The organism is Lederbergia citrisecunda, from assembly GCF_018343695.1.
In the GTDB taxonomy this organism is placed as follows: Bacteria; Bacillota; Bacilli; order Bacillales; family Bacillaceae_C; genus Lederbergia; species Lederbergia citrisecunda.
Map to the genome: position 1 here is coordinate 2742255 of NZ_JAGYPJ010000001.1, position 57671 is coordinate 2799925.

Below are 57671 nucleotides of genomic sequence, written 5' to 3' on the forward strand. Positions count from 1 at the left end.
ATTCCCTAGCTGAATTAGGAATATAATGTATTTTCCCAGGAGGGAGATGGGCTTTTTCGCTAATAAAATCAATAAATCCACTGCTATTGACTATGATATAATCGGCATTTTTATACATAACTTTCTCAACCCAGCCAAAAAACTTCAAAATCATTCTATTATTAAATACTCCTACTCCCCGTAAAGATTCAGGCCAAAGGTCTCGAATCTCTAAAATCAGTTTAGTATTCATTTTCTTTTTAGCTATTAATCCAACTATACCTATAAAGATAGGCGGGGATGTAACATATATAAAATCATATTTATGTTTGTCTTTTACAATCTTAAATATTAGTTTTATAGCAACCTCTATGAAGAAAAATAGTCGGTTAATAAGGCTTCTAGAATATTTTCGATTACTTACATGTATTCTCGTAATTTTAGGAGAATCATTCTCTATGGTTATATCATCCCAAAACATATTATCCTCATAAATCTTTTTGTTAGGGTAGGAAGGATCTGTAGTCATAACTGAGACATCGTATCCTTTATGTGTTAATAATTGATAAATGTTTTTTATTCTATTTCCAGCACTACCAATCTCAGGATAAAAATGTTGAGAAATAATCAAGATCCTCTTATTCACTTATTACGCTCCTAAATTCGAATTTGTCATGTGAATAAATACCTATATCCTTATTAGGATACTCATTTATCATTAATAAACAACTGATTTTTTCAACTATTTAGTAAATCTAAATAAACAACAACACTAATTATATGTCGATTTGTAAGGAAAAACCAGTATTTTTCTCAAACTTTTACACAATCTTAAAAAATATTAATTTTTAATTACAATAATAGTAAAATTAGTAATTCGCCAAAAAGGACTATTATCCTGGTTGTTTGTGTTGAAGTTAATAATAATTCGCACTCAAAATCCTCACCAAAATAATAGTATATGTATTATGCTCATTTTTCCTCGCTAGTCTTGATTATGGTCCTTGACAGAAATTCTAATAATATAAAAAACATCTGGTTTAGTAATATTGTCTAGAAAACACTACCAATAATGCAATGTCCCCTGTAGGATAGAGCATAATAGCCAAAACATTCAACTACCAAAAGAAATAATAACTGTTTTTAGTGAATTAGAGATTTTATAGCATCTATTCAAAGCTGGATTAAATACTTTTCACAAAAGCTTTTACAAAAAAAGTGACTAATATACTTTATGGCAACACCATTTTACTATTAAAAATTTAATATCAACTAATGGTAATGCAAAAACAAAAAAGGACGTAAAAATGAACTGCCCAATTGTTTGTTGTGCCTAACAATTAGGCAGTTCATTTTTACACCCTTCTAATTTAATGGTCGATAAAAAGACTCCATTGCCATTTCATTATAATATTTATAATTAAACCTTTCACTATTAAAAGTTTTTTCTTTATTTACTACTTGCAATAATCCTTTTTCTAACCCTTCAATACTATTTTCCACAAGAAATCCATATTTTCCATTTTCTAACACAGTTCGATTTGCGACAATATCTGTCGCGATTATTTTCATCCCGAGTGTCATTGCTTCAAGTAATACCATCGGTTGACCTTCGTAATGAGATGATAGTACAAAACAGTCGCATTTCTTCAAAAATGGAAATGGATCTTCTACTTGTCCCAAAAGATGTACTGATTCATTTAAATTTAAATCCCTGATTAATGAATTAAGCTGTCTTTTTAATGTGCCCTCGCCTAAAATAAAAAGCTTACTATTTGGGTGCTTTTTATGAAATTTTCCAAATGCCTTTATTAAGTTATCTTGCCCTTTTTCTGGTGATAGCCTTCCCATCGTAACAAAGTTAATATTTTTCTTTTCAGGCTCAGGGATATACATTCCATCTATTTCAATTCCATAAACTTTTTTTATTTTCAACGCCTTGTTATTTACCCAACCGATAGAAATATTATCTTTTAATAAATGTGAATAGCTTCCGTTCTGGGTAATTGCTTCTCGGTCGATTTGTACAGTACTACCTTCAAATTGACTTTCATCTTTTATTTTTACTGCCTTTTTTAAACCATAAGGTAACGTCCATATTGAATATTTTCCGTTTAATTGAAGCAGTGCTATTTTGGAAACCTCAACTTCTTTAATCAAGGTAGGTTCTGTGAGAATTTTAAATGCTGTTGAATCAAGCCACCCTATTTTTTGATTATCCTTATAAAATAAGTAAAACTTCCCCTTTATTGTTTTAATTACTGCTCTAATCGATACAGTTTCATTTTTAATCCAATATGCAGGACCAATTTCCTTTGCATTCCAATGTGAACAAGCATGAGTCCAAATAACATGATCACTTGGATTCATAATTTTTGCGTAAATTGGCTCAATTACTTTAACTTCATCCAGCGCTCTAAAGTGAATGTTTTTAAGCACATTCTTTTTCATAAGATAATTGTTTGTAATCAATACGGCTCTTTTCATATGAATATTAGATTTTTCAAGTTTATTATGGTTTTCATTTATTGTAAGGCTTTCATAAATAAAAAGTGCATTCTGATTAATCCAACCAAGCATTGTTCCTTTTAAAGAAATGCGATTATAAATACCATGGTGAGTTTGAACTTCTTTATCAATAATAAGCACTATGTCTTTATAATCCACACTGCCTGAAATCTTTCTGCACCCTTCTACCTTATATGGTTTTGCCCATATTTGCCTTCCCTTTGTATTAATAATCTTTCCGATTTTATCAATATCACATTCTTCAAAAACTTTATCAGGAAGAAAATCAATTGCTTCTCCACGAATCCAACCGATTACTTGATAATTTAGGCTAAATTTATAATACAAACTAATTCCGTCCGTTGCTTTTCGAAATATATATATTTCAGTATCCATTAATGACTTTTCTAACGATAATTGTTTTGCATCTTTTCGAAAAGGAAGTACACCCCATATTTCCTCGGTGTTTTTTAATAATGCTCTTGCTTTAAAATCTTGAATATTTACTTTAACAGTATCGTCTTTATAAGTGGTTTCATTTATTTGGAGAACTCGGCTCGGGTTTATTGAATTTAAAACATAATCAAATTTATCAGAAACAACGTATTTAGATAAGTTTGCTCGATTAATATTCATAGTACCTTCTGAAACACTAACCAACTTATCAAATCTATTGTATATTGAAAAAAGTCCTCTCAGATTAAGTAAATGAAGACGCCTTCCATCTTTTATTTTTTTATATTCCGATAGCATATCGCTATGCATGAAACATATTTTTCTTTTTGAATCTGCAGCGAGTAAATATTTTGCCCAATAAAGACTATACCCACTGAAATCAATACAATAATCGAATTGTGCTCTTCCAAAAAAACATTTATGCTCACGAATAAATGCTCTTTCTGGGTAAAATCTCTTTCCCAAGTAACCATTTTCTCCTCGAAAGTGAATATATTTATCCATATATTCCTCAATAAATTGATAAACAGGCAATCGAGTTTTATATAAAACCCTAACATTTTTGTTAATTTTATCAATGTTTGTTATCATCTCTTTATCTTGCTCATATGGAAGAAAACAAGTGACATCATATTTTCGATAGTCTATATTATTCATTAAATTGATAAAAGAATTTGTGATCCCGTTATTCTTCATTCCTCCAGGAAAAAATAATATTTTTTTCTTGGAGTTACCCATTCCTTGGGTAACATTCATCTGTTCTTCGGTATTATTAAAAATATAGCTTACTACCCTTTCCGTCACTTTCCCATCATCATGTTTGGAGAATTTTCCTTTCATATTTTTATATTTTTCCCGATATTGATTCTGCACATTTTCTATATCCATAATGGCATCGGAAAGTTCGTTTGTATTGACAAGAAGGGGACCGGGAAGCTCATCTTTTTCCAAGTATAATCCTCTATCCTCACTATATTCATCCATATCCCATGTATAAAAAAGAATGGGCTTATTCGTTATAAGAAAATCAAAGAAAATGCTGGAATAATCCGTAATAAGCAAATCTATAGTAGCTAACAGCTCATTTGTATCGACAAAATCCGGTATAAGTCGATCATTTAGTTCAGGATGATGAACTGCATTATTATAAAGAAATGGATGAACTTTAATGAAAATGTTATATTTATTTCCTATTTTTTCTTCTAATTCATTGATATCTGCAATGATTTGAAGTAAATTATTATCTATTTTTGTAGTACTTGCTCCTTTCCATGTCGGTGCATACAATATATTTTTCTTTCCAGCTTCGACTTTCACCCCAAAACTTTTTAGATTATCGATAAAGGTTTCACGATTTGTATTTAAGGTTAAATCATTTCGGGGATATCCTTCTTCAAGAATAGTTCCCTGGTAAATTCCCTCTAATTTATAACTTTTTGCAAAGATGTTTGTCGTATGTGAATTAGGACTTAAAATAATATCCGAGCTGAGGAAATTCCTTACTACATTGTGTGTTTGGATAGGATTTCCTGGAATATCATAGCCCATTTTCTTTAAAGGAGTCCCGTGCCAAGTGTTGATATATATTTGTTCTTTTTTGGGAATAAAATAAAACGGGAAGGTAGAATTATTAATGAGATAATGACTAGTTGCCAAAAATTTTGTATATGCTTTAGAATTACGCAGAACAAATTTTACATTTGGGTAGTCTTTGTATTTCGAGATGACATTCTTAAGTGATTCAAAGTCTTTAACGGACCAAATGTGTCTGTAATTTTTAAACTTTGGATTATCAAGCATATATTTAAACATTGCAAATGGATTGTCAGTTATGCTGTTGCCTTCCCTACTTTCATAAAGGATTGTATTTTTCTTTACGGATACGGTTTCATAATACCTTGCATATTGATAGATTCTTCTATGTTGTTCTTTAAATAAATAGTTAATTACAGGATTCAATATTATTCCCATTCTCTTTAATAGTACTTCCGTTTTCATATTATGTTGCCCCTTTAATTCCATCATTTTCAAGAGTCAGTATTCCCCAAAAAACTGAAATTATTAGGAACCTATTATGATGTACATTCAAAAGAAAAAGCCCCTTATTAGGGCTATATCTAAGTATATGATCAATAATACTTTTCACCGCTTTTATGCCATCTACATATACAAGGGTAGATGGATTAGCAGCACTAAATCATATTGTGTTTAATTCTATTATTTTTATGTGATTCTTTACAAACCGATTACTGCCTAGATTTCTCCCTCAATGCATCTAATTGGAATTGAAACAATAATTAATTTATTATTTCCAGGATTTTTGCAAACTCTATTGAATAAGAGATCAATAATCTCTACTAATTCCTTTAATCGAATTAACATTATCTAATACCGGAATAGATATTTCTCTTCCCAACAAGATTAAATCGACTACACGTTGACTCGCTTTACCATCTAAGTCATCAAAGAAATAATCTCTAAACGGCTTTATTTTTTCTTCGGCGAAGTCTTTATTTACTATTTTCTCTACCAATTCATTTGTAGTCTTAACAAGATTTCCAGGTATAAATGATTGATACTCATAATAAAAACCTCTTTTACTAATATATTCTTCAACATCATAGGCAAAGAATAGCATCGGTTTATCCAATAAAGAGAATTCAAAACAAATTGATGAATAATCTGTTATCAGTATATCCGCAATTAATAATAAATCATTAACTTCTCTATAATCCGTGAAATCATAAAAGAAATCGGAATACTGATAAGGGATGGTTACCTTATTTAAAATGATGAAATGTAATTTAAATAAAAATACATATTCATCTTTTAAATTGTTATACAGTTTCTCAAAATCTAGGTATTCGATTGGATAATGTGCTTCTTTTCTCCCTCTTCCTCTAAAAGTAGGTGCAAATAAAATCACTTTTCTATCTTTTAAAAATGGATATTTCTCATATAATTCTTGTCTTTTTTGTTCTTTATACTCTTCATCAAAGAAGATATCTGTTCGCGGAATCCCTAATGGATAAATTCGATCCTTTTCAATATCAAAACTCTCAGCATAGTGTGTGGCAACATTTTTTGTACTAACAACTGCTTTTGTGTAATTTCGATGGTCTTTAGAATTTACTTTTGGCCCCCCAGGTTGTCCCAAACGAGAATAACCAAACTTTTTAAATGCACCAGCCCCGTGCCAAAGTTGAATTAAATCAGCCTTTTTCCTAATTTTTAACGGGGAAATCATAGGATAGTTCTCTTCTATTAGAATACTTTTTGACGTTGCACAATAATATGCTAATTTTACTATCTCAATTACAGTTTTTTTGACAAAGCTATTTTCTTTAAACATAAATTTATAGTCATAATCAATCTTCCTATTAACCATTTCTTCATACACAAATTTTAGATTTCCTCCGATTTCTACACGACTGTCGGAAGCAAATAAAATCCTCCTAGGATTGACGGGAAATACGTGGAATAAGTAATATAAAAGTTGAAATACAATCGATCTAAAGATTCGGTATATTAATCCAGGTTTTCTCGTTTTGTTTTTTATATCGCCATAAATTAGACTGGGATTAATATCCCTAATTTTAATTGATTCCAGCAACATACTTTTGGATTTAACATCGTAAGTTACCATTAAATTGTCAACAATTTGGTTTTTTGCAGAGAAAAACTCCATTTGAGCACTATGGAAATTATTTTTTAAAAATTTGCGAATATCTCCTAGTGGAGTTCTTCTAGTGATTAACGTCTGGCTATTTTTTAGGTATTCTATTTCAATATAAGTTTGATATCTACCAGGTAGCAGGGGCTTATTTCCCTGCGATTTTGAAAAATTAATCACCCCAGTAAAACCTGCCCATTGATACATTGGATCTATTTTTTTATTTTTTTCTATTTCAGATACTTGAATATCTTCAAGTACAAACTTTATATTTTCTCCATCTTCATTAACTAATAGGAAGTTTTTTCTTATATTTGAGTAATTGTTTAAAGAAATTCCCTTTATATAACAGTATCCATTAATGTTTAGTATTGACCCGTTCCAACCTAATGAAGTTATTTTATAATCAATGTCTTCAAAATACTTTTTCTGCTCGTCCTTAGGTAATTGATTAAATGATGGAAAATAATTTAATTTATTATCATGGGAATGATTTTGTTCCTTTGTTTCTTCCATTTTATTGCTCCCCTTCAATAGAATCTACCTCTTCTATTACATGTATAAGAATTGGTTTCCTGCAAGCAATATAAACGCTCAGAAAATTGCAATAATATTATTCACGTAGCCCTCGAAACCAATTCTAGAGACGAGTTCCCCCCTCTCATTTTCCGAAGATTGAGATATTGAATAAAATTATTATATCACCTAGAAAAGTGCGAAAATTGACAAACGTTCGACAGAAAAATCAAAGCACTCGAAATTTGTCTAATTTAAAGGAATAAAATTGTACTGCAAGCTTTTTTAGTTATTTGTAAAATAAGTATAATACGGAACTATATTACTATAATTTTATTTAATATATGAAATTCTGGAAAAACGAAAAGGTATAATACCCTAAATATGGTATTATACCTTTTTACTTAAAAAACTTATTCCAATGTATGCTACTGCCATTTCTGCATCCAACTTGAGGACTGCCTTTACTTCTGAAGCACTTTCAGGGTTAAATCCTTTAACATTTGCATAACTCGGACCCTTTGAGAGATTATGGATTGTTTCCATCCAGCTTTATATTGACGGTTTAGGTCCACTCCTTTAGCATTTGCTTTCCAACGCTTAAAATTTGTGCTTCCATTATTTATTTTAATAATAGAAGCATGTATACTTTTCGGAAAAGCTTTAAGTCCCTACTGTTGGAGCGTAACGCCATCTGGATTCACCATAACGAACCAGATAGTAGTAGAATTTAATTAATATACTTCTAGCATCGTAGCCTTTTATTTAACTATTTTTTTATACGCTTTTGCATACTCCTCAATCATATACATATTTAAATTAGTCGTTATCCATTCCCTAGCATGATGAGCCCATTAATAAAGCCAGTAGCTGGACCTCTTCCAAGCGAAACAGCATAATTATCTCTTCCATACTCAGATTTTCCAATAACCTTATATGTAATCAAATCAGGAAATATCCTCCTTAATTTTTTTATATCTGTTACCAGCTGGTCATAAGAATATACTTTGTTTGGATTCACAATGTTAGCTGCTGCTTCAGGTTTTCCATTTAAAGAAAAAATAGATAGTATTGAACACAAATACAATGATGACTGTTCTAAACTTACGCATGTTTTACTTCTATTTTTCAATGAAATTAATGTCTATCACATTCATATATCGGCTATTATCTTTCTTTTGTGAAATAAACAAAATCAAATTCACAGAACTTTTGATTCATTTTTTATAAATACATTTTAGGGGAGAAACTGAATAGAAATTTTACGAAATATTAACGTGTTATTAACGTATTCCGAATATTGAAATGGTATGGTAAATATACAATAATTGAAATGAGGTGCTTCAAATGTTTGAAAAGATCTTTAGTCTATTTAAAGATACAAATTCAAATTCAGAAGAGACTCAGAAAATCAAAAAGAAAAAAGTAAAACGCAAGGAAGAAATAGAATATCCATATAAATATGAGCCAGAAGATAGACACTACTTTTATTAAAGACTGTGGAATAAATTATGCAAAGCATCTAATTATGTAGATGCTTTTTTCATATTATCTGCTGCTTCTACAGATGGAGTTACGGAAAAATTTCTATTTCTAAGACATAAAATTAATATAAGCGACAACAAAATTACCTTATTTAATAGTTTAATCAATTATTTCTTCCACGCCTTCTTGTTTTTCTTATATTAGATAATTTTAGAATAATTCAAAATGAAAAATGTCAAATTTTGTAAAGTAAATAAGATTTTTCAAGAATTAGAGGGGTTTTTGCGCTTATTTGACAAAAAAAAAAAGAAGAGGATAAATCCTCCCCAAACCAGTTTATTTAATTAGATTTCCAAAATTGCCTGCTGTCGTTCATATGCCTCTTGTTTGTAAGCTTCCCTTTCCACTTTTGTCATTTTTTTGTATTTTTTTAAAAACATCTCATATTTAGGTAAAATTTCTTCTACAGATCCATACTCTCTGACCATACCGTACTCTAGCCATAAGATTTTTTCACAGAAGTTTTTCATTTGGTTAATTGAATGGCTTACAAAAATCATGGTCTTTCCGTTTTTCTTAAATTCATTCATTTTTTCAAAGCTTTTTTCCGCGAATGCTTTATCACCAACTGATAGTGCCTCATCTATTATTATTACATCTGGGTTAACATTAACAGATATAGCAAAGCCCAATCTTGACTTCATACCACTCGAGTAAGATTTTACAGGTTGATCAATAAATTTTCCTAGTTCCGAGAATTCAATAATTTGGGGTTCTAATTCTTTTATTTCATTTTTACTGAAACCAAGCATCAAGCACTTCATTTCTATATTATCCCTCCCGGTTAATTCCTCTTTCAGACCGGAAGCTATTGCTATTAGTGCCGTTTGCCCCATCACTTTTACCGAACCTGAAGTTTCGGGTACTATTCCAGCTATTATATTTGATAAAGTTGATTTTCCAGACCCATTAATTCCTACAAATCCTACCACATCACCTTTATTTGCTTCAAAACTAACATTTGATAATGCATAAAAATCTTCGCCATAGCTTTTGGGTGTTATTAGATCCAGCAATCTCTCTTTTGTATTATTATATAATTTATATTTTTTCGTAACATTGTTTATAAGGATAGCTTTATCCATTCTTATCACAACCGTTTATAAATAGTCTATAAAATGTTTTCTAAATTTCATATGGAGCATTGAGCCAAATATAAATAAAACAATAACTAATCCCCAAAAATATAAAGTATATTCCCAATGTTCAATAAAATACCAATCTAATCCAAAAAATGCTGAGCGGTAACCTTCAATTAAGTAATACAAAGGATTTATTTTTAGTAACGTTGGTAAGGGTTCCTCTAAAATTGTTACTTGCCAAAGTATCGGTGACAAATATAAGAGCATTCTTAACACAGCATTCAATAGCATATGAAAATCCCTAATAATCGTAGAAATTGTGGAAGTTATTAGTGATATAGAAAAAATCAAGCAAAATGCAGCAAAAATAAAATAAAACAACTGGAAAAAATTAAAAGTCAAATAGTATCCGGCAAACTGGAAAATAATGACTATAAGAACAATCATCACCAAATGGATATAAAATTGTGAAAAAATCACAATATTAGGAATGATGCTCATTGGAAAATTCATTTTTGAAAGGATTTTTAGCCTGGTATAGATAGACTTTGAACTCAGAATCGTCGACTGATAAAAAAATGTCCATAACATAAAAGCAGATAACATCCAATAAATAAATGGTACACTAAAACCACTTACCACCTCAATGTTAGCCCTTTGTCTTATACTTCCAAACACGAACCAGTATATAAGAATTTGTATTATTGGGTTTAATATTTCCCATGCCATACCTAAGTAATTGTTTTTGTTCTCACTTTTTAATTCAAAGAAGGAAAGTCGTCTTATTAAGTAAAAGTTTTTTATTTGTTCTTTAATAATATTTATAGCGAAATTCATAATTGATCCTTTCACTTACCAAAAAAGTTTTTAAATTAGCTTATGTATCATTAAATTATACAAGCATAATTTATAAAAAACAAATTGAATCCAATATTCACCTACTCAGAACATTAATTTATTTTTTACTTTACAGAAAAAAACACATTTATTGCCTCTTATTACCTTTTGAGTGAAGAGGACTGATAAATGTGTAATTTCCGATTAAATATATCGAAGACATTACTTAGAACTAATTAAATTAGCAGTTTTCAAGGCTAACCGTACAGATTTTCTATTTAATGTACCTTTAAGATGTTTTATTTTTTTATCTTGTGCATTCAATTTCTTTTTCTGCTCATTAATTGTCTTATTTTTATCCGCTAATTTCTTTTCTTCGTAAGGATAATATTTTTCCCATCTTTCTACCATTTCCTCCATTGTACAGCCGCTTATTGGAGTAATAGGAGGCAGGAGCTGAACTTTTCCTAACTGCTCTTCTAAAGGTACTCTAGTAGGTGTAAGACTATCTTTGTAAATATGGTCTATCTTATTATTATTTAAGAAGCTGATAAATTTATCAAAATTTTCACCTTGTTTCTTGGCAGGTGATTGAAAATCAACTTTTTCTATCAAGTCTGACAAATTGGTTTTATCCGTAATTTCATGAGCCATTACATGTGTCAAGTTATGATATTCTGCTAGTTCTCTCATCCTAGCATCTTTAGGAATTAAGATACTAGGTGTTCCAGCAATAGTCGCTGTAATATTACCATGGAGTCTAGCTCCGAAGCTCAAATCTGCTTGTCTTAAGAAATCTAGCCATGTTGGTACATTTAAAAAGTATCGTACTCTATTATTCATATAAACAGGATCTGACATTTTAATTGGGTAATTTTCACTCGATTCAGCTATAGAAGGAAACCCCGAATAGACTAGCTTCATTTCTTTCATCCATTGTGGAATAAAGTAATGATTTGGGTATTCTTTCATACTCCTATCAATAAAATCCAACACATTTTTAGGCGAAAGCATTGATGAATTTACACTAACTATTGATTCCTTTGTTATATTGGTTTTTCGGATATGCAATTCACTACCAAATGCGTACATCGAGGGACAACCTATTACGGTGTGATCGATTCCTTCACGGAATCCAAGTTTAGAAAGATATTTAGAGGTAATTTCTCCGCGGAGACCTATTATTTCTGATTTTTCTAATACTGCTTTAACAAATGCTTTTACATCTTCGTCAAAAGGAAATCCCTCATTTAACTTTGGTTCAAATGGTGCTCGTAAACCTACACCAATGACATAGACTGGAATTTTCAGCTTTTTTATCAATTGTGTATATTTACGTAGTGATGGAACAAATTGTTCACGAAAAGCATCCGCCAAAGGAATTACATAGCAATCATATTTTTCATTTATTTCATCGGCTCTTTTTGGGTCGTCATCATAATAGTCAGGAGTAATAACCGTGTCTTCAGTTGTTAGGGTGCGAAAAATGCTATATTGATAAACTAAATTACCAACATTACCACCAATAGAGTTATCTATAATCATTTTTGATGCATCAAACGTATCAAGTGGTGAAATACCAGCTCTTATTAGAATGTTTCTCATAAAAAAACTTTTCCCTTCCAAATTTCTTTGTATTTAGAGTACGGTTCATTTTGTTGCAATCATTATGTTAAGATAAAGTTTCGTCAAAGTCAATTTCAGTTATGTTACGATTATTCAAGGTAGAACAATCCCTGAAATTTGTAAAAAACTCACATTTTTATAGAGTAAGTACCCATAGGAAGTTAAAGTCCAATAAGAATCTTCATTAAATATTAAAAGAGGCTGACTTGTTACACCGAGTCAGCCTCTTGACTAAGTTTTATATTTTGCTCTTGGAATAAATAGTTAACCAAGTTTTTACTGGAGTTTCCATTCGAATATTTGTTCCATTTAGTGGAGTATTCCCCTAAAAGTTCTAAATCAAATTTATTTTCTTTTAATGTATGAATCAATTCCTCAGTAGTTCTTACTATGGGACCAGGAATAGATTCTTCAAAGTCTTCTATCAACCCTCTATTATTCTTATACTCTTCAAGATCATATGTATAAAAAATCATTGGTTTATTTAAGATTGAAAATTCATACGGTATTGAAGAATAATCTGTAACTAGATAATCAGAAATGAGTAATAATTCGTTAATATCATACTTAGGGGATGAGTAATCAAATACAAATCCAGGGAATTTTTCCTGATAATTATCTGTTATATTAATTGCTGGATGTAATCTTAAAATAAGGATATATCCCTCTCCTAGTTGTTTTTGCACTTCTTCCATGTCAATATTTAGATGGTTTAGTTCTAACTGATTATCACGATATGTTGGAGCATACAATATGATTTTTTTATTATGTAACTCCGGGTTACTTTTTAATATTCGATCAACAATTATTTGTTGAGTATTTCTCTGGTAAAAAAAATCTGTTCTTGGTATTCCGGTTCTTAATATTTGCTTAGGAGAAATGTTAAATGAACGGATAAAAATATTAGCCATTATATCAGAACCAACAATCACCTTATGAAAATTTTTATAAACCTTCCTAAATCTAAGATTTGCTCTCTTACTTCGATTCTTAATTGAAATATCCTCTAGTCCAAACTTTTTAAGAGCACCTGAAGCGTGCCATAACTGTATAACCTCAGCCTCTTTTTTAAATTTAGTAGCTGCTAGGAATCCAAAGTAGTTGTCTATAAGAATATGCCTTGAAGTAGCTAAATGATATATTGTTCTTAAAAAGGTAAAAATGTTATACGTATCAAAAGGGATCTTTTTTAAATGTGGATACGATTGGAAATGTAAATAGCTCTTTCCCTTAAATAAAATAATAGTTTTGATTGCAATTTCTTGCTTCTGTATTTCCTCTAGAATATATTGACTGTTATCACCAAATGAAACAACAAATGTAATTTTATTTTTTAGCGGAAATAATTTAAAAAAATTAAAAATCACCTTAAAAACAAATAAATATATTGTTATACAAACTTCTTTGATCATTTTTCATCAATATCCGTTTTTATTTTTGTTGTCGAAACACCTTTAGTTCTTGGTAGGTAAATAACTTCACAATATTCCTTTAAAAAATCAAAATGCCCTTTCCAATCATCCCCCATAACGAAAAGATCAATCTTAAGTTTTTGAACATCTTCGACTTTTTGCTCCCAAGTATTTTCAGGTATTACTTTGTCAACAAACTTAATTGATTCCAAGATTACTTTCCTGTTTTCAAAGCTATGATATGACTCTTTTTTCTTTATTTCGTTAAACGAATCTGTCGATAAACCAACAATTAAATAATCACCTAGCTCCTTTGCTCTTCTCAGTAAATTAATGTGGCCTATATGAAGTAAATCAAACGTTCCATACGTCAATACCCTTTTCAAATCTAACCATCTCCTTACAGAGCATTAATCTGGGAATTAAGAAGGTAAACCTTGTATTATCATTCCTCATTATATATTCATAAGTTTGTGTTTTCAAACACATCTCGGATAAAAAGAAAACCTTAAAAGAAAACAAAAATCCCTTTAAGGCCCCTTTATCTATTACTTATTTTCTTCTTTACTCTGTCTTAAAATTAATTGGTCGACTACTCGTTCACTTGATTTTCCATCATGATGATCAAAGAAATACTCAATAAATGGCTTGATTTTTTCCATTTTAAAGTCCTCATTTTTTATCGTTTTAATCATATCATCTGTAGATTTTACTAACGGTCCAGGAATAAAAGAACTATATTCATAATAAAAATCCCTTTTCTGAACGTATTCTTCAACATCATATGCAAAGAAAAGCATCGGTTTATTAAGAAGTCCGTATTCAAAGCAAACGGATGAATAATCTGTGATAAGTAAGTCCGTTACAAACAATAAATCATTAATTTCTCGGTATGATGAAAAATCATAGAAGAAATCTTTATATTGGTACGGAATATTAAAATCATTTTTTACAAAAGGATGTATTTTGAACAAGAAAACATATTCGTCTTTTAGTTCGTAATAGAGTTTATCCAAATTTAAAACTTCTATTGGATAATATGCAGATTGCTGGCCATTTCCTCGGAAAGTTGGAGCAAATGTGATGACCTTTTTCCCTTGTAAAAATGGAAATTCGGTATATAATTTCTTTTTGATATTTTCCTTATAAGTCTCATCAAAAAATATATCAGTACGAGGGATTCCTGTGGCTACTACTTTTTCCACATCAATTCCAAAACCTTCAGCATAATATTTTGCCACATGTTCCGAACTTACAATTGCTTTGGTGTAATTTCGATGGTTTAACGATTTAGGTGAAGGTCCTCCCGGTCTCCCAATTCTACTAAAGCCAAAGGTTTTAAATGCACCTACAGCATGCCAAAGCTGAATTAATTCTGCATCTTTTCGAATTTTTAAAGGATATACCATTGGATAGAAATCGTCTAAAAGAATAAATTCGGAAGTAGCTAAATGATACGCTAGATTTTTAATTTCTTTTAAACTTTTATTTTCTCCAGTTTCATTTTTTAACATAAAATAATAATCCAAATCTAAATTCCTTTTTTTCATTTCTTCGTATACAAATAAGAAGTTTCCTTCTAATTCTGTTCTACTGTCGGAAGCAAATATAACCTTATTTTTTTTTATAGGTCTTAGACAATATATTTTGTAAAAAAATCTAAAGCCATATGATTGGTGGAAACGGCTTGCAAAACTTTTTTTATACTTATGCGATTCCAATCCCATTTCTTTCGGATTGAAATCCTTTAGTTTTGTTGAATTAATTTTCAATGTTTTGGCAGCTTGGTCATACGTTACCATTAAATTGAACTTCATTTCCCGTTTTGCCGTAAAGTATTCCATCTTTGCTGAGTGGAATCCTTCATTTAAATACGATTCAATATTTCCAAATGGAAATATTTTCCTATATTTTTTATCCCCTAGTACGTAGACTTCAAGCTCTAAATATACTTTATATTCTGATTCAGGCAATGGCCTATTATTAGGGATAAAGGTAGCAAAATTAATTTCTCCTTTAAATCCAGCCCAATTATACATTTCATCTATTGTGTTCTCTAAACCGACCGTTTTTAAAGGTACATCCGAAATTGGTACGGAGAATTTTCTACCCTTCTTATCTACCAATAATATTCGTTTTTTCACCACGTCTTCATCATTCATTGGTATATTTTCCAAATAGTAATAACCTTCTATTGTCATGATTGGACCGTTCCATCTCATAGAGGTTATTTTTCGTTTAGGAATAAGATGGTCATCCTCACTAAGCACTTCATTTATTAAGGATAAAGAATCTGATAAATATTCTTTTTCTATAATTATGCGATCATCTTCTATAATAAAATGCTTTTTAGTTCCCGCTTCGATTTCAAAGTGATTTTTTTTGCGAAATAACTTATAAAATATTCTTTTAAATTTCCTCTTTATCCTCGAAAGCATCCTTATACTCCTATCTATAAACAAGTGGATTTCTTTTTTTAATAAATGCGAACAGAGGATTAAGTAATTTTTAATCCTCTATCTAAACTCTTAAGTAATTTTTGCCATTAGATGATTCGCTATTCTTTTACTTGCATTCCCATCTGCATAATCAAAAAAGAAATCTCGAAAATTTGTAATCGATTCGATATCATATTTACCCTTTGATATCCAACTACCTAATGATTCAGTATTTGTAAATAAAGGTCCAGGTATGAATGATTTATAATCAAAATAAAAATCTCTTTCTTTAATGTATTCATCCAAATCTGTGGCAAAAAATGCTATTGGCTTGGTTAGTAAACAATAATCAAAAATTACTGAGGAATAGTCAGTAATTAATATATCAGCTATCGTTAGCAATTCTTCTATATTAAATTCATTATCAATATGATGGACGAAGTGATTTTCCTTCATATCATTTTTTGAATTTTTTCTCATGTATGGGTGAAGTTTAATAAGTAAAATATACTCCTCGCCAATTATTTCTCTTAAAAGTGAAAGGTCTATTGGACAAACAAATTCGGATTGCCTATGACTACCTCCACGAAAAGTAGGGGCGTATAGAATAACTCTTTTATTTTTAAAGTCAGGAAAATTTTTCTTGAATTTACAAAAGGCTTTTTTCTTTTTATGTTGGTCAAAAAAGAAATCTGTTCTTGGCAGTCCTAGAGGGTATATTTTCCCCTCAGACATGCCAAATGCCTCAGCAAAATAAGGTTTTACAGAACTCGAACTAACATATACCCTGGAATAGTTTGAGTGTATTTTTACCTGATCTAAGTATTCGGATTTTGGACCAAAAGATTTCTCTACTATACTTAAGCCAAACTTCTTAAATGCTCCTGCTGCATGCCATAATTGAACAATTTCCATACCTTTGCGTGGTTTTATGACATAGATAGGAAAATAAAAATCATCAATGATAAAATAACGAGATGTAGCAAGTTCATAACTAGCTCTTATCATATGAATAACGTAGGAAGCTTTGCCAAGTATACTGCCATTAAATTTTTTAAAAAGACATTTGTAATGGTATTCTTCGTAGCTGTCTTTCATCTCATTAAAAAGGAATAACAAGTTCCCTTCTAATCCTTCAGAACGATATGAAGCGAAGGTTATTTTTTTTTCATTAACTGGAAAAAGATTCTTGCATATAAAATAAGTTATTTGAATGATACTTTTTACTATGATTGTAGGGGTTATTTTTTTCAAATTTAAATGCCTTCCTCCCCAATAAACCGGATTATTCCATTTATATTTTCCACTCAATTACGGTTTTTCCCCAAGAAGAGGTAATATCTTTTTCAAAAGCATCAATAATATCGTTTATGGTGCGAACTTCATGAACTTCACCAACAAGAGTACCCAAATATTCTACAAATTCAGGATGTTCCTTCATAAACTCCACTGTATTAACAAAGTCGCTTCGTCCGCTTCTACTACTTCCAATCACAGTGATTCCTTTTTCCAAAATCATTCTTGTATTAATTTCAACGGGGTATTCTGAAACCCCCATAATAGAAATGGATCCCTCAGGGTAAATATAGTCAATAATTTGATTGATAGCGTCCTGACTGCCCTTTCCTCCAACCGCTTCAAAAGCATGATCAATTGATATGTTTTCAGGAATTTCATCGATTTGGTGTGTTTCATCAACAAAGGAAAAGTGGTCTAATTTATATTGATTTTTCCCAAAGACAATTACTTTACTTTCTGGATAGCGTCTTTTAAGTATTAAAGAAGTAATGTATCCAAGGTTTCCATCGCCCCAGACTCCAAACACATTCCGTCTGGCGTGGGACCTTGCTTCAAAACGAACTAGAGAGTGCATTGCAATCGTAATTAATTCAATAAATGCCGATACATGAGAATCTAACCCTTCTGGAAGTTCGACAATTCTATCTCTATTCATAAATAGATAATCCTGCATAAATCCATCGTAACCACTAGACCTAAATTTGCTAGATCTCAGATAATTTTCAGCGCAATATTCATCTTCTTCAAATGGTGTATTTGGGATCATGACCACTTTAGTACCAGTTTTTATCTTATTTAAAGGATCATAAACAACCTTTCCAATTCCTTCATGAATTAAGGCCATCGGCAGCTTTTTCGCCATTGCTTCCTTGCCGCGTCTACCAGTATAGTAACGTTGGTCTGCAGCACAAATAGAAAGATAAGTTGGACGTATTACTACATAATTTGACTGAAGAGAGCGATCTTTATAAGTGACTTCAAATTGACGAGGGGACACTAAACGATACACTTGGTTTATCATTTTGAAATTCGCTCCTGTATAATGGCATTTGCAACCTTCAAGTCATATGGTGTAGTTACTTTTATATTAAAAACCTCACCCTTAACAAGTTTTACTTTCTCTCCATTTAGAATAAAGATTTTACATGCATCAGTTAAGATCTCTTTTTGCTTTTCATCTAACTGATGATATAGATCCACAAGTTTTTGTATATTAAAACTTTGAGGTGTCTGGCCTTGGAACATCGTATCACGCACCGGTATGTCTGAAATGATTTCCCCATCTTCCGAAGTAATAATTGTGTCTATTGCATCTATAACTGTATCGACTGCACCATACTCAAGTACAGCGTCAATATTTTCTTCAATTATACGGTGGGTTAAAAAAGGTCGCACGGAATCATGGGTTACAATAACATCATCATCATTTATACCAAAGTTTTCTTTTATATATTTAATTCCGCTCATTATCGAGCCATTACGGTCCTTTCCACCTTCAACTACAACAACGCGATCAATAGCACCTATATGTTTTTTAATTATATCATTCGTATGATTAATCCAATCTTTTGGAGAAACCACTATTATTTTCTCGAATCGATCATTCAATAGAAACTTTTCAATTGTATGAATGATTATAGGTCGGTTATTAAGAGTCAAGAATTGTTTGGGCATGTTAATATTACCCATTCGAGTTCCCTTACCACCAGCGAGAATTTCTGCGTAAATCACATAAACCAACTCCTATTCTATAAGATAATGTTCCACGAGCTGGGATATCACTAATGAAATTGTTGAAATATGACGTGAAAACTCATACTACAATATACACTTTTTCTTTTTTATTATCAACGTTTGTCACAATCAATTTAATATTGGTAACTATTTCAAGGACTAGAAATACTCCAACATGAAAGTTTTAAACTCAGGGTTATGAAAATGTAATTATATTGTAATTATGTGATAAAAGTTTTAATTTCCATTTCTCTTGATAGTTTTGTCATCTTAAGGAATTTTTCCGAACCTATTACTGTTGATGAAATTTGTTTTTTAACTTAGCAATAAAATATTCATACTCTATATAGTTGATAGGTTTATATGCAAGAAAAAAAAACGACTTTATAACCAAAAGTTCCGCTTTTTTGTTTACATTACCTAGTAAAGTTTGTCACTAAATTGTATTTTACGTATCCACTAAAACATAGTATGATATACATTAACGAATTTACATTTCCTTTACAAAACCTTCATTTGAATTCATAAATAAAGGAGTTTACCTTAATGGGAAGACAACAAATAAAAATTAGTAAGAAGAAAAGAAGTAGGAAAAGAATATTTTGGTTTCTCGTTTTTCCGATTCTGCTCATCGCCTCATTAGGTATTAGTTATGGCGTACATTTGTACATTAAAGCAGAAAATATGATGGCGGAATCTTTCCATGACGATCGTGAAGGCAAGTCTGATTTACGTGAGAAAAAGGTTGATCCTAAAATCGATAATGTTTCCATTCTCTTTATAGGGATTGACGAGAGTGAAAAACGCAGCCAAGGTGATAACACTCGCTCAGATGCACTTTTGCTGGCAACTTTGAACGAAAAGGAAAAGTCAGTAAAGCTCCTTTCTATCCCTCGAGATACTTACGTATATATCGACGAAGTTGGGTATTCTACGAAAATCAATCACGCTCATAGATATGGTGGTCCTAAAGCGACAATTGAAACAGTGGAAAATCTTTTAGATATTCCAGTTGATTATTATGTCCGCGTTGATTTCGAAGCATTCATGGAGATTGTCAATGCTCTTGGTGGAATTGACGTGGATGTCCCATATGATTTTACTGAGCAAGATTCAAAGGATAAAGCAGGTGCCATTTCTTTAGAAGCGGGTATGCAAACCTTAGATGGAGAACAAGCCCTAGCATTAGCTAGAACAAGAAAAAAAGACAATGATATTGAACGTGGGAAACGACAACAAGAGATTATGAAAGCGATCGTGAAAAAAGCGGCTTCTGGAACTTCTGTTATAAAATACGGACAGGTTATTGATGCAATTGGTTCGAATATGAAAACGGATATGACCTTCGATGAAATTAAAGCCTTTATCGATTACGGCATCGCCAGTCACCTTACAATTGATACAATGACTATTGAAGGCTTTGACAGCTATATCCCAAATAGCAAAGGAGTAAACGTTTATTATTGGCAATTAGATGAGGATGCACTCGCCCAGACGAAAGCTTCACTTAAACAGCATTTAGGTATTACCTCAACTTCTGTTACAAATAATGTAGCTAATCCTAGTACTACACAAGAACAAGAATAATGACTAGTCTAGTCCTTAATTGGCTAGGCTTTTCTTATTTTACTCTTTTCAAGGTCGGGGAAAAAGCAAAATGCAATGATAAAAACCTGTTTAGTGATAAACAGGTTAATGAAAATAGTTTTGTAAGCCCTGGACTATCAAGCCGGCTACTTGTTCTTGATATGTTGGCTCTGAATAACGTTTAAATCGTACTCATTCGAAATAAATCCCCATTCCAATTATATTAATTGGAAGGATTGTTTCTTAACACTTAATAATCTCCAAATTGGTCACCGTTGCCTTTCAATGGTGTTTGCCTATTTAACTGTACTTGATTCAGTTGGATGATAATAAAAGGCTTGGATGCCACTTGCGTTGGCATTTTTATTAGTATTATGATCATACTAATAAAAATACTTGATGGAGAAGCTTGGCTAAAATTGACACGATTATATAATCAAAAAATCTGATCATCCGATCGTGTCATAATTACCTTTGCTCCAGCTCTATCTATTTTCTATTTTACCGTTTGAGCCATTCTGTCATATAGAACTTTTTCCAATATACCATCGTATACTAATCGCTCATGGCCCATGTCCACCATGACCTGCATCCAGTATGATTGTTTTCCCACGAAGAGTACCTGCACTATTTACTATTTTTGTAGAATTAGAGTTGAAAGTTAGAACTTGCAAGCAGCCAGCGATCCCATGCATTATTTCCATCGTTCAAACGAATCCGCCTCTAATCTCCTTTCATCTCAATCAATAAACTCAACTATTGGATATTTAGTTCCAGAACAATATACATGAAATACCAACTTTCTTCAGTCTTTTTCATTATGCATTTGTATTTTTTTGGAACTTTATTAGAGGGATCAGCTATATTTCTACCTACATTTAGAAAAAAGCCTCCATTTTGGGCTTGGGAAGCGTCACTAAAAAACAAGAGCATGGATTAAGTGCCTCCCCACTCTTGCTCATATATTCAGCGATCATTATATCGACTTGGTGGTTTAGGTCTCATAAATTTTAATAATGGTTTATAATCTTTTCCAACTAAGCCCATTACTTCTACAAATAATTCGATTGCAAAAAGTAACACTACGATAATGATCAACGATCCCCATACAGTTGCCATCGAGAACACGACAGCTGCAAGGCTAAACATAGTTGCGATTGCATAAATAATAAGCACTGCTTGCTGATGTGAAAACCCTGAACTGAGCAAACGATGGTGTAAATGGGATTTATCCGGAGAAGAAATCGGCTTGTTGTTAATGATTCTTCGGATAATCGCAAAGAATGTATCGGATATGGGAACCCCGAGAATAATAATTGGGATAACGAAAGAAAAGAATGTTACATTTTTAAATCCAAGCAAAGAAAGTACCGCAATCATATAGCCGAGGAATAACGCTCCCGAGTCACCCATGAATATTTTTGCCGGATAAAAATTAAATAATAAAAATCCAAGTGTGCTTCCCAAAATAATGAGCGCTATCGATAATACGAAGATGTCTCCTTGGATAAAAGCCATAATGCTCAATGTTATGAGCGCTATCGCGGATACACCAGCTGCTAGACCATCTAAACCATCAATTAAATTAATGGCATTCGTAATTCCGATAATCCATAACAGCGTAATTGGAACGATAAAATATCCAAATTCCAATTTTCCACCAAAAGGAAGGTTTATGAATTCAAGATCAAACCCACCTCTAATCGCTACGATAGCAGCTAAAAACTGACCAATCAGCTTATAACGTGGGGGTAGATTAAATTTATCATCTAGGATTCCGGTGATTATAATAATGGTACTTCCCGCGATTATTGGCCATAAATATTCACTATCTTGTCTAGAGATGATTAAACCAATAATAAAGCTTAAGTAAATGGCCAATCCTCCAAGTCTTGGCATTACTTTGTTATGGACTTTTCTATGACTTGGTTTATCTGTTATTTTGTATCTCAATGCGAGCTTTTTTACAAGAGGTGTAATAATAATTGAGGCAACAAAACAAATTATTAAATACAGATATTCCATTTTGTCAACCTCCTTACTGTTAATATTCCGCAAATTGAAATGCCTAGTCGCCAATTTTTATTACATTTATGTAAAATAATGTAAATAATTGATTTATATTTTCCAACTCTAATAGTATCCGACTTAAAGCTAGTTTTCAACTTCTTTTAATCTTACAAGAAAGTATGATCAAAAAAGTTTTCACTTTTTTATTTTTTTGTTTCAATAATTTGTTTTACAAAAGCAGGAATGACCAACATTCTTTTCCATCTGGCAGGCTGAGTGATTAATCTGTATAGCCACTCAAGGTTAAGTTTTCGCCATAATAATGGTGCTCGTTTCACCTTTCCGGCAAGTATATCAAAACTTCCGCCAACACCCATGAAAATTCCTTTTGCAAATGTGTCAAAATTTTTCGCTATCCATTTTTCTTGCTTTGGAAAACCTAATGCAACAAATACAATATCTGAATTGGAATTTTTAACCATTTCACCTATAGAAGGATCGTGTTCGTTAAAGAATCCATGATGATATCCTCCGATGACTAAATTTGGATATTCACTCTTAATATTTTGAACAGCTTGCTCGATTACTTTTTTCCCGGCCCCAAGAAAAAAAACATTTAATGCTTCTTCATTTGCTACATCAAGCAAGTCTTTCAGGACATCAAAACCGGCAACTCTTTCAGGCAGGGGTGTTTTTAAAAGCTTCGACCCCATAATTATTCCTGCTCCATCAGCAATAATATGATCGGCACTTTGCAATGTATTCATATATTCCTGATCTTTCAAAGCATACATAACTATTTCAGGATTAGCTGTCACGATAAAAGTTTTTTTATGGTGTTGTATTTTATGTTTTAAAGTATTTATCATGTCTTGTTTTGTTGTTTTATCAAAATCTAGACCAAGTATATTAACTTTATTTTTCATAAATTGACTCCTATGTAAGGAACTTTGTTTGCTTCATTATAGCAAAAATTAGAGCCAATTTCTTGTTATATTAAGCATTTCCAAAATCTGTGTGAACATATTTTTAAAATCTAATGGACCAGAAAAAGCAGGAGGGCTAAAGAACCATCGATTTAGATAAAAAAGGGCATTATTTTTAAAATAATTACAATTATTTTTCGCTGATCCTATTTTGAAAGGTGTCAAAAAACCGGCACTCACACAAGGAGGCCGGTTTTTATGTGGCTTAACCAATTAGACGTGGAAATCCACGCTTTCGTTACATCTTTTTACAAGTGACTACTTTTTCTTGCTTTTCTTCTTAATCGTCACCTTTTCTTCCGTTACATTGCCACCGAGGTCTACTGCTTTGAAGATGAAGGTGTTGTCTCCGTCTATCAACTCGAGCTCAATTCCGTCAATCGTCTTTTTGAATTCATTCATGCTGTATGGCTCGGATAGTTCATTTTTGAATACTTCGTTGCCATCGACGTAAAGACGGATTGCATCAAAATTGTCAGTGATGTCGGCTGAAACGGTGATGGTGTCTTCTTCAACGTTGTTTTTCGCTTTTACTTTTAGCTTTGGCTTTGTTGTATCAACGAAGAAGCGACGAGCGATGTCTGTTTCGTTGCCGGCGTTGTCGACAGCTTTAATTTTGGCTGTATAATAGCCGTCTTTTTTGTATTTGATTGTGATGGCAAAATCGTATTGATCTTTTTCTGAATTATATGTGAGCTTTGCTTTTTTACCGTCAACAGTTACTTCTTTCACGCCTGATTTATCTTTAACATAGCCTGAGAACTCGATGTCACTTGTTGAAGCAACGCCAAGGAATTCAGGAGTTAAAAGATGAAGATCAGGAACTGTTACATCTTTTCCTTCGCTTACTGCTTTCTCTGTTTTGTTTCCAGCGTAGTCAACTGCTACAACCGTCAATGTTTGTTCAGGGCTTAAGCGTTTTGTGAACTGGTGCTCTGTTTCACCCTTTGTGTAGAGCTTATCAAGGACGGATTTACCGTCAATGAGGATATCCCAGTATGCAAGTCCGCTACCATTATCCTTAGCGTCGACCGTTACTTTTTGTGCGTCTGCATCGAAGCTCGCATTCACTTCTGGTGCAGTTACATCAAGTAGAACCGGTATATTGATCGATTGCCATTTCGCCCCTGGGAAGTCAATGACGGCTGTAGCTTGTAAATAGTATTGACCTTCAGGTGCTTGTTTTCCATTTATTTTTCCATCCCACAAACGAGATGCAGATAATGAATACATCGGTGCTCTGCCACCGTCGTAATAATTCTTCTTCACTTCTGATTCGGTTGCGAGTGTTCGAACGACTTTTTGATTAGCATCTAACACATTGAACTTCACTTCTTTTGCATTTCGAAAGAAGGACAAGATAATCAATGCATCGTCTTGTGTTCCATCTCCGTTTGGTGAAATGGCAATTTTCTTCGGATCGATATCTCCTGAGTTCAGATCTTCACCAAGAAATCCATACTTATCTTTACCCTGGGAAGTCACAACTCCTGTATAACCATAATAGGTGTCACCATCCCACATTGGCTTATCAAAAATCGGTGCCTTATCCCATTCGCCTTTAAATCCTACGTAAGGGACTGTTAACTCTGGATTTTCGTCAGTTGGATCGGTTAACGTAACGAAGCCTTCTAACCAATATCCATTTGTAAAATAGTTGTTTAATGTCGCATTTATGGCACTTACATCCACTGTGACGGAAATATTCGCTTTCCCTTTTGCTGGAACTGTCACGGAACTTACTTCTTTTCCGTTTACGGTCGTTTTTGCGATTCCTTCAAGGTCTAATGCTCCGAATAAGTTCGGTGCCACTAAAAGGTCAGAACCGTTTTTAACGAATTGATCCGTTTGAACATTCGCTGTCACGTCATACGTAACATCTTCATCTGAGAAGTTTTCTGCAATTAATGCAAATGTAACAGTATTATCCGTTACTTGTTTTAATGCAACTTTTGCTTCTTTCGTTAATGCTTCTGTCACCATGACTGGTGTAGAAAGTGCTGCATGGAGCTGCATTAATCCGGCACCTTGACGACGTGGCGAAACTTTTGCATCGTCGAAATCAACTGGCTTTGCTGTATTCATTAATAAATTTTTCGCTCTTAAAATTCTGTCAGCATTGTGAAGACCAAATTCTTCTTCCACACGCTGTAATATAAGGGCACCGCCACCTGAAACATGTGGTGCAGCCATTGATGTACCGCTCATTAACCCATATTTATTATCGTTTAATGTGGAAAGGATTTGTCCACCTGGTGCTGTAATTTCTGGTTTAAAATCAAGGTCTGGTGTAAGTCCCCATGATGAGAAATCACTCATTTGTCCAGCAGATGGATTATCAATTTTCGTTGTTTTCCCGTTAAATGTTATCTTTACAGCTTGTCCGCTTTTTAAAGCAGTGGCTAATTTGTCTCCGTCACTCTTTAACATGAATAACTGCGGAATATTGATTGCATCATCTGTCGCCATGTTGACGATGCCATCCGCATTATTGTAAATGATGACACCTTCTACTCCAGCAGCTTGTGCATTCAATGCTTTATCTGCAAAAGCTAACACTCCACGTTGTACAAGCGCAAATTTTCCCTTTACATCTTTACCTTTATAATCTTCAGGTGCTCCTATACCTGCTTCTACCACTTCGAATGTATTTTTTACAAAGTCATTCGGATGGGTTTTGCTTGCAGATAGGAATGCAGCGGAACCAAGGGCACCATTGATTGCATATTCAAGTTCATCAACTTCCATATACGTATTTTCAAAAGATGCAACTTGCAGGGAGTCATACGATACCCCTGGTGCTCCGCTCACTCCGTAGTCTGGATTGGATGCAAGTGGATAATAGTAGCCATCTCCGAACATTGCAGAGTTTCCAGCAGAAATGGACATTAACACACCATTTTCAACCGCACGTTTAACCGCTTGTTGTTCGGGCGATTCAGGGTCCACGAATCCTGCGGTCGACCCGAGGCTCATGTTCAATACATCGGCGCCAAGCTTAATAGCATCGTCAATTGCTTTAATGTAAATATCTCCATATGTTGATTGCATTTCCGGGTCATTTCCGAATACTTTTAATGCAAGGAGTTGTGCTTCAGGAGCGATCCCTTGGATTCCACCATTTTCTTCGTCTCCATTCGCTCCAACTGTTCCGGCAACGTGCATCCCGTGCATGGAAGCCTCCGCATGGATTTCGCGAATTTCATTATTTTCATCCATATAGTTATATCCATATGGAACTTTTTCTGTGTAATATTTCCCAGGTAAACCGTTATCAGTAATTGCTTCGACTACATTCTGTTCTGTTAGTTTTGCTGTGCTAGAATCGGATAGGACCATGTCGTGATGGCTCGGATCGATTCCAGTATCAATGATCCCAACAACCATTCTTTCCCCTTTAAATCCGTAGTCACGCCAAGCTTTTTGTGCTTCTACTAATTCTTTACTATATTTCATTTCTGGTATTGCAATTGGTCGTTCGTATTCGTTTACGATATGAACTGATTTTACTTCTGGAATAGATTTAATAAGTTCGATGTCTTTATGCTTAATTTCAGCACTAAATCCATTTACTACTGTTGTAAAATCTTTTAAGTATTTTGCTTGTACTTTCTTTTCTTTTATTTTTTCTTTAACAGCCTTTTGATGAGCTTTTACGTTCTTTTCAAGCTGCTTCTTTTGCGCTTTGTCGAGCTTTTCAAATTTGACGCCCTTTTTCGTTGCTATTTCAATTGGAGCTTCTTCTTTTAACTCAACAATGACTCTTTGCTCCTCATTCGGGTCTACTGTTTCCGTTACTACATCCGTTTTAGGTTGTATCTTCTTCTGTGCATTTTTCGGAAGGGTTTCCCCCATCGCAAATGATAGATTTCCGAATGTCAGAAGAAAGATGAACAGAAGAATTGCGCTTCGTTTGAACATAATTTTCCCCCATTCTAAGTTATAAAGTTTATCAAAATACTTCTGGAACCGAAATATTCTGATATTTTAATAGTAATAGGATGTAGAATGGGGGAACAGTCCTAAAAGTCATAGGTGAATTGTCATTGATGAAAGGTTTTGAGAGAATCTTTGATAGAGTTGTTGTCAATTTTTATTTGGCCTTAAATAAATAAGCAAGACTTAACATTTTTTGCCCTCTTTGTATGCCGATGGATGAGAGAATTAAAGAACTAATTTCATATGTTAATGGCAGCGAATCTTTGTAATATGGCTCAATGGTAATGATCCAATTAATAAGATCGACTTGGATAGAAATTTGCCACGTCTTCACCTGTTCATGTACATTCATTTTTATGTACGTTTTCGCACTTAAAGGGGTTGATATAATAATATTTGATGTACTGGATACTTTAGATGTGTTTCTTTTTTTCGAGGTTTTTTCATGAGGTGTTTGTAAACTGTGGATAATAGGAAATGGTGTATGATTATTTTTTTCTGCAAGTTCCCCTTTGAAAACTAGTTCATATTGATTGACAGCCCTTCCTCCTACTGTCAAAATTCTCTCCAATTCTATTAAATACTTCATAATACTCCCTCCATATAAAGTAATATTATCATTATAGTAAAAAATACCCATATATGCAAAACCAAGGGAAATAGTAACATTGGAATAAAGATACTTTCTTTTTAATAAAATGTAGACAATTCATGGCTTTTCTGCAGAAAAATGGGTTAATATAGAAATAGAGCGATGATAAGCAGGTGATTTCCTATTGATCTATCAAACATCCATTTTTAAAGGTTTATTTTTTTCTAATAGAACGTTATTTCAATTACATAAAGCTGAATCTATTTACGGGTTGAACAGTCGCTTGTTTTGGTTATTTTTTTTGAGTGCAATTGTTTTTTGTGTCTCTGGCTTGTTTGGGATTGGATCTTATGTATTTTCTCCTGAGTTGGCGCGATCTTCGAGTGTCCAATACGAAGCCGTGAAGAGTTATTTCATTATTGGCCGGATATTCCTCGGTTTATTTTATGTGGGCTCTATCATTTATTTACTTGCACTTTTTTATTGGATTTTTTCCGATACATTTTATAAAAAATTTGTTGTAGTCCAAGCGATAAGTTTGCCTATTTTATTGGCCGAACAGATTACATATATCATTCTTACCGTCTATTTTAACTTACCTTGGTTTTCCTCCCCGCTTTCTTTAGGCGTGATCGCACAATACATAACGAAATTTGATTATATTATTTATTTATGCGGATCGATCTCTTTATTTAAAATTTGGGCTGTTGTCGTGCAATATCGCGGTGTTCGTACACTGACATTGTTGTCGCGTGTGAAAAGTGTGTTACTCGTCATTTCTATTAACCTACTTTTTTGGTCATTGACCGCCGGTTTTGCTTTTGTCAATTTCAATACCTTTTTATGAGGCGTGGTGATATTTGTTGAAAAAGCATTGGCTCAGATTTCTTGTGAGTACAATTGTAATATTAATCGTTTCTGTCAATCTCGTTTTGCTCGAGAAAAATGGGAGCAAAGCGGAACGATTAAATTTCATTTCAAACTGGAAGGTACTAGCGACTGGCGATTTAGTGGAGACATTCCGAACAGAAGGTGTCGTAGCACCATCTGAAAGGAATCCAGTATTTGTAGATCCGAACGTAACATTCAAGGGATTTTTAGTGGAAAAAGGGGATGAAGTGGAAAATGGCACCCCTTTATTTGAATATGCCACAGATGATTTGGATGAACAAATCGCGTTACTTGATGCGGAAATAACGCGTTTGGAGAAGGAAAAGAAAAGCATTGAAACATTTATGAGTGATATAGAAAAAACGAAGCGTTCGCTTCCTGGAAACAGGTTAAATCCGAAGCCGGTTTTGGAAGATCCTGAACTCGAAGCTGTAGTGGAAGCTGTCACCCGCATAGAATCTTCGGGGCAAGCGAGAGAAATTCGTACAATTGATCAATCGATTTCCGAAAAAGAATTGGAATTAGAAAAAGTTGAATTGGAGATTGAAAAGTACGAGAAACAGCGAGACGTTGTGAAAAGTGGTCGCAAAGGTCTAACGATGTTAAGCCCCTATGAAGGAACCGTGGAAGAAATTTCATTTGAATTGAATAACCCCGTAATGACCATTGTGTCCGAGGATCTCTTAATCGAAGGGCGTTTGGGTGAGAAAGTAGTCAGCGTAGTAGAAGAAGGCATGCGCGTTGATGTACATTCCAACTTATTGGAGGAAAGTCTTTCCGGGGAGGTAGGAACGGTAAGTGAGCTCCCTGTTGAAAAACCCGATGTTAAGCTTGAAAGTTTTTATCCATTTACTGTCGTTTTGGAAGAGGAAGATAACAATTTATACGCTGGTTATCACGTCCACGCAGACATTGTAGTTGATGAAGCATTGGATGTACCCGTAGTTCGATCGGAAAGTGTGCTTGATAAAAGAAAGACTTCGTATTTATGGATTTTGAACCGCAAAGGAATGGTTGAAAAAAGAGAAGTGGACCTAGGCTTACACGTTGGAAATCGTATAGAAGTTATAAGTGGAGCCGAACCTGGCGAAGTCTATGTAAAACTCCAAAAAGAAATCGATCAAGCAGGCCCATTCATTACTCCTTTAAAAGGTGGAAAACACATTTTCGACGAATGGGAAAAGACTAGTTTCCGAAAAAAATTGAAATACGTTTTAGTTGGGATTTTGCAAAGGTGAATACTAATATAAGGTAAAACTTCTATACGGTAGTTAGCTTCAAGATTGCGAGCAGCCATATTCATCAAAATAGCCTACACTCCTACCGGAAAATTTCGGAGTGCAGGCTATTTTTTTTGTTTCGGTGGCCAGGAATCTTGCGGACCTCGGTCATCTTTGAAGTCGTTATCTTCGTTATGGTCTAAATAGTCTTTATATCCTGTGTTTGATTCGCTTAATGTCTGTCCACTTGTATTCATAGCCCCAGGTTTTATCGAGTTTCGCTAGATAGTTTTTTGCATAATCTTTTCCGCCGAGACCGAATAATAAACCAAAAGCTAGAGCTAATCCACCTAAAATAAGTATAAACGCTGAGTTGAAACTCATTTCGTTTCGGAAAACATAGATCTCCATATTTCCCCAATAAGCTACCTCTTCTCTAATGAAAACAACCATTTCGTAATTTGTCCGCTAATCCCTAGTTCGTTTTATCACGACCTACATAAAATGTATTAACCATTCGAAAGGTGGTGGTGTTATGGGATTCTACGGCGGATTTTGTGGTCGCGGCTATGGCGGCTACGGCGGCTACGGTTATGGCGGTGGCTATGGTTTCAACTTTGCTTTAATCGTTGTGCTATTCATTCTATTAATCATTGTCGGTACAGCATTTGTTTACTAAGGCTCTCTTCTAACTTGCGCGATCTAAAACTAGCTAGTGAAACGTAAGTGCCAGCATTAAAAAGTAGCTAATGTCACACCTGAAACAACGCAGAAAACAACCTCCCTCATAGGGGTCCATTCTCTTGCCTAACACCGAAGAGCGCTTATTATGCGCTCTTCCTATTATTTTTAAGAGGTTTCTGATTTATCGTCATGAAAATGATAAATGTACATAAGGTCATCTTGATTTTCTCGAATCTCCCATGTCCGCTCATATTGTTTTTTTGCTTTAATGTTAGAATCATTTGTAAATAAAAACATTTCGAAGCAGTTTTTTTTGCCTTGTAATTTCTTTTAAACTTTCAATTAACTCTGAACCATTTCCTCTATTCTGATATTCTGGCAATACCTCAATGGAATATAGGAACATCATTGGGTTTTTTTTAAAAATGACGACAAAATATAGGCATATGCTACTCCACAAGACACATTGTCCAAAAAAGCAATGAGTAATATATTCCCTTCACTTTCAAAAAATTTCTAATTGATGATTACATTTTCTTCCCCAATTTTCGCAAAAAAATGTGCGATTATGTCAGCGTTAGCAGCAGTCGCCCTAATTATTTTCACATTCAAAGCAATCCCCTACTCTTCCTAAAAGAAAAGAGTGTAAAATCATGATGACTTTACACTCTTGTTTTTGACCCTGTCCCTTTTGGACCTGTCCCCAAAAAATTAATTCAGTTTGGAAGCCGCAGCCTCGTCTACGATAATAGTAACTTTGGAATGATTTTGCAGTACTGATGCTGGGCAGTCTTCGGTTACTGGCCCTTCAACCATTTGCTGGATGGCGTCAGCTTTTGATTCACCAAATGCTAGTAATACGATCTCTTTTACAGCCATGATAGAGGCGATACCCATTGATACGGCATGAGTTGGTACGTCTTCCTCTTTTTCAAAATAACGTTTATTCGCATCTTTTGTTTCTTGCGTTAGTTCAACAACATGTGTTTTTGTTTCGAAAGGTGTTCCAGGCTCATTGAAACCGATATGAGCATTTGTTCCGATTCCAAGCACCTGTAGATCAACTGGATGGTCTGCAAGGATTTGTTCGTAACGTTTACATTCAGCTTCTAAATCTTTCGCCATACCGTTTGGTAAAAATGTTTCTTTAAAATTTAGACTATTAAAAAGTTCTTGATCCATATAATAATGATAACTTTGTGGACTATCGGCCGGTAAGCCAACGTACTCATCTAAGTTTACTGTTGAAACATCAGACACATCCAATTTTGCTTCACGCATTTTTGCGTACAATTTTAATGGAGTTCCCCCAGTTGCAAGTCCAAGTGTTTTAATGTTTCCATTTTCAAGTCCAGTTTTAATGAGTTCAAATGCTTTTTCTGATCCTTCTTGATCATTTTTTACAACAATAATTTCCATTCTTATCCCCCTATTTCATGGCCGACACCAAGTCGGTACGTTTTCTCTACTTCTAAATCCTCATTCATGATGACAATATCTGCATCTTTTTCAGGTGCTAGCAAACCTTTTTGTTTAAGTCCGAATTCACGTGCTTGATTGCTAGACGTCATTTGTACAGCTTCTGATATCGAACATCCTGTAAATTTCATGATATTTCGAAACGCATCGTCCATTCGCAGTACACTTCCTGCTAGTGAGCCGTTCTCAAGCCGTGCCTCCCCATCATGAACAATGACTTTTTGGCCTCCAAGATCATATTCTCCTGGAACCATTCCTTTAGCCATCATTGCATCAGAAATTAACGATATTTTTTCTGCACCTTTTATTCTGTATGCTAAGTCAATCATATCAGGTGTGATATGAATTCCGTCCGCAATAATTTCAACTTGCAAATCCTCTTTTAAAAGTGCATGACCCGCAACCCCAGCTTCACGATGATGAAGTCCGCGCATCCCGTTATATAAATGCGTTGCATGAGTGGCAGAACTATGAAGAAGCTCATCCCTGACTGCATCGGAATGTCCAACAGACGGAACGATTCCTCGTCCAACCATCACTTGTTCAAATTCTTTTCCACCTTGCAACTCAGGAGCATACGTAACAAGCTTGATCTGTTCTCCAGATTCCCCATGCCATTTTAAAAATAACTCGATATCTGGATCGATTATGTATTCAGGCGGCTGTGCACCAGCTCGTTTCACATTAATAAACGGTCCTTCCAAATGCACGCCTTCGATGGAAGCACCTTGATCCATTGCGATTTTAACCGCTTTTAACGCATTTGAAATGTTTTCGTGCTCTTGCGTAATCGTCGTTGCAAAAAATGACGTGACTCCTTCTGATAGCAGCTTTTCACTTAAATATTGCATCTTATCAGGATCAGCATCCATCGTATCTACACCATACCCTCCATGAATATGGATATCTATCATCCCAGGAATAATAACTTTTCCAACAGCATCCGTGACGATTTCCCCTGCTTGTTTTTCATAAGAATCCATCTCGCCTATTTGGATTATTTTCTCCGCAAAACGAATGAACCCATTTTGAATTGGGAGATCTGTTCCTCCGGGATAAATTGTGGCATTTATAATGACTTGCGTTTCCAAAATATTCACCTCTCATATAAGACATTCGCTTTCGTCAGCTAGCTCTATTATAAATCTCTTAACTGGTAATGACAATTCTGATAAGAATGAATATGAATTTTGCTTCTAATTTTGGATTGTTTAGTTATTTAGATAAAAACGGTTCTTTGAACTCTTCAATTGGACTGTGGTAGAAAAGCAACTTTGGATACTCCAATGGGACAGAAACCTCCACAATATTAGGCGGTCGGGAACTTTGTAGCATTCAAGCGGACAGTAAGGGGGATATTATATTCTGCATGGACACTTTGAACGCTCCAATCAGACAACAACGCTGTGTTTCCCATGTTAACAAGCACTTTAAGGCTTTCATCGTGAGCGCTTTAACAGTTTTTTCTTCCTAAAGCGTACTTTAGACCCCAAACACTCGTTTATTCCCTTAAAAATAAAAAATCTGCCAGGCAATATACCTAGCAGATTATAATTATAATACTCTTCTTGCTCCAACGAAGCGAGATTTCCAATAGTATGGATCATTGATTGATGTGATGGCAACGCCTTTTCCAGCAGAGTGGATGAATTTGTTACCCCCTATGTAAATTCCTACATGTGAGACTTTTTTAGTAGAGGAAGTTTTGAAAAATACTAAGTCTCCTGCTTTAAGATTATTTTTGCTTACTGCTTTACCTTTTTTGTATTGTTCGGAAGCAGATCGAGGCAATGTCATTCCTTTTTGCTTAAATGTATACGATGTAAATCCTGAACAGTCAAATCCTTTTGGGCTTGCTCCGCCATATACGTACCTGACTCCTAGGTATTTTTTCCCTTGATTGACAATCGCGCTAGCTGATGGCTTTTTTGCGGCTGCACTAGCAGCATCTGGTTGAACAGCAATCACAGCAAACATGATTACGGCAAGTAACGACAACAACGACTTTTTTACTGTTGACATTTTACTAGTTTCCCCCGTTAAAATAATCTATATTTTGTAAGTATCTCTATTTTTAGTTATTTATGGTTTCTTTGTTAAGATAATAATAACATAAGAAATTATTAGATTATTTTACAGTTGAGTAACATTATCATTGCAACGTTGTCACATTATTGTAATATTAAACATCATTTGACACGAATTCGTAATCCTTTTTTACTAGATCTACGTACTCTTTGATTATAAAATTGTAAAATTATACCACTAACATTAAAATCATGTTACAAATTGTAAAATTTAGTAAAGAAAGCGCATAATTATGCTAGAATTGCCTAAAGAAAAGAGATTAGGGGGACTTTGTTTCATGCATAAAAAAGTAGTATCAACAGCAACTGCTGTGTTTTTGGCTGCCTCATTCACTGGAAATGCTTCTGCAGCAACTTATGAAGTAAAAAGTGGAGACTCTCTTTGGAAAATTGCCTCTAGCTATAATACAACAATTAATCAAATTAAAGATTTAAATCAATTGAAAAGCGATTTAATTTACCCTAAACAAATTCTACAAATCACTCCAGAAGAAACAAAAAAAGCTCAAGCTAAAGCACCTGCTCAAACAAGACCTGAGCAACCGACACAAAAGCAAACAACTCAATCTGCGACGTATACGATTAAATCTGGGGATACACTTGGTAAAATAGCTGCTAGTAACAAAGTTACAGTGGCTCAATTATATGAATGGAATAATCTTAAGAGCGACTTGATCCATCCTGGACAAGTTTTGAAAGTTTCCAATGCTAAGACGGTTGTTTCTAAGGAGCCTGCTCCTAAAACAGAAACGGTAAAAAATAATAACTCCGCATCAAAAACGGGTACTTATACAGTCGTTTCCGGAGATACCCTTAGTAAAATTGCCCTTCAATATGGCATGACGGTTAAAGAACTTAAATCTTTAAACAGTCTTTCTTCCGATTTGATACGAATTGGACAAGTGTTAAAAGTAAATGCGAAAGCTCAAACTGAAGCGAAACCAGCTGAAAAGGTCGAAACTCCAAAAGTAACGGAAGATACTTCTGCAATTGTTAAAATTGCTAAAAGTGTTATGGGTACTAAATATGTTTGGGGTGGAACGACTCTTTCGGGATTTGATTGCAGTGGTTTCATCTACTATGTGTTTAATCAAGCAGGAAAAAAGATTGCTCGCTACGGTACGGACGGATATTATGATCGCTCCTACTATGTGAATAAACCTGAGCCTGGTGATCTCGTATTCTTTGAAAATACGTATCGTTCTGGAATCTCTCATATGGGTATTTATCTTGGCAACAATGAGTTTATTCATGCCAGCGACAGAGGTGTTGAAATTGCCAATTTAAACACCCCTTATAATCAAAGTAAATTCAACGGCTTTAAAAGGTTTTATTAAGAATCATATTTTTATTAAGAAAAGCGCAAGCGCCTTGCTCATCGACGTACAAACTTCAGGGCCTTCGACTGAGATAAAGGAAACACGATGAGTCCGATAGGACGAATCGATGTTGACTTATCGTAGGAAGAAGGACAAGAAGTTTGCTAGTCGATAGTTGCTGGAGCTGGACAGCTAAAGCCTAAGTTGAAAAATTAAAGACCTAAAAAAAGATATACTTTCTTTACTTTATACAAAAACCGTCAAACTGACGGTTTTTTTTTTTCAACATTACTCCCTTTTTTCGAAATCCCTCAAGCATAGTGACAAACCAATCGAAATCGCGATATAATAAGGTTTTGGAGGTTTGTAAATATGTATAACCAACCATTACTTTCAAATATACAATCCTATAGCCAAGAACTTAAGAGCCTGCTTGACCCTAGGAGTGAAGTGCATGAAAAACTTATTCAAAAGGGGATGATTCTTTTTCGTCAGCAGCTAGTCTATGGCGTAAAATTCTCTAATGAAAAAGTTGAGGCTAAAGTCCAGGATGTCACTCCCGTAAATGTGGAGTTATCTTTCGATCATCCATCCAACAGTACGTGTACTTGTCCAGAACAAGGAATTTGTCGTCATCAAATGGCACTATTTTTCACGGTTTTAAGTAGAGCTCAAAGTGTCTTTATATGGCTGCAAGAATGGAAAAACCATTATCAGGTTGCCGACATCCTCTCTACTTTACAACGTGGCTCTGATTTATTAGAAAAGGTGCCTCCACGAATGGAAAAAAGTCCGGAGCAATGGATTGATCGCATTCGAAATGCGTACCATCATGTCTCCGCTAAAAATTTTTATGAACTTGAAGAATGGGCGAGAGTTTGTTATAAACGTCTGCTTGGCTTTGCACCTGTTGAACGAGAATGGAAACCATTGTTTCAACTATTTGCAGCCTGTGAGTCATTAAAAGTGATCAATTCACTTGCTTCAGAACCAAAAAAACGAGCACATTTACGGTCGTTTACAGAGCAGATGCTTGAGGAAGCGGATGAGGCTTTGTCTAAGCTTACAACGACTGCTTCACCATTCGCTTTCGATGAGTATTTTCATTTTTTACGTGAGAAAAGCCATACTTTTTTAGAAGATGAGACTGTTTTTCCAACCGAGTTTACTGATATTTACATGAAGCTTTGGTCAGCCTTATTTAAAAGGAAACGGGATTTACGTCAGGAATGGGATCGGCTAATAGCGCGTATGGACGAAGACCATGATGAGCGAATCGATATTGCCTATATTCATATCGCGATCCTATTGGAAGAGGATGATAAGGCGATTGAACAGATGAAAAATCTTGGTTCCGCCATTGCTCCCTATACTTTGCGTTGGATGAACATGCTGCAAAATGATCGTATGAGAGATAGACTCAATCATTATTTGCCCGTTTTCATCGATCAAATTACAACTTTTATTTCCTCCTTGACCCACAGCTACGAACAGGCACAATTTACAAGGGCATTGTTTCAAATTTTAGACAGCAATACTGCTTTATATCTCGATTCTTCCCTTTTAGAAAAGGTGTATATGAAATTACTGCCTTATAGTCGCTTCCAATATAATGAATATTTACTTGCCAAAAAAGATTATAAAAAGTGGGCAGAGTTGCAAGTTTACACAAAAAATAGCCTTGATTACATTGATAAGCATACTATTGATATTGTTGCAAAAAATGAGCCAGCGGCACTCAAACCACTATATCACGAAACAATTACTACTCTTATCAATAATCGCGGTCGAGATTCATATAAACGAGCTGTTCGCTATTTGAAAAGACTCCAAAAGCTTTATAAAAAAGAAAAGAAACTCAAACAATGGGAGCTTTATTTGTCGACCTTGCTCAACCACACGAAACGCTTACGTGCTTTTCAGGAAGAATGTATTAGAGGTAAACTCATAAGTGATGATTCCTAGAAAAGCGACAACGCCTGTCCATCGACGTATAAACTTCAGGGCCTCTGACTGAGATAAAGGAAACACGATGAGTCCGTCAGGACGAATCGATGTTGACTACGCAAGCGAAGAGGACAAGAAGTTTGCTAGTCGATAGGTGTTGGAGCTGGACAATAGAAAAGCGACAACGCCTGTCCATCGACGTACAGGCCCACAGGTGTGGGTCCGTCGACGGTGCCACAGGATGTGGCGGTTTTAGTCGACGGACCTTTTTTGGACTCTGACTGAGATAAAGGAAACACGATGAGTCCGCAGGACGAATCGATGTTGACTACGCAAGCGAAGAGGACAAGAAGTTTGCTAGTCGATAGGTGTTGGAGCTGTATAACGCAAGCCTAATTTTAAAATTATATTTCTTTATATAAGCATAAACTGTAAATACAAAAAGCTAGTTGAAAGGACATAAATCATGATGAATCTTGATACAATCCAACTTCATGTCATCCCATTGGATACGGGTTCATTTTTCATATACGCGTCAAACAAAGAGTTAGCAACGGTTGATCCAAATATTTGGAAACAGCAGCTGTTTCTTTGGCATGAGGAAAGCTTCTACGGTTCTTTCATTGAATCGAAAGAACGAGATCATATTGCAGGTGTGGAACTGAACAGTTATGAACTTTTATCGCTTCTAGGAAATGAGCGATTTAGTTCACTGATCTATTGGCATTGGGATGAACCGGGTGATGCATTGCTAGCTGTTTCGTCTGTTATTCTTGAAGCCATTCATTCGGGTAAATGGCTTCCTCAATTCACTGACGATGAGGAGTCCACCTTTAAATGGAAGGTTCCTAATATGATCTGGGATGAGTTTTCATCTGACTTTTGGGAGCAGCCTTTTTATGGAAAATCTATGGATCAGTTCGTTCCAAACTTTTTTCATCGTGCCTTATCAATCTATTTAGAGCAAGGATATGAAGGTGATTTTTTAACAAAAAAAATCGAGCTTCTTAAAAATGGTCCTTTATCTGCCGAAGAATTAGATGCTTATTTTGATGAAGATCGTTGGCAAGAGTGGATTGGAATAACTGAAAATGATATGCCATTTGCTCTCGGACTTCGTTTGTCCGAGCCTGATGAAGATCAAGACCCGTGGATTCTAGAAACAGTGCTTCGGGATGTAAAAAATCCGGAACGAATCATTCCTTTATCTGAGCATAAACGATTCCCGAAACGGTGGTTTTCGTTTTTAGATTCTGTTTACGAAGAAGAGGATCGCTGGGTAAAATTATTTCCATGGCTTAAAGGTGAAAGCGGGCTAACACGTGAACTTGATGAACCACTAGCCTGGAATTTCCTCACAGATGCTAGTGAAAAGCTGCTCGCACTTGGAGTAGAAATTTTGCTTCCTTCCTGGTGGGAGGCAATGCGTGCCGCTAATATGTCAGTAAGAGCAAAAGTTAAACAAACGGGAGCGAATTACCGTCCTTCCTTTGTTGGACTCGATTCAATGTTGAATTTCGATTGGCGACTTTCTATGAATGGCGCAGACCTAAGCGAAGAAGAATTCCAATCCCTTGTCCAGGAACAAAGAAGGCTCGTAAAAATCAGAGGTCGTTGGGTGAAGCTTGATCCAAAAATGATCGCACACATTCAAAAGTTAATGGCCCAGGCAAAAAAAGAAGGGTTACGTGTCCAGGATATTTTTACTTTAGGTGAAGAAGATGAAGATGCAACGACAAACATTGATGAATTTGATCCGCGTGCCTTCGCCCAAATAAAAATTGAGCTGAATCAATCATTGAAAAAGATGCTTCGACAACTAAATACAATTTCAGAAATTCCTATAATTAATGTTCCAGACTCACTTTCAGGGGAGCTACGACCATATCAGCAACTTGGATTAAACTGGCTCGTTTTCCTAAGGCAATATGGATTCGGCGCCTGCCTTGCCGATGATATGGGACTCGGTAAAACAATACAGCTGATTAGTTACTTGCTTCATGTTAAAGAAAGTGGAGAAAACAATACCCCTGCTTTAATCATCTGTCCAACTTCCGTTCTTGGAAACTGGCAACGGGAATTAGAGCGTTTTGCACCAAGTTTAAATGTCGTCTTGCATTACGGTTCCAACAGAGTGAAGGAAGAGGCATTTGTCGAAATGACAAAAAACACGGATATTGTTCTCACGAGTTATGGCCTTTCCCATCTGGATTCGGAGGATTTTTTATCAGTAAAGTGGAGCACGATTGCACTCGATGAAGCACAAAATATTAAAAATGCCGAGACGAAGCAGTCAAGGGCGATTCGAAAGTTTAAAGGAACTCATCATATCGCCTTAACAGGGACTCCGATGGAAAACCGACTGTCTGAGTTGTGGTCAATCTTTGATTTTATCAATCATGGCTATTTAGGTACATTCGGACAATTTCAAAAGAAATATATAATGCCGATTGAGCGAGATAATTCGGAAACGAAAATCCGCGAACTGCAAAAGCTGATACGACCATTTTTACTAAGAAGAACGAAAAAAGATCCTGAAGTGGAATTAAATTTACCTGATAAGCTGGAGCAAAAAGAGTATTGTGCATTGACAACTGAACAGGCTGCTCTATATGAAGACCTTATTCAGAATACGTTTAGTAGAATAGAGTCTTTATCGGTGTTCGAAAGAAAAGGCTTGATTTTGCAAATGTTAAGCAGGTTAAAACAGCTTTGCAACCACCCCGCTCTCTATTTAAAAGAAGAAATGCCTGAAAATATCATTGAGCGTTCCAATAAATTAGGGACGTTGGTCGAACTGGCAGATTCCATCATGGAGACAAGGGAAGCGTGCATTATATTTACACAGTATATCGGAATGGGGGAAATGATTCGGTCCATCTTGGAAAAACGGTACGGAATTAAAGTACCATTCTTAAATGGGAGTATGCCAAAGGCGCAAAGAGACCATTATGTTAGTCGTTTTCAAGAAGGTGATTTTCCATTCTTCCTTCTTTCGTTAAAAGCAGGAGGAACCGGACTGAATTTAACAGCCGCGAATCACGTAATCCACTATGATCGTTGGTGGAACCCAGCTGTCGAAAATCAGGCAACTGACCGAGCTTACCGAATTGGGCAAAACCGTTTCGTACACGTGCATAAGTTTATTACGACTGGAACGTTGGAAGAGCGAATTGATTTGATGCTCGAGAAGAAGCAAGCGTTAAATGAAGAAATAATTCGAAGCGACCAATGGGTGACTGAGCTTTCCAATGAAGAATTGCATAATTTGCTGGCATTAGCATAATAAAATCTTTATAAAAATAGGGGCTGTTCCGTTCTTTACGGTCAGCCCCGCCATTTTTGAGGTAGGTAAAACGAGGACGGTTCAATGAAAGGCACATTGGAGGCTTGATTATTGTGCCATTATCTTTTTAACGAAGCTTGAATGGTGGGAATTGGTAAAACTTTCTTTTTGCTGATTTTGGAGAAGGAGTTCAAGTTGAGCAACTCTTTGTGATAATTGATGAATTTGTTGGTTGGCTTTTCCGAGTTTAAAGATGAGGTCTCCAATCAGTATTTCAATAGAATCTCCTTGTTGATTCGTCCTCAAAAATTCACCTCCTTTAAAGGCATTGCTTTCTTTAAAACGGCAATAATTCTTTTTCATCTTCTTTTTTGTCTACTTCCGCTGGACGCCCTCCCATAAATTTGACAGAGTCGGCGATGACTTCAGTGACGTACACTTTTTTTCCATCTTGTCCGTCGTAATTCCTAGTCTGGATTCTTCCCATAATTCCGATTAGGGACCCTTTTGTACAATACTTTGCGGTGTTTTCTGCAGATTTGTTCCATAATGTACATAAAACGAAATCAGCTTCAAAATCCCCTTTTGAATTACGATAATGACGGTTAATAGCAAGCGTAACGTTTAACACCGGTGTTCCTTCCACTGTATACCGTAGAACTGGATCCTTCGTCAATCTACCGACTAATGTCACTTGGTTTATCAACTTTTTCAACTCCTTTTTTTGCAGGGTATTCACATCTTATAGCACTTTATTTTCTATGTAAAATACACGTGGTGTTCTTTTATTCTGCTTGTCATGACTAAAAACGACATTTATTATACAGAAAAGTGCTTTTTCAACAAGATGTAACTTTGAATAATCGATTTTTGCATCTTTTAGACATTTTTTATTTTACATGGGAAAGATGTTATACTTTTGATTAAAGGAACGGTGTGGGGGCGAGCTAGATTGAAAACTTTTAAGATTGTTGCTCTACAAATTTACGCAGACAAAAAAGCGATTAATATCCCGCTCAATGATGGATTAATTATCAACAAGGAAAATGAAGACGGTGTTTGGATTATCGAAGCTTTTATTGAAAAGCAGTATATGGAACATTTTCAAAAAAGATATGAAAATCAAGAAGCATTTGAAATAAGGGTCGTCATTACACATGCAGCAAATGATCCGGCGCCTTTTACCGTTAAAGTGCATACGATTCAAGTGCTTGGAGATTATATTAGCGTTTTATTCGAAGGCCGTTTGAGCAAAAGACGTAATGAATATCCCGAAATATTATTGGACGATTTAATTAAAGAGGGATTCAGTGGAGAACAACTTTTAGAGGAATTTAGAAAACGGATGAAAAAAGACCGTAAATAAAGGGTGAAAAAGGAAAAAGCAGGGCATGGTCCCTGCTTATCTGTTGTCCGTGTTGTTCATGTTATTGTTGGTGTTAGGATTAGTATCAAGACCATTGTTTTTATTCAAATCTGTATTGTCATTGACTCCTCTGTCATTCACACCATTATTATTGTTCACATTATTCCGATCGTTCATGTCATTATTCGTATTCGGTGGTGGCGGCTCTTGATTATTCGTTGCACATCCCACTAATAGAATGGACGCGATTGCCATTCCTCCAATTAGTTTTGCAATTCTTGACTTCATTTTGGTAAGCTCCTTTCAGATTTTAACATCGCCGACGAAATTGACCTTGCGCATGGTCTGACATTAGCTTTCCCAAATTCTCCAAAAACCTGCATATTATTTTTTTCTTCTAAAAAATTGAAAATGGCACTAGGAGGAAAGATCCCAGTACCATTTATATATCCTTTATTAAAAAATGCAAACATTATTGTGATACTGTTTTTACTTTTATAGCTTTTTTTTCATATAGTTCTGGATTAGCCATTCGGATGATTGAAGGTCTAATTAGTACGACTACAACTCCTATTAAGAAAATTGTTGACGCAAGTAAAATCCACTGTGCCGGAAACAGATCATAAAGAAAACCATACAGAACCATTCCGAGTGGCATAAGTGCCATCGACATTGTCTCTAGAATCGAAAAAATTCTCCCTTTGTAGTCATCATCAATTAGTTTTTGCATCATCACTTGAATTGGCGTATTTACGAGAATAATCATTGAGCCAAATCCGAACATTAGAATGACGTAATAGATAAAATTAAAACTATAGGACATTGATACCATCAGCGGAAATCCTGTCGCCCCCATGAAGAATCCCATTGCAAAAATTCCTCTTTTTGAAACAAGAAGTGGATATTTTACTTCTTTTCGAACGGAGAAATAGATCGACATCAACAGCATTCCTAAAGCAAACGCTCCTTCAGTAAATCCGAAATGCTGAGAAGCCATTTTTAATTTTTCAATCAATACATATGAGTAACCAACCTCAAAGGCACCGAAACAGAAATTGATCATTAATGCTGCCCAAATGATGGCCATGATGACAGGCTGTAATTTTAAATAAGCAAAACCAGCTTTCATGCTTTGCCACATTGGTTCTTTCGCTTCGCCCTCTTGCTTTTCCTTCCGCTTAGCAAACAAGTTAAAGTTCATCGTTGATTCGAGAATAACAGCGAGTATGGAAGCAATAATAAAAATAATGAGAAAGACGGGCATTGAAACAGCACCGTATAATAAGCCACCTACTGCAGGACTTCCGATTGAAGCGAATGATATTGACATTTGGTTTAATGACATTGCTTTTTGAATTCTTTTTTCATCGACAAGTCCTGTAATCGAAGAAGTGAACGTAACGCCTGAAAACATAGATGTTAGTGATAAAATGCATGTTGTTACATAAATAGCGATCAGTGATATTCCCATTGTATACGTGACGAATAGAAGCCCACAAATCGCCAAGGTTGTTGCGATTTGCGAAATAATGACAATCGCTTTTCGCGAATAATTATCTACTAGGTATCCTGCAAATGGTGCACAAAGTGTCCTAGGTAAAATATTACAAATTAGGTTCGTCGCGAAGCTTGTAGCCGATCCTGTCGTTTGTAATATATAAAAACTAATCGCAAATGCATAAACTTGAGATCCAAATGAAGAAATAAGCTTACTTGTCGTAAATGTCCAAAGGTGGTACGTTGCCCTTTTAAGCTTTAACGCTTCGTCCATGAAAACACTCCGTTCAAAAAAGTTTAATGTAATTAAACAAAATATAGCATGCTTTTTCTTCCATTGCAAGCAAAAGTTTAATATAATTAAACTATATTGAAGTAAGAGGTGTTGGAATATCGATACTTTAGGTGAACGTATTAGGCAATTACGCAAGCAGAAAAAAATGACACTGGAAGGACTAGCTGGAAATGTTATTACAAAAGGGATGCTAAGTCTAATTGAAAATAATAAGGCCAGACCTTCTATAGAAAGTTTAACGTATATTGCGGAACAGCTTGATGTGGACATAACTGTTTTATTGGGGGCCATCCCACCCGATCATTTTGGTGAGGTATTGGATGAGGTAGAGAATTTATACAACATTGATTTTGACCAAAAGACAGATGAATATATAAAGATTATTTCTATTGTTGAACCTTTGCTTGATAAGCTTAACCAAGGTTACGAGTCCGCGCGTTTATTAGAAATCACGAGTCGATGTCTGTATCATGAAGGAAAAGATGGCTGGTTGGAAATATCCGATAGAGCAGCACATTTATACGAACAAATGAACTTGTCGGCAAGGAGAGCGGAAATTGGCCTTTTTCGTGCAATGGTCAAATTTACGGAGCACGATTATGCTAAGTCATTGGAGATTCTCCTTCATGAACGGGCGGAAATTGAGACTAAGTATCCTTATATCGATCCGATGACACGGGTAGATTTGGATTTTCACGAAGCCATTTTGCATTATGCTGTTGGAGATCCAGAGTCAGCCACGCGAATTATGGAAAGTGTAATGGATTTTTCAAAAAAGCACCGGATATTTTATCGGATTGATGATCTCTACAGAGTTGCCACTGGTCATGCTCTAATGTTTGATAATGACGAAAAAAGAATATATTACTTAGAAAAGCTAAAACAATACGGTGAATTTGCTGATGATAAAAACTCCTTGTTATTTTATGATTTAATGAATATAGAATATCTTATTTGTAAAAATCATGATTATAACGGTGCACTTGAAAAGATTGAGTATCATTTAAAGAATTCAAATGTGACAGAGTTTTATGAGCATTTTTTCATACTGGAAAAAGGGAAGGCTTTGTTAGGTCTGGGGCAATACGAGGAAGTGCTTCACTGGCTCGATAAAATTCAATTGCCATCCTACTTGCATCATCCGTTTGACCTATCTATTTTTTATGCAGTAGATTCATACAAAGCCCGATGTCATATGGAGCTAGGGAATCTTGAAAAAGCTCATACTTTCGCAGAACGAGCTGTTAAAAACATTAGCCCTCTACCAGCTACACCTTATAGAGATTACAGTTTTGAAACGTATGTGATGGTTAAGGAAAAGATTAGAAAGAAATAGATATATACAAAAGTCCCGTTCTTATTGAACGGGACTTTCACATTATTTTATAACTTATTAACATTACAAGTTATCCGAGTCCTATTTTAAAGCAAATGTAATTTCTGCTTCACAAGCGACTTCTCCGTCGACCGTAGCGATTCCTTTTCCTCTGCCAATCGGACCTTTTACACGGATAATCTCGACTTCTAAACGTAGTTGGTCTCCAGGTCTTACTTGGCGTTTAAAGCGGCAATTATCAAGTCCTGCTAGGAAACCGATTTTCCCACGGTTTTCTTCCTTTTTAAGCATGGCGACAGCACCGACTTGAGCTAATGCCTCCACAATTAGTACTCCCGGCATCACGGGATAATCAGGAAAATGCCCGTTGAAAAATTCCTCATTCGCTGAAACATTTTTGATTCCGACTACTTTCTGCCCCTCTTCCATTTCCACAATTTTATCCACTAATAAAAAAGGGTAACGATGTGGGATGATTTCTTTAATTTGCTGGATATCAAGCATAGCAAATCCTCCTTTTAATGTATAATAAAGGGCCACCAGCATCGCTGATGAACCCACGTTGACATTCCTTACTTTTTTTCTACAACGAGATCTACGATGTGAGTCCATGTTTCTTTTTTCAAAACATCTTTTGGATTCCCACCGCCCATGACTCCGTAGCCAACCATTAAGCCACCTATCAGACTGCCAACAACCAAAGCAACTACAAGGATAAGACGAAGCCATATTGGAAATAGCCGGACTCGGATACGTTTTGGTATCTCGTTCTTTCTCGCAGCTTTTCTCTCCGCTTTTTCTGTGCGTTTCTTGTTTTTTATGTCTTCTCTTGATTGAACTTCTGCTTGGCTGATATCTTTAGCCATATGATAAACTCCTTTACTCCCAGCTGGCACCATTAAAAATAATGTTCCTTCATCATATCATATTTTCTCGAAAACTGTTTCATTTTTAGCGAATTCCATTTACAAGGCCCATCATTTGGTCTGATACCGTAATAGCACGAGACTGGAATTGTAGAGCTCTTTGCACATTCATCATATCAGTAAGCTCTTTGCTTAAGTCAACATTGGATCCTTCAAGAGCTTGTTGCTGCATTGCAATCGAATTTCGTGCCGCACCTGTTAAATCAGAATAAACTAGAGCAGGATTAATCGTAGTGTTTTCAGGCATTCCGATAAGCGAATCGCCCTTTTGTTCCATGTACTGCGGTTTATTCAAGGCGATGACTCCAAGGTTGGCCACTTGTTGACCATTTGCTCGAAACTCACCGTGATTTGTTATCGTAAAATCATTCAATTTATCAGAAAAAATAACCGGATTATTATTTTGATCAAGGACTGCATGTCCATCTTGTGTAACGAGCATCAGTTCATTATTTCCTGTAGGCGTTACATAAAGAGCGCCATTACGGGTGAAGCGAATATGTTCCCCATTCTCGTCTTGAACACGCACTTTTAAAAACTGATTTTCGGATGTAAAAGCAAAATCTAAAGATCTTCCAGTTTGTTGTATTGGGCCTTGGCTCAAAACCATCGCTGATTTTGATAATCTGGCTCCAACTCCCTGACGAATTCCATGAGGAGATAGCCTTCCAATTTCACTTTCTCTAGAAGGCTGATTATTAACCTCTTGAAAAACCATATCAGCAAAAGAAACGTCTCTTTTCTTAAAACCATTTGTTTGGGAGTTTGCAATATTATTGCTAATTATATCAAATTGTTTTTGAAGTTGACTCATCGTGTTGGTTGCCGTCGTCATCGATCTGTTCATCACTCAGTCTCCTTTATAAAGGCTGAAAAGAATCCTACACTTTTCCAATCTCATTTACTGCTTTATCCATGCTTTTATCGTACGCTTGGAGAATTTTTTGATTCGCTTCAAACGCTCTATAGGCTGTCAGCATTTCTGCCATTGCCCGTGTTGGGTCAACATTAGAAGCTTCTATAAATCCTTGTGAGACGGAATATCTTCCATTAGCATTTGGTAACGCCCCATCATTTTCAGCTCGGTAAAGGCCATTCCCTTCTTTTATGAGGGTATTAGGATTTTCCGCAACTGCAATGCCTAGACGTGCAACTGGTGCACCATTTTCCTCGATTGTCCCATCGGTAGTAACCTTAAATTGATCGCTATTTAATCGAATTCGATTGCCATTTACGTCTAAAACCGGGAAGCCTTCTGCCGTTGTTAGCAAACCTTCAGCGTCTAGTGTAAAACGTCCGTTTCTTGTATATTTCGTTTGACCGTTCGCTTCCACTGTAAAAAAGACAGGTGTATCTTCTAAATCAGTAAGGGCCAAGTCTGTTCCTAAATCCGTTTGCCGAAGATCCCCTTGAATAAAACGTGGTAAGGTTTCTTGCATATAAACACCTGTATTGATCGGCCCCACCGTCTTAGATTTTGTATTATCCGACTCAATTCGTTGTAAAAGCATTTCAGGAAATGCCCGAATCGCAGCAGTATCTTCCTTAAAGCCCGGTGTATTAATATTTGCCATATTATTCGTCAACAAATCCGTTTTACGTTGCTGTGCGTACATTCCGGATGCTGCTGTATAAAACCCACGTAACATAAAATCACCTCAGTCAAGTATTCTGGGGAGACACCTTCATTTAAAATGAAGTCTTAGAAAAATTATATAAAACTACGACGTAAGATTCTATCCATATTTTCAAGCATAATTCCAGTTCCCGTTGCAACAGCATCCATTGGATGTTCCGCAATTAGGACAGGAACTTTTAATTCCTCTGCTAGGAGCTGGTCGATACCGTGAAGAAGCGCTCCACCGCCTGTCAAAATGACACCACGATCTATAATATCAGCCGATAATTCAGGCGGAGTTTTCTCAAGTACGTTTTTAGCTGCTTGAACAATGACATCAACAGATTCACGAAGTGCCTCTTCAATCTCTTTAGAATTCACAGTGATAGTTCTAGGAAGACCGGACACCATGTCGCGTCCGCGAATTTCCATTTCCTCATAGCGTCCTCCTGGGAATACTGTTCCGATATTAATCTTAATGCTCTCAGATGTTCTTTCTCCAATGAGGAGCTTGTACTCTTTTTTAACATAGTTCAAAATTTCATTGTCAAAGTTATCCCCAGCCATTTTAATAGAAGCAGATGTTACGATATCCCCCATTGATAACACAGCAATATCCGTAGTACCACCACCGATATCCACGACCATGTTTCCACTCGGTTGGAAAATATCCATTCCTGCACCAATAGCTGCTACTTTTGGCTCTTCTTCTAAATAAATTTTCTTTCCGCCGCTTTTTTCTGCTGCTTCTCTGATTGCTTTTTGCTCAACGCTTGTAATATTTGTCGGACAGCAGATTAAAATTCTCGGCTTAGATAAAAAGCCCTTTACACTTAGTTTATTAATAAAATGCTTAAGCATCGCTTCTGTTACATCGAAGTCCGCAATGACCCCGTCTTTTAATGGTCGAATCGCCACAATATTTCCTGGTGTTCTTCCGACCATTTTTCTCGCTTCTTCTCCAACTGCGAGTACTTTGTTTGTATTACGGTCAATCGCTACTACGGATGGTTCATTTAAAACAATGCCTTGCCCCTTTACATGGATTAAGACATTGGCAGTCCCCAAATCAATTCCGATATCTTTTGCAAACATACAATAATCCCTTCTTTCGACATTTTTTATCTATTATTTTTTTATGTATACTATTTTCTGTTAGATGAAAAAGCACTAAAAATAGGCGATTTCATTTTATTTCCCTAATTGTTTATTTTACCATATTCAAATTACAAATAGGCATCAAGTTTTAAAAATTAATCGTTTTTTCGACAAATATATTAAAATTATTTCTGAAAAAACCAATCCAACTAGAAAAGCGCAAGGCGCCCACCTATCGGCGACTAGCAAATGTTCTGAGACGCCAAAGTCTTTCTTTGACTTTTATAGGGCTCGTTTTTTTGACCTCGAGCCGATGGCGCCAGGAGCTAGCCAACAAAAGCCTTAATTCAAAGTAGAACAAAAGCGCAGACACCGTACAAATCTTTTAGGGTTCTAAGAGATAGAGGAACACGGTGAGCCTAGGTAAGCCGATGTTGACTTAAACGCAGGAAGAAGTTGAAAGCTTACTAGTCGCTAGGCGCTGGAGCTAGACAGAAACCATCTCCTAGAAAATGATATACAAAGTTTCAATAATATAATGTTCTTAAACAAAATAAAAAGGAAGCCTATCGCTCCCTTATTTCAATAAACCACTTTTTATTTCTTCTTTTTTATATTTTTGCTTTGTCGCTTCCCCACCGCGTAAATGTCGAATAGATTTATGATAATCCAAAATTATTTTTACTTCATTTGCTAAATCCGGATTGATCTCTGGTAATCGCTCCGTTAAATCTTTATGGACAGTACTTTTGGATACGCCAAACTCCTTCGCAATTACGCGAACCGTTTTTCTTGTCTCCACGATATACCTTCCAATCTTGATCGTTCTCTCTTTGATGTAATCGTGCACACCGCTCGCCCTCCTCGAATTGGATGAGAGGAGTGTGAAATGAGACTCGTCTGTTACAAAAAAATACTCCATCTGCTCACGCTGGCTAGTTAATGTTGACAGCCTTCCCAAGCTTGCGACTGTTTAGTGAAATTTTTATTTCAAATCCATCTCTCTTTTCTGGATATAAACAAATTCATAACTAAATGTAGATTTTTACAACGATTGCTCACCTCAAACACTCTCTTTTTGTTGTACAGTTTGTATATACTTATTGTGTTAAGGGCGGATATATGCGTAAAATAAGACAAAATTCCATTATGTCTTTGAGGAATTAAAATTCTAGGATTAATCACTATTTATTCTCTTTATGTCCCATTTATCAAATAGAGAGTTCTGCCGAAATACGTTAAAATATTTCCCGGGTAATGTCGTTTTTTTCATTTAGTGGTTGGATATAAACCGTACGATTATCATTGACAAAGAGTAGTAATGCTTACTAGCTAACTGTTATGATAAGAGCATCAAAAAAGACGGACCGTATAATGGCCCGCCTCAGTACATTCACTTATTCAAGTTCAGATTCATTAGTTGATTGTGTATCTTCTGCTTTTTCAGCATCCTCAGTGTCTTTTCCCTCTTCTGATTTTATTTTACTTGAAGAGTCGGAATCATCCACTTCAGTTAAAGCGGTAAGTGATTGTCCAATGTAAGTCTGTGGATTTAATGCTTTATTATCTTTTCTAATTTCAAAGTGAACATGATTCTTTGCAGCAATATTAATTTGGCTTGTACTAGAAGTGGCAAGTAAGTCACCTTGTTTTATTACATCGCCTGCTTTCACTTTTATATCTTTAACAGACTGATAAATAGTGACAACTCCTTTATCGTGTTCCACTTCAATCACGTTTCCGAGTAATGCATCTTGGCGAACAGAAGCAACTTTTCCGCTTAGTGCAGCTATTACTTCAAACTCTTTACCATCCTTGTTGGCAATATCAAGTCCCATATTTGGGCGATATTTATTACCATCTACAATGAGTGCATCTTCCTGTTGTTCATTTGAAGCATTAGCATCGAAAAATCCTGTTACGATTCTTACTTCGTCGTCATTCCTAATCGGCATAACGACATTTTCAAAAGACTGGTTTACTTCGATAACTGGTTCATCAGTTTTACCAGTTATATCTTTGCCTTTTTCAGCGACCTTTGGATCTTTAGCAGAATTGTTAATGCCTGTTTGATACCAAACAATCGTAGAAATAAGCAAGGCTGCACATACTAGATATATTGCTGGAAATACCCACCGCTTTTTGAAAAATGTTTTCCATTGAGAAGATCGATTCTTTTCTTCCTCTCTCATTTTCATCACCTCTGTCACCATTCTGAACAGAAAGCGAGAATAATATACTTGGAAAATTGAATTTATCCACTTATTTTTTCGACAAATGTAAAATATTATACATTTTTTATGAAAGAACTTTGTGAAATAGTAATCGAGTAGGAGGCGCCTCACGGCGCCGACCTCTCACACCACCGTACGTACCGTTCGGTATACGGCGGTTCGAAAGTTTATGAATTTACTATTGATGATAGAGATTTCAATCCTAATTGTTGCCAATATTCCTTGTTTAAAGCTATATCTAGGTAAGGAGATTTAGATATTCTCCAATAACCTTTCCTTGAGTTGGAATTCCTCCAAGCTTCCTTTCTTGAAATGCCTAACTTTATAAGGTTCTTGTATTTTGTATGAGTTTTCTTCCATTCCTTCCAGCGACATGCTCTTAATCTTCTTCGGATATGCGCATCTAAAAGTTTTGCGTATTTCTTTATATCGCCGATTTTAAAATAGTTGCCCCATCCTTGGATTAACTGATTAAGTCGCACAATTCGATACTCCATACTTACTCCCCAATTACGATTGGTTAGTCTCTTTAACTTATCTTCAAACCTCTTCTTTGATTTCTTAGGCACATATACCCTCGTATGCTTCTTAATTTTGTAGAAACTCACTCCTAAGAATACACGTGCCCTCGGCTTTCCCACTGCACTTTTCTCTTCATTAACCTTGAGCTTTAGTTTCTTTTCAATGAACTCTGTAATACCTTTCTTAACTCTTTCTCCAGCCTTTTGAGTTTTAACGTAGATATTACAATCATCTGCGTACCTGACAAACCTGTGTCCGCGCTTCTCCAGTTCTTTATCCAATTCATTAAGAATGATATTACTTAGAAGAGGACTTAGTGGACCACCTTGCGGTGTTCCTTCTCGATTAACTGTAACCACTCCGTTTTCCATGACTCCTGCTTGAAGATACCGTCTAATTAGTTTCAAAGCAGGCTTGTCTGTAATGGACTTTGCCACAAGGGACATCAGTTTGTCATGTTGGACTCTGTCAAAGAATTTCTCCAGGTCTATGTCTACGACGAAGTTGTAGCCATTCTCAATGTATTGTCTAGCTTGCTCAATGGCTTGATGAGCACTTTTATTCGGTCTAAATCCATAGCTATATTGACTAAACTGCGGTTCGAATATTGGAGTTAGAGCTTGAACTATCGCTTGTTGAAAGACCCTGTCAGTTACAGTAGGAATTCCTAAGTTTCGAATTCCACCGTTGGGCTTTGGTATTTGAACTCTTCTAACAGGCTGAGGTTTATATTTTCCAGCTTTAATTAATTGGATAATTTCCGCACCATTTTCCTTTAAATAATGGCGAGTAGCTTCAATATCTTTCGCATCGACTCCTGCTGCTCCTTTGTTTCTTCTAACCCTTTCAAAGGCTTGGTTTAGATTATCTCTATCTAGAATTATCTCTATCAGAGTTTTAGTAAATTGCATACTGTTCCTATGTTATGGGGGTTGTACGAGGATAACTCCACTCTATTGAGGGTGCTCCTGTTTTCCGAACATTCTGCCTCTCAATAGTCCTAGAGGTTGGCTGTGTCATGGTTATCTCGTAAATGACCCTAACATAGTCTCTCCTTTCGTTCCGTCCTTCCCAACTCTATGTGTTGGTACTACGACATCTGCTGACTTCTCTTAGTTCAACTATTCATCGCTGAATAGGTTCTCTTGTACGAGGTACTAAGAGATCTCCCAGGGTAAGTACATCAACTTTCTCCTCATATATCTGCCACATTTATTATTATTTCATCTGGGGATATTTTGGACTTTATCTTGTTTTGCAGACTCATCCTGAAATAATAACCTCGAATGTGATTCGTATACCTCAGACCGAGGATTTGCCTAGAGCTTCCTTCAGATTCCACGTCGCCGTGGACACCCTTGCCTTCGACTAATGGTTCGCATATCCCTACGCCCATAACGGACTTTCACCGTCTAGTTGATGAACATGCCTGGCACACAAAAATGCTGAATCCGCAAACAAGGATCCAGCAAAAATGGCTATTTTGACGCTAACTGTATATCATCATTATTAACTTTGGAAATCGAAATGCCTTGATAATAGTACGTCACAATTTCATTATACTTTTTCCCTTCCTTTGCCATCCCGTTTGCACCGTATTGGCTCATGCCTACTCCATGACCAAAACCTTTTGTCGTAACAATAATAGAGTCGCCTTTTCTTACCCATGTGAAGTCTGTTGATCTAAGGTCAAGCTTTTCTCTAATTTCTCTCCCGGTAAAGTTCTTTTCATGAATATTGACGGTCGCCACTTTGTTCCCAGCTGTTCTACTCGTTATTGTACCAATATCGTTTCCGCTTCCTATATTTACTCCTAATTTTTGCTCAAATTCAGAAATAGAAAACACTTTCTGACTATTAAACTTTGGTGATTTTATATCCCAAGGGCTCTGCACACTTTTTAAGTATGGTATTTTATTTTTCCAATAGTCTTCTGCATTTTCTGTGTAACCGTTGCTAGTTGAGAAGAAAGATGCCGTAATGGGTTTATCATTATATGTTAATATTTCTCCTGCCGTTTCCTTTACAGCTTCTGCTACTTTTTTATATTTCCATTCAAAATCTTTTCCCCACTGTTTTTTTAATTCAGATTTATTTTTATACACTTGATGATCTACCGTATCTTTAATATCTGCTCCTTTTGGCATAGATTCTTTATCGGAAGAACTCATTAAATGGGTCACTATGTATGTTCGTGCAGCTAGAGCTTGTGCCTTTAGTGCTTCCTTTTCAAAGTCCGCAGGCATCTCTGACGCGACAACTCCAATCACGTAATCTTCGAGAGGAAGTGTTTCGATTTTATTCGTCTTGGATCGGAATACAGCCACTTCTGTTGTAGACTTATTCATTGTTTGTTTTGGCTGAACCTCCTTCTGCTCTGCTAATTCTCCCTCTATCTTTTCATTTGTAAAAGGCAGAACGAGGATAGCTGGAATGGAAAACGATAATGCTAGCAAAATGGTTGCGAAGATGAATGCTGGTTTCAATGGTTTCATGCCTATTCCCCCACTACAAAATTAAAGGCGATGAATCTCATCACCTTAGTTCTAAATATATGGACATGGACAAGCTTTTATGACATCTCTTTGGAGAACGATGGAAATCGTGAAATAATAGGATTGGATTTTTTTACGAGGCGGAATTGATGATTATTTGTTAGACAAATCTATGTCAGGAGATGGGGGCTATTCATCATCGTGGTCTTGATGGAGAAGTTTGTGGTTAGAAAAATGGATTTGTCCATTGTAGCAGTCTTGGTGGACAAACTTGCGGCTAGAACATTGGATTTGTCTATTATAGCTTTCTTGATGGACAAGTTTGTGGCTAGAACAATAGATTTGTCCATCATAGCTCCTTTGATGGACAGACTTGCGACTGGATCAAAAATTTTGTCCATTATGAAAGTCTTGATGGACAAAATGGTGGCTAGAACAACAGATTTGTCTATTATATCAGTCTTGATAGACAAACTTGCGCCTAGAACAATGGATTTGTCCATCATTGCCACAACTAATACCCAATCTAATAAAAAAATCCGCCTAGCGCTATTACTAAAACGAGGCGGATTTTTTATCGATATCATTATGATTTTGTTTCTATTACTTCCGATTTCACGGATGGTGTGTCGCTTAGATCTTTCACGCGTTCGATGTCCGCACCTAGGGAACGGAGTTTGAGGTGGAAGTCTAAATATCCGCGGTCAAGGTGTTTCAGTTCTGTAACGCGGGTGTAGCCGTCTGCTCTAAGGCCAGCGATGATGAGTGCAGCCCCAGCACGTAAGTCAGTTGCAGCTACTTCGGCACCTTGAAGTTGGCTCGGTCCGTTAATGATAACAGAGCGGCCTTCAATTTTAATATCAGAGTTCATTCTGCGAAATTCCTCTGCATGCATATAGCGATTTTCAAAAACAGTTTCAGTGATGATGCTTGTTCCTTCAGCACAAACGAGGAGTGCCATCATTTGTGATTGCATATCTGTTGGAAAGCCAGGGTGGGGCATAGTCTTAATATCTACGGCCTTTAATCGATTAGGGCCGATGACACGAAGTCCATTCGCTTCCTCGATAACCGTTACGTTCATTTCTTCCAGCTTCGCAATGACAGACGACAAATGTTCAGGAACGGCTCCCTGTACAAGTACGTTGCCTCCTGTAATCGCAGCTGCAACCATGAATGTACCTGCTTCAATTCGATCTGGAATGATCGTATGGTCAGCACCATACAATTTCTCTACTCCCTCAATACGGATTGTACCTGTTCCGGCTCCTCTTACATACGCACCCATGCTATTTAAATAATTTGCGAGGTCTACAATTTCCGGCTCTTTTGCGCAGTTTTCAATGACTGTAGATCCTTCAGCGAGAACCGCCGCCATCATAATATTTTGGGTTGCACCGACACTTGGGAAGTCTAAATATATTTTTGCTCCTCTCAATTTATCGGCTGATGCCTCAACGAAACCATTTTCAACTTTTACTTTTGCTCCCATTGCTTCAAAGCCTTTTAAATGAAGATCGATGGGACGAGAACCAATTGCGCAGCCACCTGGTAAAGCAACACGCGCTCTGCCCTGTCTAGCTAGTAAAGAGCCCATTACGAGAACAGAAGCCCTCATTTTACGTACATACTCAAAAGGTGCCTCTACGTTAAGATCCTCTGATGCATCCACAATAATGGTTTTATCCAAAAATTCAACGCCGGCATTTAAATGGCGCAGTACTTCACCTATTGTATATACATCCGAGAGAGTCGGAACATCTCGTATTATGCTCTTTCCTTCACTCGCTAATAATGATGCAGCGATCACAGGCAATACGGCATTTTTTGCTCCTTCAACTTTTACAGTGCCGCTCAGCCTTTTTCCGCCGCGGACGATGATTTTTTCCAAGAGTATTCCCCTCCGCGTCCATATTCTTTATATTAATATTCAATCGTTAAGATGGGTGTGCCGACCACAAAGGTCATTCCTTGACCCATTTCATTTTTCCTAAGTCCAATTTGCATATTCATTTGTTTTTCAGTAAAAGATAAGGTTTGGGCAAAAAGAGAGGAAAATGCTGATATGGAGTAAAATTCCTGTTCTTTAACGGATTCAACTTCTGATGCCTGCAGTGAGTGTAATAATCCATCCAAAGAAAAATCAACAAATTCGTGTAGTTCCTCACTGAATTCGCCTTTTATACAAGAGAATAATTTGGGATTTCCTTCAAAGAGATGCAAAACTGTTTTTCCTGTTAACTCAGCATATTTCGGATTCCAGTTTTCTCCTTTTGCTTCGTATACTAAATACGAAGTCCTTTGTCTATTTTTGTCGGCCGATAAAATTTGTACTGTTTCACTAAACTTTCCATGATCCATAATACCAATAATGGAGTATGTACCATTTCCATTAGATAATTTCCAGTTCATATTCGGAAATTGATCTTCCAGCTCATATTTTTTTACCAACCAGTCTTCCTCAGATGGAAGATAGACGGATTCTCTTGCATATAGAGACCATTCAGTGATAGTGCCGTGATGTTTTCCGATAATTTGCACCAAATTGTCTAGATCGGTAGATTGCGGTGCTGCTATGGTGTTATTCCCAATAAATATTATGATAAAACCAAAAGCTATCGTAATTTGTGATAAAATGGTAAATTTACTGTTTTTCATGATCCTTCCCCCCTTAGTTACATTGTTTCCACTATGGGGAAAGTAATACTTGAAGAATAACGCCAATAACGGACGTTTCTAGACTTTTTTCATTTACAATTTTCGTGGTGCCCATTCAAATAATATACAAAAGTCGACATAATGGAAACAGGAAAAAAGTCCCATTATACATTAAATACTCGTTACATATTTCTTATTTTCATTAAAAATTCTAATGGGGATTCTACTTAGAAGTTATTTTAGCATGAATCATTTTTACTAATTTGGAGAATTCCTTTTTTAAAAGTGCTTTATTTTATGTATTAAAATAAAAGTTGGAGTTGTCGCGACCAATATAAATAGTCTAAAAAAAAGTTACTAACTGCAGAACCAATTACAATAGTCACTACAATATAAAGCAGACGTGCTTGGAAAACCCGATTTTTTCTTAGAAGCTTTTCAAAGTTCAATGCTTGGAGTGCATAAAATGTAATGCCAATAAAAAATAAATGGGA

Annotated in this window: 51 protein-coding genes (2 of these 51 cut by a window edge); 10 read left to right on the forward strand and 41 right to left on the reverse strand. The window is 35.5% G+C overall.

The window, feature by feature from the left end; translation table 11 throughout:
- The 5 genes from KHA93_RS13460 to KHA93_RS13480 form a co-directional block, all read right to left on the reverse strand.
- Positions 1-625 carry the 5' portion of a glycosyltransferase family 4 protein gene (locus KHA93_RS13460; protein ID WP_213111198.1) on the reverse strand. 578 nt of this gene lie to the left of the window's left edge, so 625 of the gene's 1203 nt are visible here — the first part of the coding sequence; its start codon is at positions 623-625; its stop codon lies off the left edge, out of view.
- 719 nt (positions 626-1344) lie between these two features.
- Entirely contained in the window at positions 1345-4941 is a 3597-nt protein-coding gene (locus tag KHA93_RS13465; protein WP_213111199.1) for a CDP-glycerol glycerophosphotransferase family protein, read from the reverse strand.
- A 346-nt stretch (positions 4942-5287) separates the two neighbouring features.
- Entirely contained in the window at positions 5288-7132 is a 1845-nt protein-coding gene (locus tag KHA93_RS13470; RefSeq protein ID WP_233711159.1) for a CDP-glycerol glycerophosphotransferase family protein, read from the reverse strand.
- A gap of 390 nt (positions 7133-7522) precedes the next feature.
- On the reverse strand, positions 7523-7678 hold the full coding sequence (locus KHA93_RS13475; RefSeq protein ID WP_213111200.1) for a hypothetical protein: 156 nt from the start codon (positions 7676-7678) through the stop codon (positions 7523-7525).
- A gap of 280 nt (positions 7679-7958) precedes the next feature.
- Positions 7959-8264, reverse strand: coding sequence for a hypothetical protein (locus KHA93_RS13480; protein WP_213111201.1), 306 nt, complete (start codon positions 8262-8264; stop codon positions 7959-7961).
- Between the two features lie 215 nt (positions 8265-8479).
- Between KHA93_RS13480 and KHA93_RS13485 the strand changes: the two genes are divergently transcribed.
- Positions 8480-8626, forward strand: a complete 147-nt coding sequence (locus tag KHA93_RS13485) for a hypothetical protein (protein ID WP_213111202.1) — start codon at positions 8480-8482, stop codon at positions 8624-8626.
- A 335-nt stretch (positions 8627-8961) separates the two neighbouring features.
- On the opposite strand, the gene tagH is transcribed toward KHA93_RS13485, so the two are convergent.
- The 9 genes from tagH to KHA93_RS13530 form a co-directional block, all read right to left on the reverse strand.
- On the reverse strand, positions 8962-9762 hold the full coding sequence (gene tagH, locus KHA93_RS13490) for a teichoic acids export ABC transporter ATP-binding subunit TagH (protein WP_213111203.1): 801 nt from the start codon (positions 9760-9762) through the stop codon (positions 8962-8964).
- Between the two features lie 15 nt (positions 9763-9777).
- On the reverse strand, positions 9778-10596 hold the full coding sequence (locus tag KHA93_RS13495) for an ABC transporter permease (RefSeq protein WP_213112929.1): 819 nt from the start codon (positions 10594-10596) through the stop codon (positions 9778-9780).
- Positions 10597-10818: 222 nt separating this feature from the next.
- Positions 10819-12201, reverse strand: coding sequence for a polysaccharide pyruvyl transferase family protein (locus KHA93_RS13500; protein ID WP_213111204.1), 1383 nt, complete (start codon positions 12199-12201; stop codon positions 10819-10821).
- 230 nt (positions 12202-12431) lie between these two features.
- Positions 12432-13634, reverse strand: coding sequence for a CDP-glycerol glycerophosphotransferase family protein (locus KHA93_RS13505; RefSeq protein WP_213111205.1), 1203 nt, complete (start codon positions 13632-13634; stop codon positions 12432-12434).
- Complete coding sequence (gene tagD, locus KHA93_RS13510; RefSeq protein WP_213111206.1) at positions 13631-14020, reverse strand: glycerol-3-phosphate cytidylyltransferase; 390 nt, start codon at positions 14018-14020, stop codon at positions 13631-13633. Before tagD ends, KHA93_RS13505 begins: the two co-directional genes overlap by 4 nt.
- 162 nt (positions 14021-14182) lie before the next feature.
- Positions 14183-16072 (reverse strand): CDP-glycerol glycerophosphotransferase family protein, encoded by a 1890-nt coding sequence (locus KHA93_RS13515; RefSeq protein ID WP_213111207.1) that lies wholly within the window; start codon positions 16070-16072, stop codon positions 14183-14185.
- Between the two features lie 90 nt (positions 16073-16162).
- Positions 16163-17383, reverse strand: coding sequence for a CDP-glycerol glycerophosphotransferase family protein (locus KHA93_RS13520; protein WP_213111208.1), 1221 nt, complete (start codon positions 17381-17383; stop codon positions 16163-16165).
- Positions 17367-18392, reverse strand: a complete 1026-nt coding sequence (locus KHA93_RS13525; RefSeq protein WP_213111209.1) for a ribitol-5-phosphate dehydrogenase — start codon at positions 18390-18392, stop codon at positions 17367-17369. The genes KHA93_RS13520 and KHA93_RS13525 overlap by 17 nt, the downstream gene beginning before the upstream one ends.
- Positions 18389-19102: an IspD/TarI family cytidylyltransferase gene (locus KHA93_RS13530; protein ID WP_213111210.1), complete on the reverse strand. Its 714-nt coding sequence runs from the start codon at positions 19100-19102 to the stop codon at positions 18389-18391. Before KHA93_RS13530 ends, KHA93_RS13525 begins: the two co-directional genes overlap by 4 nt.
- Positions 19103-19651: 549 nt before the next feature.
- Between KHA93_RS13530 and KHA93_RS13535 the strand changes: the two genes are divergently transcribed.
- Positions 19652-20692 (forward strand): LCP family protein, encoded by a 1041-nt coding sequence (locus KHA93_RS13535; protein WP_213111211.1) that lies wholly within the window; start codon positions 19652-19654, stop codon positions 20690-20692.
- Between the two features lie 250 nt (positions 20693-20942).
- Here KHA93_RS13535 and KHA93_RS23560 read toward each other — a convergent pair whose 3' ends face one another.
- The 6 genes from KHA93_RS23560 to KHA93_RS13560 form a co-directional block, all read right to left on the reverse strand.
- Positions 20943-21074: a hypothetical protein gene (locus tag KHA93_RS23560; protein ID WP_267917384.1), complete on the reverse strand. Its 132-nt coding sequence runs from the start codon at positions 21072-21074 to the stop codon at positions 20943-20945.
- A gap of 181 nt (positions 21075-21255) precedes the next feature.
- Complete coding sequence (locus tag KHA93_RS13540; RefSeq protein WP_213111212.1) at positions 21256-21396, reverse strand: hypothetical protein; 141 nt, start codon at positions 21394-21396, stop codon at positions 21256-21258.
- A 262-nt stretch (positions 21397-21658) separates the two neighbouring features.
- Complete coding sequence (locus tag KHA93_RS13545) at positions 21659-22717, reverse strand: glycosyltransferase family 4 protein (protein ID WP_213111213.1); 1059 nt, start codon at positions 22715-22717, stop codon at positions 21659-21661.
- Positions 22718-22905: 188 nt separating this feature from the next.
- A complete protein-coding gene (locus KHA93_RS13550) occupies positions 22906-23628 on the reverse strand; it encodes a WecB/TagA/CpsF family glycosyltransferase (RefSeq protein ID WP_213111214.1) in 723 nt (240 codons plus the stop codon).
- Between the two features lie 318 nt (positions 23629-23946).
- Positions 23947-27609 (reverse strand): S8 family serine peptidase, encoded by a 3663-nt coding sequence (locus tag KHA93_RS23650; RefSeq protein ID WP_213111215.1) that lies wholly within the window; start codon positions 27607-27609, stop codon positions 23947-23949.
- Between the two features lie 172 nt (positions 27610-27781).
- Complete coding sequence (locus tag KHA93_RS13560; protein WP_213111216.1) at positions 27782-28216, reverse strand: hypothetical protein; 435 nt, start codon at positions 28214-28216, stop codon at positions 27782-27784.
- Between the two features lie 187 nt (positions 28217-28403).
- Between KHA93_RS13560 and KHA93_RS13565 the strand changes: the two genes are divergently transcribed.
- Complete coding sequence (locus KHA93_RS13565; protein WP_213111217.1) at positions 28404-29066, forward strand: hypothetical protein; 663 nt, start codon at positions 28404-28406, stop codon at positions 29064-29066.
- A 43-nt stretch (positions 29067-29109) separates the two neighbouring features.
- Positions 29110-30348, forward strand: a complete 1239-nt coding sequence (locus KHA93_RS13570; RefSeq protein WP_213111218.1) for an efflux RND transporter periplasmic adaptor subunit — start codon at positions 29110-29112, stop codon at positions 30346-30348.
- 192 nt (positions 30349-30540) lie between these two features.
- Here KHA93_RS13570 and KHA93_RS13575 read toward each other — a convergent pair whose 3' ends face one another.
- A complete protein-coding gene (locus KHA93_RS13575) occupies positions 30541-30783 on the reverse strand; it encodes a hypothetical protein (protein ID WP_213113103.1) in 243 nt (80 codons plus the stop codon).
- A gap of 82 nt (positions 30784-30865) precedes the next feature.
- On the opposite strand from KHA93_RS13575, the gene KHA93_RS13580 reads away from it, so the two are divergent.
- The gene (locus tag KHA93_RS13580; protein ID WP_213111219.1) at positions 30866-31009 is read left to right on the forward strand and encodes a YjcZ family sporulation protein; all 144 of its coding nucleotides are present in this window, start codon (positions 30866-30868) and stop codon (positions 31007-31009) included.
- Between the two features lie 282 nt (positions 31010-31291).
- On the opposite strand, the gene KHA93_RS23860 is transcribed toward KHA93_RS13580, so the two are convergent.
- The 4 genes from KHA93_RS23860 to KHA93_RS13600 form a co-directional block, all read right to left on the reverse strand.
- Positions 31292-31423, reverse strand: a complete 132-nt coding sequence (locus KHA93_RS23860) for a GNAT family N-acetyltransferase (RefSeq protein WP_213111220.1) — start codon at positions 31421-31423, stop codon at positions 31292-31294.
- A gap of 302 nt (positions 31424-31725) precedes the next feature.
- A complete protein-coding gene (nagB, locus tag KHA93_RS13590) occupies positions 31726-32433 on the reverse strand; it encodes a glucosamine-6-phosphate deaminase (RefSeq protein ID WP_213111221.1) in 708 nt (235 codons plus the stop codon).
- Positions 32434-32435: 2 nt separating this feature from the next.
- The gene (gene nagA / locus KHA93_RS13595; protein ID WP_213111222.1) at positions 32436-33584 is read right to left on the reverse strand and encodes an N-acetylglucosamine-6-phosphate deacetylase; all 1149 of its coding nucleotides are present in this window, start codon (positions 33582-33584) and stop codon (positions 32436-32438) included.
- Positions 33585-34047: 463 nt separating this feature from the next.
- Complete coding sequence (locus tag KHA93_RS13600; RefSeq protein ID WP_213111223.1) at positions 34048-34515, reverse strand: C40 family peptidase; 468 nt, start codon at positions 34513-34515, stop codon at positions 34048-34050.
- A 343-nt stretch (positions 34516-34858) separates the two neighbouring features.
- On the opposite strand from KHA93_RS13600, the gene KHA93_RS13605 reads away from it, so the two are divergent.
- The 3 genes from KHA93_RS13605 to KHA93_RS13615 all read left to right on the forward strand — a co-directional run bounded on the left by KHA93_RS13605 (position 34859) and on the right by KHA93_RS13615 (position 41132).
- Positions 34859-35917, forward strand: coding sequence for a C40 family peptidase (locus KHA93_RS13605; RefSeq protein ID WP_213111224.1), 1059 nt, complete (start codon positions 34859-34861; stop codon positions 35915-35917).
- Positions 35918-36271: 354 nt separating this feature from the next.
- Entirely contained in the window at positions 36272-37864 is a 1593-nt protein-coding gene (locus KHA93_RS13610) for an SWIM zinc finger family protein (protein WP_213111225.1), read from the forward strand.
- Between the two features lie 448 nt (positions 37865-38312).
- Positions 38313-41132, forward strand: coding sequence for a DEAD/DEAH box helicase (locus KHA93_RS13615; protein ID WP_213111226.1), 2820 nt, complete (start codon positions 38313-38315; stop codon positions 41130-41132).
- 108 nt (positions 41133-41240) lie between these two features.
- Here the strand turns inward: KHA93_RS13615 and KHA93_RS13620 are convergent, their stop codons facing one another.
- Positions 41241-41438 (reverse strand): hypothetical protein, encoded by a 198-nt coding sequence (locus tag KHA93_RS13620; RefSeq protein ID WP_213111227.1) that lies wholly within the window; start codon positions 41436-41438, stop codon positions 41241-41243.
- 31 nt (positions 41439-41469) lie between these two features.
- On the reverse strand, positions 41470-41838 hold the full coding sequence (locus tag KHA93_RS13625) for a single-stranded DNA-binding protein (RefSeq protein ID WP_213111228.1): 369 nt from the start codon (positions 41836-41838) through the stop codon (positions 41470-41472).
- 246 nt (positions 41839-42084) lie between these two features.
- Here KHA93_RS13625 and KHA93_RS13630 point away from each other — a divergent pair, with 246 nt between their 5' ends.
- The gene (locus KHA93_RS13630; protein ID WP_213111229.1) at positions 42085-42498 is read left to right on the forward strand and encodes a YwpF-like family protein; all 414 of its coding nucleotides are present in this window, start codon (positions 42085-42087) and stop codon (positions 42496-42498) included.
- Between the two features lie 36 nt (positions 42499-42534).
- Here the strand turns inward: KHA93_RS13630 and KHA93_RS13635 are convergent, their stop codons facing one another.
- A complete protein-coding gene (locus tag KHA93_RS13635) occupies positions 42535-42786 on the reverse strand; it encodes a hypothetical protein (RefSeq protein ID WP_213111230.1) in 252 nt (83 codons plus the stop codon).
- 184 nt (positions 42787-42970) lie between these two features.
- Positions 42971-44269: an MFS transporter gene (locus KHA93_RS13640; protein ID WP_213111231.1), complete on the reverse strand. Its 1299-nt coding sequence runs from the start codon at positions 44267-44269 to the stop codon at positions 42971-42973.
- Positions 44270-44408: 139 nt separating this feature from the next.
- Between KHA93_RS13640 and KHA93_RS13645 the strand changes: the two genes are divergently transcribed.
- On the forward strand, positions 44409-45626 hold the full coding sequence (locus KHA93_RS13645) for a helix-turn-helix domain-containing protein (RefSeq protein WP_349772354.1): 1218 nt from the start codon (positions 44409-44411) through the stop codon (positions 45624-45626).
- A gap of 81 nt (positions 45627-45707) precedes the next feature.
- On the opposite strand, the gene fabZ is transcribed toward KHA93_RS13645, so the two are convergent.
- From fabZ to KHA93_RS13705, 12 genes are all read right to left on the reverse strand, one after another.
- Entirely contained in the window at positions 45708-46130 is a 423-nt protein-coding gene (fabZ, locus tag KHA93_RS13650) for a 3-hydroxyacyl-ACP dehydratase FabZ (RefSeq protein WP_213111233.1), read from the reverse strand.
- A 68-nt stretch (positions 46131-46198) separates the two neighbouring features.
- Positions 46199-46492 (reverse strand): DNA-directed RNA polymerase subunit beta, encoded by a 294-nt coding sequence (locus KHA93_RS13655; RefSeq protein WP_213111234.1) that lies wholly within the window; start codon positions 46490-46492, stop codon positions 46199-46201.
- 85 nt (positions 46493-46577) lie between these two features.
- Positions 46578-47399: a flagellar hook-basal body protein gene (locus KHA93_RS13660; protein WP_213111235.1), complete on the reverse strand. Its 822-nt coding sequence runs from the start codon at positions 47397-47399 to the stop codon at positions 46578-46580.
- Positions 47400-47433: 34 nt separating this feature from the next.
- Positions 47434-48201: a flagellar basal-body rod protein FlgF gene (gene flgF, locus KHA93_RS13665; RefSeq protein ID WP_213111236.1), complete on the reverse strand. Its 768-nt coding sequence runs from the start codon at positions 48199-48201 to the stop codon at positions 47434-47436.
- Between the two features lie 62 nt (positions 48202-48263).
- On the reverse strand, positions 48264-49265 hold the full coding sequence (locus KHA93_RS13670) for a rod shape-determining protein (protein WP_213111237.1): 1002 nt from the start codon (positions 49263-49265) through the stop codon (positions 48264-48266).
- A 580-nt stretch (positions 49266-49845) separates the two neighbouring features.
- Complete coding sequence (gene spoIIID / locus KHA93_RS13675) at positions 49846-50118, reverse strand: sporulation transcriptional regulator SpoIIID (RefSeq protein WP_213111238.1); 273 nt, start codon at positions 50116-50118, stop codon at positions 49846-49848.
- A 547-nt stretch (positions 50119-50665) separates the two neighbouring features.
- Complete coding sequence (spoIIQ, locus tag KHA93_RS13680) at positions 50666-51466, reverse strand: stage II sporulation protein SpoIIQ (RefSeq protein WP_233711161.1); 801 nt, start codon at positions 51464-51466, stop codon at positions 50666-50668.
- 203 nt (positions 51467-51669) lie between these two features.
- A complete protein-coding gene (gene ltrA / locus KHA93_RS13685; RefSeq protein ID WP_213109101.1) occupies positions 51670-52935 on the reverse strand; it encodes a group II intron reverse transcriptase/maturase in 1266 nt (421 codons plus the stop codon).
- A gap of 567 nt (positions 52936-53502) precedes the next feature.
- The gene (gene spoIID / locus KHA93_RS13690) at positions 53503-54519 is read right to left on the reverse strand and encodes a stage II sporulation protein D (RefSeq protein WP_213111239.1); all 1017 of its coding nucleotides are present in this window, start codon (positions 54517-54519) and stop codon (positions 53503-53505) included.
- Positions 54520-55105: 586 nt separating this feature from the next.
- Complete coding sequence (gene murA, locus KHA93_RS13695; protein WP_213111240.1) at positions 55106-56410, reverse strand: UDP-N-acetylglucosamine 1-carboxyvinyltransferase; 1305 nt, start codon at positions 56408-56410, stop codon at positions 55106-55108.
- Positions 56411-56442: 32 nt separating this feature from the next.
- Positions 56443-57177, reverse strand: coding sequence for a YwmB family TATA-box binding protein (locus KHA93_RS13700; RefSeq protein ID WP_213111241.1), 735 nt, complete (start codon positions 57175-57177; stop codon positions 56443-56445).
- Between the two features lie 302 nt (positions 57178-57479).
- Positions 57480-57671, reverse strand: the 3' portion of a protein-coding gene (locus KHA93_RS13705; RefSeq protein WP_213112931.1) for a DUF1146 family protein. Its footprint extends 42 nt past the window's final position; only the last 192 of its 234 coding nucleotides appear in the window; its start codon lies off the right edge, out of view — the gene reads right to left on this strand; the stop codon is at positions 57480-57482.

Coding starts and splice junctions, on each gene's coding strand:
- KHA93_RS13700 (WP_213111241.1), bottom strand. CDS start 57,177: ATGAAAAACAGTAAATTTACCATTTTATCACAAATTACGATAGCTTTT.
- KHA93_RS13580 (WP_213111219.1), top strand. CDS start 30,866: ATGGGATTCTACGGCGGATTTTGTGGTCGCGGCTATGGCGGCTACGGC.
- KHA93_RS13540 (WP_213111212.1), bottom strand. CDS start 21,396: ATGGAAATAATGCATGGGATCGCTGGCTGCTTGCAAGTTCTAACTTTC.
- KHA93_RS13495 (WP_213112929.1), bottom strand. CDS start 10,596: ATGAATTTCGCTATAAATATTATTAAAGAACAAATAAAAAACTTTTAC.
- KHA93_RS13610 (WP_213111225.1), top strand. CDS start 36,272: ATGTATAACCAACCATTACTTTCAAATATACAATCCTATAGCCAAGAA.
- KHA93_RS13605 (WP_213111224.1), top strand. CDS start 34,859: ATGCATAAAAAAGTAGTATCAACAGCAACTGCTGTGTTTTTGGCTGCC.
- KHA93_RS23560 (WP_267917384.1), bottom strand. CDS start 21,074: ATGATCATAATACTAATAAAAATGCCAACGCAAGTGGCATCCAAGCCT.
- fabZ (WP_213111233.1), bottom strand. CDS start 46,130: ATGCTTGATATCCAGCAAATTAAAGAAATCATCCCACATCGTTACCCT.
- KHA93_RS13575 (WP_213113103.1), bottom strand. CDS start 30,783: ATGGTTGTTTTCATTAGAGAAGAGGTAGCTTATTGGGGAAATATGGAG.
- KHA93_RS13475 (WP_213111200.1), bottom strand. CDS start 7,678: ATGGAAACAATCCATAATCTCTCAAAGGGTCCGAGTTATGCAAATGTT.
- KHA93_RS13635 (WP_213111230.1), bottom strand. CDS start 42,786: ATGAAGTCAAGAATTGCAAAACTAATTGGAGGAATGGCAATCGCGTCC.
- KHA93_RS23860 (WP_213111220.1), bottom strand. CDS start 31,423: ATGATGTTCCTATATTCCATTGAGGTATTGCCAGAATATCAGAATAGA.
- ltrA (WP_213109101.1), bottom strand. CDS start 52,935: ATGCAATTTACTAAAACTCTGATAGAGATAATTCTAGATAGAGATAAT.
- KHA93_RS23650 (WP_213111215.1), bottom strand. CDS start 27,609: ATGTTCAAACGAAGCGCAATTCTTCTGTTCATCTTTCTTCTGACATTC.
- KHA93_RS13525 (WP_213111209.1), bottom strand. CDS start 18,392: ATGATAAACCAAGTGTATCGTTTAGTGTCCCCTCGTCAATTTGAAGTC.
- spoIIQ (WP_233711161.1), bottom strand. CDS start 51,466: ATGAAAATGAGAGAGGAAGAAAAGAATCGATCTTCTCAATGGAAAACA.
- KHA93_RS13500 (WP_213111204.1), bottom strand. CDS start 12,201: ATGAGAAACATTCTAATAAGAGCTGGTATTTCACCACTTGATACGTTT.
- nagB (WP_213111221.1), bottom strand. CDS start 32,433: ATGGAAATTATTGTTGTAAAAAATGATCAAGAAGGATCAGAAAAAGCA.
- flgF (WP_213111236.1), bottom strand. CDS start 48,201: ATGTTACGTGGGTTTTATACAGCAGCATCCGGAATGTACGCACAGCAA.
- KHA93_RS13465 (WP_213111199.1), bottom strand. CDS start 4,941: ATGAAAACGGAAGTACTATTAAAGAGAATGGGAATAATATTGAATCCT.
- KHA93_RS13655 (WP_213111234.1), bottom strand. CDS start 46,492: ATGGCTAAAGATATCAGCCAAGCAGAAGTTCAATCAAGAGAAGACATA.
- spoIID (WP_213111239.1), bottom strand. CDS start 54,519: ATGAAACCATTGAAACCAGCATTCATCTTCGCAACCATTTTGCTAGCA.
- KHA93_RS13485 (WP_213111202.1), top strand. CDS start 8,480: ATGTTTGAAAAGATCTTTAGTCTATTTAAAGATACAAATTCAAATTCA.
- KHA93_RS13670 (WP_213111237.1), bottom strand. CDS start 49,265: ATGTTTGCAAAAGATATCGGAATTGATTTGGGGACTGCCAATGTCTTA.
- KHA93_RS13640 (WP_213111231.1), bottom strand. CDS start 44,269: ATGGACGAAGCGTTAAAGCTTAAAAGGGCAACGTACCACCTTTGGACA.
- KHA93_RS13515 (WP_213111207.1), bottom strand. CDS start 16,072: ATGCTTTCGAGGATAAAGAGGAAATTTAAAAGAATATTTTATAAGTTA.
- tagH (WP_213111203.1), bottom strand. CDS start 9,762: ATGGATAAAGCTATCCTTATAAACAATGTTACGAAAAAATATAAATTA.
- KHA93_RS13550 (WP_213111214.1), bottom strand. CDS start 23,628: ATGAAAAATAAAGTTAATATACTTGGTCTAGATTTTGATAAAACAACA.
- KHA93_RS13545 (WP_213111213.1), bottom strand. CDS start 22,717: ATGGAATATCTGTATTTAATAATTTGTTTTGTTGCCTCAATTATTATT.
- KHA93_RS13560 (WP_213111216.1), bottom strand. CDS start 28,216: ATGAAGTATTTAATAGAATTGGAGAGAATTTTGACAGTAGGAGGAAGG.
- KHA93_RS13505 (WP_213111205.1), bottom strand. CDS start 13,634: ATGATCAAAGAAGTTTGTATAACAATATATTTATTTGTTTTTAAGGTG.
- KHA93_RS13470 (WP_233711159.1), bottom strand. CDS start 7,132: ATGGAAGAAACAAAGGAACAAAATCATTCCCATGATAATAAATTAAAT.
- KHA93_RS13615 (WP_213111226.1), top strand. CDS start 38,313: ATGATGAATCTTGATACAATCCAACTTCATGTCATCCCATTGGATACG.
- KHA93_RS13600 (WP_213111223.1), bottom strand. CDS start 34,515: ATGTCAACAGTAAAAAAGTCGTTGTTGTCGTTACTTGCCGTAATCATG.
- KHA93_RS13660 (WP_213111235.1), bottom strand. CDS start 47,399: ATGAACAGATCGATGACGACGGCAACCAACACGATGAGTCAACTTCAA.
- KHA93_RS13535 (WP_213111211.1), top strand. CDS start 19,652: ATGGGAAGACAACAAATAAAAATTAGTAAGAAGAAAAGAAGTAGGAAA.